At 45.4% G+C, this 56750-nt stretch carries 39 protein-coding genes and 2 pseudogenes; 22 read left to right on the top strand and 19 right to left on the bottom strand.

What is annotated here, in order from left to right; genetic code table 11:
• Window positions 1–1952: 1952 nt before the first annotated feature.
• Window positions 1953–5072: a HEAT repeat domain-containing protein gene (locus tag RH949_RS00860; RefSeq protein WP_446351638.1), complete on the bottom strand. Its 3120-nt coding sequence runs from the start codon at window positions 5070–5072 to the stop codon at window positions 1953–1955.
• Window positions 5073–5385: 313 nt separating this feature from the next.
• On the opposite strand from RH949_RS00860, the gene RH949_RS00865 reads away from it, so the two are divergent.
• The 4 genes and pseudogenes from RH949_RS00865 to RH949_RS00880 all read left to right on the top strand — a co-directional run bounded on the left by RH949_RS00865 (window position 5386) and on the right by RH949_RS00880 (window position 9322).
• Window positions 5386–7317 (top strand): AAA-like domain-containing protein, encoded by a 1932-nt coding sequence (locus RH949_RS00865; RefSeq protein ID WP_006099903.1) that lies wholly within the window; start codon window positions 5386–5388, stop codon window positions 7315–7317.
• A gap of 158 nt (window positions 7318–7475) precedes the next feature.
• Window positions 7476–7862, top strand: a complete 387-nt coding sequence (locus RH949_RS00870; RefSeq protein WP_006099748.1) for a 6-pyruvoyl trahydropterin synthase family protein — start codon at window positions 7476–7478, stop codon at window positions 7860–7862.
• Between the two features lie 92 nt (window positions 7863–7954).
• Window positions 7955–8248 (top strand): annotated as a pseudogene (locus RH949_RS00875) (FHA domain-containing protein); the annotation flags it as partial.
• A 297-nt stretch (window positions 8249–8545) separates the two neighbouring features.
• Window positions 8546–9322 (top strand): DNA/RNA non-specific endonuclease, encoded by a 777-nt coding sequence (locus RH949_RS00880; RefSeq protein ID WP_315897222.1) that lies wholly within the window; start codon window positions 8546–8548, stop codon window positions 9320–9322.
• A gap of 1 nt (window position 9323) precedes the next feature.
• On the opposite strand, the gene RH949_RS00885 is transcribed toward RH949_RS00880, so the two are convergent.
• Both RH949_RS00885 and RH949_RS00890 read right to left on the bottom strand, forming a co-directional pair.
• Window positions 9324–9713, bottom strand: coding sequence for a nuclease A inhibitor family protein (locus tag RH949_RS00885; RefSeq protein ID WP_006099918.1), 390 nt, complete (start codon window positions 9711–9713; stop codon window positions 9324–9326).
• 13 nt (window positions 9714–9726) lie between these two features.
• A complete protein-coding gene (locus RH949_RS00890; RefSeq protein ID WP_446351639.1) occupies window positions 9727–10938 on the bottom strand; it encodes a DUF4336 domain-containing protein in 1212 nt (403 codons plus the stop codon).
• Between RH949_RS00890 and RH949_RS00895 the strand changes: the two genes are divergently transcribed.
• Window positions 10918–11178 carry a hypothetical protein gene (locus RH949_RS00895; RefSeq protein ID WP_157453091.1) on the top strand — a complete coding sequence of 87 codons (261 nt, stop codon included), beginning with the start codon at window positions 10918–10920 and terminating at the stop codon, window positions 11176–11178. The two genes, RH949_RS00890 and RH949_RS00895, sit on opposite strands and share 21 nt — an antisense overlap.
• A 121-nt stretch (window positions 11179–11299) precedes the next feature.
• On the opposite strand, the gene RH949_RS00900 is transcribed toward RH949_RS00895, so the two are convergent.
• Together RH949_RS00900 and RH949_RS00905 are read right to left on the bottom strand one after the other, a co-directional pair.
• On the bottom strand, window positions 11300–12199 hold the full coding sequence (locus RH949_RS00900; RefSeq protein WP_446351640.1) for a Uma2 family endonuclease: 900 nt from the start codon (window positions 12197–12199) through the stop codon (window positions 11300–11302).
• Window positions 12200–12588: 389 nt separating this feature from the next.
• Window positions 12589–13179: a DUF6940 family protein gene (locus tag RH949_RS00905; RefSeq protein WP_446351641.1), complete on the bottom strand. Its 591-nt coding sequence runs from the start codon at window positions 13177–13179 to the stop codon at window positions 12589–12591.
• Window positions 13180–13436: 257 nt separating this feature from the next.
• Here RH949_RS00905 and ligA point away from each other — a divergent pair, with 257 nt between their 5' ends.
• Window positions 13437–15467 carry an NAD-dependent DNA ligase LigA gene (gene ligA, locus RH949_RS00910; protein WP_446351642.1) on the top strand — a complete coding sequence of 677 codons (2031 nt, stop codon included), beginning with the start codon at window positions 13437–13439 and terminating at the stop codon, window positions 15465–15467.
• A gap of 231 nt (window positions 15468–15698) precedes the next feature.
• Here ligA and RH949_RS00915 read toward each other — a convergent pair whose 3' ends face one another.
• A complete protein-coding gene (locus RH949_RS00915) occupies window positions 15699–16166 on the bottom strand; it encodes a type II toxin-antitoxin system VapC family toxin (RefSeq protein WP_446351643.1) in 468 nt (155 codons plus the stop codon).
• A gap of 7 nt (window positions 16167–16173) precedes the next feature.
• Window positions 16174–16575, bottom strand: coding sequence for a hypothetical protein (locus RH949_RS00920; RefSeq protein ID WP_446351644.1), 402 nt, complete (start codon window positions 16573–16575; stop codon window positions 16174–16176).
• A 194-nt stretch (window positions 16576–16769) separates the two neighbouring features.
• Between RH949_RS00920 and groL the strand changes: the two genes are divergently transcribed.
• The 5 genes from groL (at window position 16770) to RH949_RS00945 (ending at window position 23889) form a co-directional block, all read left to right on the top strand.
• Window positions 16770–18443 (top strand): chaperonin GroEL, encoded by a 1674-nt coding sequence (gene groL / locus RH949_RS00925; RefSeq protein ID WP_006099811.1) that lies wholly within the window; start codon window positions 16770–16772, stop codon window positions 18441–18443.
• Window positions 18444–18677: 234 nt separating this feature from the next.
• Complete coding sequence (locus tag RH949_RS00930) at window positions 18678–21398, top strand: CHAT domain-containing protein (protein ID WP_446351645.1); 2721 nt, start codon at window positions 18678–18680, stop codon at window positions 21396–21398.
• A 212-nt stretch (window positions 21399–21610) separates the two neighbouring features.
• Window positions 21611–22222 (top strand): hypothetical protein, encoded by a 612-nt coding sequence (locus RH949_RS00935; protein WP_446351646.1) that lies wholly within the window; start codon window positions 21611–21613, stop codon window positions 22220–22222.
• 46 nt (window positions 22223–22268) lie between these two features.
• Window positions 22269–22688 carry an MAPEG family protein gene (locus tag RH949_RS00940; RefSeq protein WP_446351647.1) on the top strand — a complete coding sequence of 140 codons (420 nt, stop codon included), beginning with the start codon at window positions 22269–22271 and terminating at the stop codon, window positions 22686–22688.
• 205 nt (window positions 22689–22893) lie between these two features.
• Entirely contained in the window at window positions 22894–23889 is a 996-nt protein-coding gene (locus RH949_RS00945; protein ID WP_446351648.1) for a 1-acyl-sn-glycerol-3-phosphate acyltransferase, read from the top strand.
• A gap of 36 nt (window positions 23890–23925) precedes the next feature.
• Here RH949_RS00945 and RH949_RS00950 read toward each other — a convergent pair whose 3' ends face one another.
• Window positions 23926–24750, bottom strand: a complete 825-nt coding sequence (locus RH949_RS00950; RefSeq protein ID WP_446351649.1) for an MOSC domain-containing protein — start codon at window positions 24748–24750, stop codon at window positions 23926–23928.
• Window positions 24751–24854: 104 nt separating this feature from the next.
• Here RH949_RS00950 and RH949_RS00955 point away from each other — a divergent pair, with 104 nt between their 5' ends.
• The 4 genes from RH949_RS00955 (at window position 24855) to RH949_RS00970 (ending at window position 28724) form a co-directional block, all read left to right on the top strand.
• Entirely contained in the window at window positions 24855–25079 is a 225-nt protein-coding gene (locus RH949_RS00955) for a DUF433 domain-containing protein (protein WP_044205930.1), read from the top strand.
• 242 nt (window positions 25080–25321) lie between these two features.
• The gene (locus tag RH949_RS00960; protein WP_006099763.1) at window positions 25322–26023 is read left to right on the top strand and encodes a Mo-dependent nitrogenase C-terminal domain-containing protein; all 702 of its coding nucleotides are present in this window, start codon (window positions 25322–25324) and stop codon (window positions 26021–26023) included.
• 134 nt (window positions 26024–26157) lie between these two features.
• The gene (gene obgE / locus RH949_RS00965; RefSeq protein WP_006099625.1) at window positions 26158–27183 is read left to right on the top strand and encodes a GTPase ObgE; all 1026 of its coding nucleotides are present in this window, start codon (window positions 26158–26160) and stop codon (window positions 27181–27183) included.
• 791 nt (window positions 27184–27974) lie between these two features.
• Window positions 27975–28724 carry a PEP-CTERM sorting domain-containing protein gene (locus RH949_RS00970; RefSeq protein ID WP_446351650.1) on the top strand — a complete coding sequence of 250 codons (750 nt, stop codon included), beginning with the start codon at window positions 27975–27977 and terminating at the stop codon, window positions 28722–28724.
• Window positions 28725–28846: 122 nt separating this feature from the next.
• Here the strand turns inward: RH949_RS00970 and RH949_RS00975 are convergent, their stop codons facing one another.
• On the bottom strand, window positions 28847–29398 hold the full coding sequence (locus tag RH949_RS00975; protein WP_198016405.1) for a phage tail protein: 552 nt from the start codon (window positions 29396–29398) through the stop codon (window positions 28847–28849).
• A 421-nt stretch (window positions 29399–29819) separates the two neighbouring features.
• Between RH949_RS00975 and RH949_RS00980 the strand changes: the two genes are divergently transcribed.
• Complete coding sequence (locus RH949_RS00980; RefSeq protein WP_446351651.1) at window positions 29820–36854, top strand: CHAT domain-containing protein; 7035 nt, start codon at window positions 29820–29822, stop codon at window positions 36852–36854.
• An 81-nt stretch (window positions 36855–36935) separates the two neighbouring features.
• Here the strand turns inward: RH949_RS00980 and lpxD are convergent, their stop codons facing one another.
• The 9 genes and pseudogenes from lpxD to RH949_RS01025 all read right to left on the bottom strand — a co-directional run bounded on the left by lpxD (window position 36936) and on the right by RH949_RS01025 (window position 47515).
• A complete protein-coding gene (lpxD, locus tag RH949_RS00985; protein WP_446351652.1) occupies window positions 36936–37976 on the bottom strand; it encodes a UDP-3-O-(3-hydroxymyristoyl)glucosamine N-acyltransferase in 1041 nt (346 codons plus the stop codon).
• 157 nt (window positions 37977–38133) lie between these two features.
• Window positions 38134–39294, bottom strand: a complete 1161-nt coding sequence (locus tag RH949_RS00990) for an RRXRR domain-containing protein (RefSeq protein ID WP_446351653.1) — start codon at window positions 39292–39294, stop codon at window positions 38134–38136.
• A 225-nt stretch (window positions 39295–39519) separates the two neighbouring features.
• Window positions 39520–41377: pseudogene (ltrA, locus tag RH949_RS00995) on the bottom strand (group II intron reverse transcriptase/maturase).
• Between the two features lie 642 nt (window positions 41378–42019).
• A complete protein-coding gene (locus tag RH949_RS01000; protein ID WP_446351654.1) occupies window positions 42020–42406 on the bottom strand; it encodes a hypothetical protein in 387 nt (128 codons plus the stop codon).
• Window positions 42407–42613: 207 nt separating this feature from the next.
• Window positions 42614–43837, bottom strand: a complete 1224-nt coding sequence (locus RH949_RS01005) for an NAD(P)/FAD-dependent oxidoreductase (RefSeq protein ID WP_446351655.1) — start codon at window positions 43835–43837, stop codon at window positions 42614–42616.
• Between the two features lie 26 nt (window positions 43838–43863).
• Window positions 43864–44025 (bottom strand): rubredoxin, encoded by a 162-nt coding sequence (gene rd, locus RH949_RS01010; protein WP_006099872.1) that lies wholly within the window; start codon window positions 44023–44025, stop codon window positions 43864–43866.
• 165 nt (window positions 44026–44190) lie between these two features.
• Window positions 44191–44637 carry an ElyC/SanA/YdcF family protein gene (locus RH949_RS01015; RefSeq protein ID WP_446351656.1) on the bottom strand — a complete coding sequence of 149 codons (447 nt, stop codon included), beginning with the start codon at window positions 44635–44637 and terminating at the stop codon, window positions 44191–44193.
• A 107-nt stretch (window positions 44638–44744) separates the two neighbouring features.
• Window positions 44745–46064: a hypothetical protein gene (locus tag RH949_RS01020; RefSeq protein WP_446351657.1), complete on the bottom strand. Its 1320-nt coding sequence runs from the start codon at window positions 46062–46064 to the stop codon at window positions 44745–44747.
• A 5-nt stretch (window positions 46065–46069) separates the two neighbouring features.
• Window positions 46070–47515, bottom strand: a complete 1446-nt coding sequence (locus RH949_RS01025) for an AAA family ATPase (protein WP_446351658.1) — start codon at window positions 47513–47515, stop codon at window positions 46070–46072.
• 484 nt (window positions 47516–47999) lie between these two features.
• Here RH949_RS01025 and RH949_RS01030 point away from each other — a divergent pair, with 484 nt between their 5' ends.
• The 5 genes from RH949_RS01030 to RH949_RS01050 all read left to right on the top strand — a co-directional run bounded on the left by RH949_RS01030 (window position 48000) and on the right by RH949_RS01050 (window position 52997).
• Window positions 48000–48269 (top strand): hypothetical protein, encoded by a 270-nt coding sequence (locus RH949_RS01030; protein ID WP_446351659.1) that lies wholly within the window; start codon window positions 48000–48002, stop codon window positions 48267–48269.
• Between the two features lie 167 nt (window positions 48270–48436).
• Window positions 48437–49846: a hypothetical protein gene (locus RH949_RS01035; protein WP_446351660.1), complete on the top strand. Its 1410-nt coding sequence runs from the start codon at window positions 48437–48439 to the stop codon at window positions 49844–49846.
• Window positions 49843–51171 carry a DUF1822 family protein gene (locus RH949_RS01040; RefSeq protein ID WP_446351661.1) on the top strand — a complete coding sequence of 443 codons (1329 nt, stop codon included), beginning with the start codon at window positions 49843–49845 and terminating at the stop codon, window positions 51169–51171. Before RH949_RS01035 ends, RH949_RS01040 begins: the two co-directional genes overlap by 4 nt.
• A gap of 606 nt (window positions 51172–51777) precedes the next feature.
• Window positions 51778–52695, top strand: a complete 918-nt coding sequence (locus RH949_RS01045) for a tetratricopeptide repeat protein (protein ID WP_006099614.1) — start codon at window positions 51778–51780, stop codon at window positions 52693–52695.
• A gap of 71 nt (window positions 52696–52766) precedes the next feature.
• Complete coding sequence (locus RH949_RS01050; protein WP_006099621.1) at window positions 52767–52997, top strand: hypothetical protein; 231 nt, start codon at window positions 52767–52769, stop codon at window positions 52995–52997.
• A gap of 113 nt (window positions 52998–53110) precedes the next feature.
• Here the strand turns inward: RH949_RS01050 and RH949_RS01055 are convergent, their stop codons facing one another.
• Complete coding sequence (locus RH949_RS01055; protein ID WP_006099842.1) at window positions 53111–53524, bottom strand: hypothetical protein; 414 nt, start codon at window positions 53522–53524, stop codon at window positions 53111–53113.
• Between the two features lie 252 nt (window positions 53525–53776).
• On the opposite strand from RH949_RS01055, the gene RH949_RS01060 reads away from it, so the two are divergent.
• On the top strand, window positions 53777–56494 hold the full coding sequence (locus RH949_RS01060; protein WP_446351662.1) for a WG repeat-containing protein: 2718 nt from the start codon (window positions 53777–53779) through the stop codon (window positions 56492–56494).
• Window positions 56495–56750: the final 256 nt, after the last annotated feature.

The raw sequence follows: 56750 nt of genomic DNA on the forward strand, positions 1-56750 counted from the left end.
TGTTCATTTATCGGTGGGGAGGGCGGGTTTTGTTGTTCATTTATTGGTGAGGCATTCAATGTTAATCCCTAAACCCGCCCCTACAAATGATTGATGACGAATAAATTTATATCATGTCCTGATGATTTTCTAGAATTACAAACCTATAAAAATCAAGGTTTCAATCATTTTTATTAATAATATTTTACCCGAAATAATATAACCTATTGTAGGGGCGACCCGCTGCCTAAATCAACAATACCCATCCTCTCAATTTTATCGGGTCGCCCTTTACCAAATTAGGTTGGGTTGTCCTATCCTGAATCCGGACATATTTCGTTGTTCATTTATCGGTGGGGAGGGCGGGTTTTGTTGTTCATTTATTGGTGACACTTTCAATTTAATCCCTAAACCCGCCCCTACAAATGATCGATGGCGAATAAATTCATATCAGGGTCTGATGCTTGCCTAGAATCACAAACCTATAAAAATAAAGGTTTCAATCATTTTTATTAAGAATATTTTACCCGAAATAATATAACCTATTGTAGGGGCGACCCGCTGCATAAATCAACAACACCCGTCCTCTCAATTTTATCGGGTCGCCCTTTACCAAATTAGGTTGGGTTGTCCTATCCTGAACCCGGACAGGTTTCGTTGTTCATTTATCGGTAGGGAGGGCGGGTTTTGTTGTTCATTGATTGGTGACGCATTCAATTTAATCCCTAAACCCGCCCCTACAAATGATTGATGACGAATAAATTTATATCATGTTCTGATAATTTTCTAGAATTACAAGCCTATAAAAATAAAGGTTAAAATCATTTTTATTAATAATATTTTACCCAAAATAATATAATCTATTGTAGGGGCGAATTGCTGCCTAAATCAACAACACCCATCCTCTCAATTTTATCGGGTCGCCCTTTACCAAATTAGGTTGAGTTGTCCTATCCTGAACCCGGACAGGTTTTATTGTTCATTTATCGGTGGGGAGGGCGGGTTTTGTTGTGCATTGATTGGTGAGGCATTCAATTTAATCCCTAAACCCGCCCCTACAAATGATTGATGACGAATAAATCGATATCATGTTCTGATGATTTTCTAGAATTACAAGGCTATAAAAATAAAGGTTTCAATCATTTTTAGCAAAAATATTTTACCCGAAATAATATAACCTATTGTAGGGGCGACCCGCTGCATAAATCAACAACACCCATCCTCTCAATTTTATCGGGTCGCCCTTTACCAAATTAGGTTGGGTTGTCCTATCCTGAACCCGGACAGGTTTCGTTGTTCATTTATCGGTGGGGAGGGCGGGTTTTGTTGTGCATTTATTGGTGAGGCATTCAATGTTAATCCCTAAACCCGCCCCTACAAATGATTGATGACGAATAAATCGATATCATGTTCTGATGATTTTCTAGAATTACAAGGCTATAAAAATAAAGGTTTCAATCATTTTTAGCAAGAATATTTTACCCGAAATAATATAACCTATTGTAGGGGCGACCCGCTGCATAAATCAACAACACCCATCCTCTCAATTTTATCGGGTCGCCCTTTACCAAATTAGGTTGGGTTGTCCTATCCTGAACCCGGACAGGTTTTGTTGTTCATTTATCGGTAGGGAGGGCGGGTTTTGTTGTTCATTGATTGATGAGGCATTCAATGTTAATCCCTAAACCCGCCCCTACAAATGATTGATGGCGAATAAATCGATATCATGTTCTGATGATTTTCTAGAATTACAAGGCTATAAAAATAAAGGTTTCAATCATTTTTATTAATAATATTTTATCAGAAATAATATAACCTATTGTAGGGGTGACCCGCTGCATAAATCAACAACCCCCATCCTATCAATTTTATCGGGTCGCCCTTTGTTTAAACCCAATTCAAGTTAATCGAACAGGTGCAAGGAAATAAACCTATTCCAATGTTTGTAGTCGTCGCTTTAGCGACGCATCCGTTTAAGGATTTTGTGTGAACTGCTTTAACGTCTTCTGGGCGAACTCCCGCAGCTTCTCATCAGTATCATTTTCTTCTCTATCGCGCAATAAGGTTAGGGTTTTTGGATGGTCAGGATACAACTTGATAATTCTCTCAAGTGCAATTTGCCGAGGGTTTTGTCCCCGGTCTTTCTCACGTTGAAAGGGGTCATTAATAGCGCAATTGTACAGTAACTCAAATAACCACGGCTCATCCTTCCATCCCCTAGCTAATTCCTCTATCGCCGCACCTCGAACTAACCAATTATCATCAGATTGAATCAGTTGTTTGAGCAGGGGTAAAGTATCCGGGTCTTGTTTCCATCCTCTGGCTAATTCCTCCACTGCTGTACTTCGGACTAACCAATTATCATCAGATTGAATCAGTTGTTTAAGCAGGGGTAAAGTATCCGGGTCTTCTTTCCATCCTCTGGCTAATTCCTGTATCGCCGAACCTCGGACATACCCATCATCATCAGATTGAATCAGTTGTTTGAGCAGGGGTAAAGTATCTGGGTCTTCTTTCCATCCTCTGGCTAATTCCTGTATCGCCGCACGTCGGACTAACCAATTATCATCAGATTGAATCAGTTGTTTGAGCAGGGGTAAAGTATCTGGGTCTTCTTTCCATCCTTTGGCTAATTCCTGTATCGCCGCACGTCGGACATTCCCATTATCATCAGATTGAATCAGTTGTTTGAGCAGGGGTAAAGTATCTGGGTCTTGTTTCCATCCTTTCACTAATTCCTCTACCGCCACACCTCGGACACCCCCATCATCATCAGATTGAATCAGTTGTTTGAGCAGGGGTAAAGTATCCAGGTGTTCTTTCCAAGTTGTGGCAATTGCAGTAATTGCTTGGGTACGAATTTCTTTAACTAGGTTTAGATACTCAAAATCTCTAGTAGAGTAAAGCAGATTGATAATATAACCATACTCAGTTAATTCTTTCAATCGCTCAAGCAATTGATTATCCGTCTCCAATATCCCCTGTCGATTCTTCACCTCCTCCAAACACTGCGCCGCCAAGAAAACATTCATAAACTTCTCATCTTCCCCCTCCTGATTCATCAAATACTCAATAATCTCCCCCGCAAACCTTGACTCCTCAATCATCCCCACAATCAAGCGCAAAACCTCATGCCAAGACTCATCCCGCCAATGCTTGCCAAAAACCTCTGTTTTCAACCCCTCCAGTGATAACCGCTGCGTCTCCTTAAACTGCCAAATAAACTCCCACGCACAAAAATATTCCAAAAACGTCCGATGCACAAACCCATAATAATCCGCCCCCAAATAACAGAGAATAAAATTACGTTCGCGTAATTGACGAATTAGTACCCGCGCCACTAACCGCGCCTGATTCACATCTATCGTTCTCAAATACTCGGTTAAAATCTGTTCTAAATCTTCCCTCCGAATCAAATTCCCCGCCAATCCCTGATCCGTAGCTTGCATAAAATACGCCACCCGGCGCAACATCGCCTGCTTATCTTTATAATCAATCGTTTTCGGGTCAAGGCGGTTATCCTCAATTAACGCCCGTTCCACATCCCATTGATGCAGTAAAACTCGTGACGCTTGATGATACAATTCCGGTCTATCTCTCGGTAACTCCTGATGCCGATTTAAAATTGCCATCATTGTCAGCAATAGCGGATTTCCGGCTAATTCCTGAATCGCTTTTGACCTGTCAATTGCCCGTTGTAATCGGTCTCGCTTCCAAGCTTTATCCACCTCATCAGTAAAGGTTAATTCATGCCAACGGTAGATAAAATCCTGAATCTGGTTCTCATCCAACTCTTGCAACAGGAAATGGTGAAACTCCCCATCCCGTAATCGCTGCGGCTTATAGCCAATCACGCGAGAGGTAACAATCACCTGCACATCTGGATACTCATTAGTGAAGCGATGAATATCGGTAATCACATCCTCCCGTTTCCCCGGATCAAATACCTCATCCAACCCATCAAACAGCATCAACACCTTCCCCGCCTTTAACTGTTCCTGGAGTTGATGCTGATTCAGATGACAAATCGCCCCACTACTTTGATGCAAAAACTCTAAGAAATTCTGGCATTGTCCTAAATCCCGATTTCGCATATAGGTGCGTAATTCAATTAAGATGGGAATCGCTAGGGAAATCGCATTCTGTAGCGGCGACTGGGCATACATTAATGCCAAATACTGTAATAACGTAGACTTCCCCGAACCCGGATCACCTAACATCACCAGATAGGGATAATTTCGTTTATCATTAATAACATCCAAAACCGACTGTATCGGCGCTTCTGAATACACCCGTTGATAACGCTCGAATTCCCCGAACTGAAACTCTGAATCTAATTGATCTGTTTCCCGCAATCGCCGCTGATGTTCCTTGGGCAATTCATACACTTGCGGCAAAACTTCATGGACTTTTCGCACGTTTTGTGCTATAAATATTCGCCATAACTTCAAGGCATTATAGGCACAGCCCGTCGTATCCAAACTATCTAATCGCAGATTCCCATACGCTTCCCGTAACCCCTCCTGATAGCGGCGCAAATCGAACTCTGGTATAATCCCCGCAGACTCCTGAGTATAGCGTGCGATCGCCTCCAACTTCTGCGAATCCAAAATCTCGCGCAATTCAGGCGATTCCCGGATTAACGCCTTGACTTTTCTGAGATACCGCTTCCCCACCTGTTCCCAATCAAAGTCTTCAGGGAGCGATCGCAGGTTAAGCTGATACCATAGATTCCCCAACCCCTGCGTATCCAAACTCGAACACTCATCCTGAAACCCACTCCCCAAAATCCCCTTCACCGAGGAATTGTGGATAAACTTGGTTAACGCCGGAGAATACTCTTCCACCTCCACTTCCGACACCTCAGCATCTTCCAACTCCTGCTGTACCAACACCAGAAACTCTTTCAACGCTTTCCCGACAACCGTGTTTAGCGTATTGTCCTCAAAACGCCCGGAAAAATCCCGAATACAATCCTTAAGAAAATCTTTCGTGTAATCTTCCAGCGTTCCCTTCGCCAGAGGCATCAACACATCCCGAAACACAAAGCCAGTAACGGAATAGACACCCCAAGCCGCGAACCAATCCAGCATGACAATAGCATTCGTCTCTATTTTGTATCGAGTATAACTGTAGAATCACAGTTTTGATTTATTACCGTCTGCCCTCTGCCCTCGATCCTCCTGTTTTCACTGTATGTTTAATATTACACTTGTAAGACAGTAACGCCACAGTTTATCCTTTAAGGATAAAAAAATCAGCATAAATTGATTCGCTTTCTTATGCAGCGATTTTATTCAGGAAAGTCAGAACTTTCACTGAAGGGAACCTTCGGATTATTCAAAAAATTCAGAAAGTTCAGTTTTATGCTAGCGTGGTCATCAGAGGTATGAATTGGAATGCCAGATGGCAGATGCAGAGGTCATAAGACTGATCGAATTAGCCGAGTATTGGATTGCCCAGAAGACAGGAAACGTACTTAACGACGCCCAAAAGACTATCCTGAGTCAAGCCTTAGCAGGCAAAAAACTCAAAACCATTCAAGTCATGGGCTATAGCCAAAATACTGTCCAGCGCGATTTAGCGCCGAAGTTATGGAAACAGTTGTCTGAAGTCACCGGAAAACGAGTCACGATTAAAACGTTACGTTTAATCCTCGCAGGATTGCCAGACGCAGATACCGAGAACTCCGAGACTCTGACTCCTCCACCACCTCCCCCAGTCAGTAAAACCACCTTCCCCTCTCCCATTTGGGAACTACCCGGAGGGCAACTTGATTTAGCCTCACCCTGCTATGTCGAACGTCCAGCCGATGAATCTCGCGCCTATGAAGAAATTAGTAAGCCGGGAAGTTTGATTCGGATCAAAGCGCCGCGACAAATGGGCAAAACATCCCTAATGGTACGATTACTGTATCACGCCGAACGACAAGGATGTCAGTCTGTCGCCTTAAACTTTGAGTTAGCTGAACGGGAAGTCTTTGCGGATTTAAATCAATTCCTGCAATGGTTTTGTGCTACAGTTACCGATGACTTACACCTACCGATTCAGTTAGAAAACCGTTGGAGTAAGTTTTTGGGCAGTAAAAAAAACTGTACCAATTATTTTGAAAAATATCTATTACCTACCCTGAGAAGTCCCCTAGCATTAGGACTCGATGCCGTTGACCGCATCTTTCATTACGAACAGGTCGCCGATGACTTTTTTGGCTTACTTCGGGCTTGGCATGAAAAGGCAAAACAACATGAAATTTGGAAAAATTTTCGCCTAATTATTGTCCATGGCACAGAAGTTTATATTCCCCTAAGTAACGACCAATCCCCCTTTAATGTCGGATTACCGATTGAATTATCCGAATTTGACGCCCATCAGGTGGAAGACTTAGCCCTGCGCTATGGATTAGACTTCACCTGGAATGATGTCAAACAACTGATGGCAATGGTTGGTGGACATCCCCATTTAATCCGATTAGCCTTGTATAAAATTGCCCGTCAGGATATTACCTTAAACCGACTCCTAGAAGACGCCCCCACCGAAACCGGAATCTATGCGGATCATTTGCGCTTACATCGCTGGAATTTAGAGAAACATCCCGACTTAGCCGACGCCCTCACCCAAATCCTGGAAGCCGATCGCCCGGTGCAGCTAAAAGGTGCGATCGCGTTTAAACTCAATAGTATGGGATTAGTCTATCTGGTAGGAAATCAGGTGAGTATTCGTAATGATTTATACCGCCAGTATTTTCGCGATCGCCTAACTCCAGAGAAGCCTCAAAGCCAAGACACCAAAGAACACCGAGGCAGAATTATTCCCCATTCTCTAGGAGATAATGTCCTAGCCGCTATTGTCTTTACCGATATCAAAGACTCCACCCAAAAGCAGCATGAAAACCAACAACCCACCCTAGCCGCCATTCATCGTGATCTCAAACTAATGACCAAATTATGCCACCAATTTGAAGGAGAAGTTCTCAAATCCATGGGCGATGGATTACTCATGTACTTTGTCTCCGCCGTCAAAGCCGTTGACTGTTCCCAAACCATTCAAAAAACCCTCTCACTCGCCGCCAGAGGATTGCCAAATGAGGCGGTATTACAGCATCGAATTGGCATTCACTTAGCTGATGTTTTTTTCAATGGAACCGATGTACAAGGAGATGGCGTCAATATTGCCGCCCGTTTACAATCTCAGGCAAAACCCGGTGGAATTTGTATTTCCTGGATAGTGTATGAAGCGGTCAAAAATCACTTACAATTACACATCAACCATAGTGAACATCGCCTCTTAAGAGGAATTGACGAACCCATGTTATTATATCAAATCAGCGTTGACGGATAGAATAGTTTGGCGGAATTTAGGGGCGGGTTTCACAACTATCCTTTCTGACCCCACCCCGATGTAACTAAACCTGCCCCGACTCAATTGTGAATAATTGGTAACATAAGACGAATGACATAAGACGAATGACATAAGACGAATGACCAACGGTAAAAAATATGTCTAAATGGAAACTGGTAACCGAATTTACATTTGATAGCGCCCATTACATCAGAGACTACGATGGACCCTGTGGTCGGATGCATGGACATACCTATACAGTACGATTAGAAGCAACATCCTCAACCCTTCACGCCTCGGAACACTGTCCCCATCCCGTTATGGTGGCTGATTTCAAAAGCCTACGCTGGGCAAAAAAAGATGTCACCAAAGGCGGGTTAGATCACGGCATTTTGAATGACATATTACCGGATAATTACGAAACCACCGCTGAAATGATTGCCCAATACATTTATGACGAAACAAAAAAGCGTATTCCTGAAGGCGTACAACTCAAAGTTGCTGTCTCAGAAACACCGAATAGCTGGGTAGAATATGAGGAATGATCCGTATAAATAGTAAGGCTACATATCGGCAATTACATAGTTATTTAGACTCCCTATCAAATTTAATTAACTTAAAAATAGTGATATAAACAATGCAAACCCCTAGCTCAACACCACTCAGGCTGTTTCACATCCAGACCTCCACTCTGATTCAGATACCAGAGAAGTTGACGAGAATTCGTATCGGAAAACCGAATCCTAATTGGTCGCCTGATATTGATATTTCAAATTTGCCCAACTCTGAGATTGCATCCTCCTCTCATGCTGAAATTCAGATTCAGGGAAATGCTTACTTTATCGAAGACTTGGGAAGCATGAATGGAACGTTTCTCAATCATTCACCCCTGACGCCATTCACACCCTACCAGCTTCATTTGGGAGACAGAATAGACCTGGGCAAAGACGAGCTGTTGACGTTTTTGTTTCAAAAAGCAAAGCGAACATCTGTGGCAGTTAGCCGTTCTCGATTTAGAAATGACAGACAAACATCAGCGCCGAACCCTACGGTGTCGATGTCTGCTCACCAATCCACGAGTCAATCCAACCAGCAAAAGACATCTGGCTTCAATATTCTAGAATTAATTTTTAGCAACCTGAAGTCTATTTTTAACAGTCTTATATCCTTTTTTAGACGAGTAATCAGGGGGCGAATTAGCAGGGGTACTAGGGTTGGAGTCTTGTTAATTACCCTGTTTGCGATCAGTTGGTTCGTTGCTCTGCTATTGCAGGATCTGACCCCTAACGTTCACCTCACTCTGGGCAATCCTAGTAATGCGACTTCCAACCCGAATAATCCTAACAACTACCTGATGGAAAAGCCGCAGTATGCGCTGTCCTATAACAACAGCCAAGGGATTTCCAATTGGGTAAGCTGGCAGTTAAATCAGAGCTGGTTAGGCAGTGTTGAGCGAAGCAACGACTTTCGCCCTGACACCGCGCTGCTGTCCGGATGGTATCAGGTGCGACCAAATGACTACATAGGCAGTGGCTATGACCGGGGACATATAATACCCTCTGGCGATCGCACTCACACTCCAGACGATAACAGTGCTACATTCTTAATGACAAACATCATGCCTCAAGCTCCACAGAATAATCGGGAGGTATGGCGGGAACTGGAAGAGTATTCACGAGAGTTGGTCTATCAGGGTAAGGAACTCTACATCATTGCCGGGGGTGTAGGCTCAAAGGGAACACTTCAGGGTAAGATAACAGTGCCACAGCAGACCTGGAAAGTGATTGCGGTGCTAGATCGTCCAGGTCAAGGCGTTCGTGGAATAACCAGCAACACTCGGCTGATTGCGGTGATGATACCCAATTCGGATAAAGTTGCTGGAATGAACTGGCGAGACTATCGGGTATCGGTTGACAGGGTGGAAGCAGTAACGGGCTATGATTTTCTATCAAATGTCCCTAATTCGATCCAGGATGAGATTGAGAGCCGACTCGACAACGGGTAAGCTACGTCTCTACTACTTTGGTTGAAAGACCTGCCACCGTCCCCTCTGCTGTTTTACCTGCGATGTAGATATCAATTGTGGTACTCCCTAAACGGTAAACCTGAATATCGGTGAGACAATCTGAGAGCGTTTGTTCCAAGGCTTGGTATTGCTTCACCTGTGCCTTTTCCGCTTCATTGTGCCAATCCTCCTCTGTGGTAGCTGGGGCGAAAAACTGATCAAGGGTCTGGACTTCAATGGGTGTATCCGGTGGATAGCCAGCACGTTTTAACACCAGCGCTGAGGTGAGAATGTCTGTATTGTCCCAGGTGAAAATCTCAAATGGGTAATTGGCTTCGCTTATCCAGAGTAAACCCTCTGAACTCTTCTTTAGCTGGTCAATTCCGTTCATATTTCTAGAGGAATTACACTGGCGGTAAAATACCCCGCCGCTTTAACGTTGCTTCGATTTGCCGTAACAGTTCAAAATCATGATCGGGCAAGGGATAATTATCTGGATTCCCGCCATTTTTACTCCCCTTTAAATCCGGTTCTAGGAACCCAAACGCTTGGCGAAACTGTTCCGGATTTGCCGCAATTGCCCCCTCCAAATGACAGGGAATAATCCGTTCAAACTCCCAACTGGCGACCTTTTCTACCCAGTTCAGCGTTTCTTTCGGTGCGCGATTCAAAATCAAGGTTTGCAGAATTGGCGCAACAAAGGGACGTCCATTTCCCCGCAAAGCGTCAAAGGATTTTTGCCAACCGGGTTTCCATTTGAAGGGAAATAAACCAAAATAGGCTTGCTTTGACCAATCCGGTGCCTTTCTCGCCTCCCGTAACGCCTGCGTAAAGGGTATCGTATCCAAGGTGCTGGGGCGAAAGAAAAATGCAAACAGACAGATACGTTGCCATCCCTTGCGGCGAGTCATCTTATTATCGATAACGATATCCAAGGCATGATCTCTGGCATGGAATAATAACGGATAGGGATCAAGTTGCGCGATCGCAGGCGGATCTTCGGGTACACTAACCACAGTATCCGTCACCAGAAGCGTGCGCGATCGCTTGTGCCAAAATCCCACTTCAGCAAAGGGTCCCAATCCCAAATTCACTGGACCCAATACAGCATAATCAAATTCATCAGCAAAAGGCGTTTGGCGACTATCGGCGGGTAAAACATGAGTCCGTTTCCTGGGAAACCCCAGCCAACTCAGGGGCAAATTCACCGGATAACTCCACTGGTGCGGCGTCACAAACACCTGGGCGTTGGGAAACTTGCGGGCAAAAGGACCGACAAACACTTTATGTTCAATCCCCGAAACTGTGGGCAGGATGATATAGTTTACCTCACCATGTTCTGCCACCAATTCCTGAACTAATCGGATACATTCCGGGGTAGGTGCAACAGGCGCATAAACCAACAGCCCTCCAGCATCCAGCTTAATCACCGTCATCCGAATCGGGACAACCACATAGAGAATCCCCTGAATCTGGTCAAACGTCCAAATCCTATCCTTCACCACTTCCACACGGATAGTGCGTCGTTTGCCATAAGGATACAGGGGTACAGGAAACCAAAGCGACCATGACCAGTCTTGAGAGTGGATGCTCGGATGACCCTGGTGTTCCTGCATCTGCGGTTCATTCCTCCTGTATTTTCTGAAGACTCAACCTGTTGGGCGGGAAATTTCCCCTATTATTCTACAACCGGAAGCGCCCCCACCAAAACGCTGTACGTCACGACAGCAAAAAAGTTTTATCGTAATTTCCCGTCTGATGCGGTATCGGGAAAGGCGCAAGCCTTGCGCCCCTACGGTTTCTTTTCCGTAATTCTAATCTATCAATTTAGGTGTGCCACGCCACTACTGGGGTGACACACCTAAAATAGGGTTTTGTTTGTAGTAAGCACGAAGAGTGCTATAACGCTTAGCTGAAGAGGGCTGAAGCCCTCACTACGAACCAATTCTAATCCATCACTTAAGGTGTGCCACGCCACTACTCTTCCGAATCCGGGTCAATACCCATGGCTCTTAATCGTTCCGCCAATCTTGCCGATTTTTGCTCGGCTTGTTCGGCGCGTTGGTATTCTTGTTCAGCACGTTGGCGTTCTTGTTCGGCACGCTGTTGTTCTTGTTCGGCACGCTGTTGTTCTTGTTCAGCGCGTTGGTGTTCTTGTTCGGCGCGTTGGTGTTCTTGTTCAGCACGTTGACGTTCTAATTGGGCGCGTTCTTCACCAATTAACAAAAGATTGCCTTCACTATCCCACCAACGCAGCCAATATTGAGTTTGATTTTGATAAGTCCCGTGCCAAAGTCCCAGTTCTACTCCTAAGGGCGTAATCGGATAGTGACCCCGTTCATTCGGTTGGAGTTTTTGATAAGAAAAATTCAGCCAATTATAAACCTCCAGTTTTCTAGTTTTGACCTCAAAAATACCATAGTAGGGAATGCGAATAATCCGTTCATACACCCAGAATTTACCGGGTTTAGTGGTTTCTCCTTCAGCGGAAACCGATAAGGGTGTAGCATCTCGTTCCTCGTCTCCATTGCCACTGGCAAATTCTAAGGCAATCATTGGTGCCATCAATTCCCGCCAGAGAACATAAGAACGGCGGATTTCACCATTCAGTAATGGGGGAACATTGGGAACATAGAACCAATCGGGAGCTTCTGCACCTTTTTCTGGGGGTTCGGTTTCGCGCCAGTAGATACCGCAGTCTTGCCCAATAGCGTAATCACCATCAGGATGGAGTTGCTGCAAAACTAGACCAATGGAATCGGTCAAAATTAGGCTTTGAGGATGTTCTTGGAAATTTTTCACAAAGGTGCCATCAGATTCAGGTAGTTGAGTATGGTCAGGAAAGGCAGGGGGTAAATCAATTTTAGTTTGAGTCATGTCTTAATCACAGGTAACAGAGAATCTACTCAATTTCAGGGTTGGTCTAGCACTTATATTTGAATAGTGTGACACAATGTTTGGGCTTAATCATAGTAGTCAGGTAAGCAAGGGTTATCAATCATCATAAAAGACACCTTGTAGGGGCGACCCGCCGCACCAAATTAACACCGCCCACCGATTAATTTTATCGGGTCGCCCTGCATCAGATATCGGTAATTATTTCAGTTTAGACTAAACGCAAGACTGTTAAAGGGCGACCCGAGTCTATTAAGTGGATTGGTGTTGTTAATTGATATAAGCGAATCGCCCCTACACAATCACTCTTAGGTTCTTATCTGTTAGGTGACAGATACTTTTGGTCTTCATGTCTTATGTCAGGGTAAAGTTTAAATAACTTTGTATGGCTGATAAGTGTAGTATTTCGGGCGTGAATCTAGCCGGATATGCAACCAATACACCCCTAACCCGGAGGTGCTTACCCAGGTAGGACGCGGATTCAGCCGTTGTTCTAACGCTGACCCCACATTTTGCCACAGGGCGTGCTGCTGATGTTCGGGTGCGTCACGCATAAACGCCGCCAGATGGCAGTATGGAGACATAGAGGTTTGCGGACAAGGGACAACCAGCAGTGCATCCTTTCCCAGATTGGGAAATGTCACAATTGACTTGTTTTCTCCGGCGGCGGAAAAATGGCGAGCAAAATCACTGGGATCAGCTTGTACATTTGCCAGGGATGGACTATTGACGAGAACAAACTCGAATACCTGGTTTACTGTCGCGTCGGTGATAGGCGGAGTTTCCCAGAAAAAGGCGGAAAATGGAGCATCGGCGAGTAGGGAAATGAAGAATGCCCGAAAATCCGGGTTATGCTGCCATAGCTGGATGATTTCTGAGTAGAGAATTGGGTTATTATTAGACAGCAGAGAAATCTTCTGAATCCGACCCGCGTTGAGTGATTCGATGGATGATTGCCACATTGAGAGATTCGGTATTTTGCTTGATGATTAGATAAGTCGCTTACTTACTCAGTATAACTGTTTGATTTGATTTAAAAGAAGTTAAATTAATGGATGAGTTTTGGATTTTGATCCATGAAGGTAAACGTGCAAGTTGATATAATTTTTTAACGCAGAGGGACGCAGAGGTTGGCGCAGAGGGACGCAGAGGGATTGGAAGTATGGGAAAAAAGATTTTATAGAATTACAAATGACGAATGACGAAGGACAAATGACTAATGACTAATGTTAAACAGCGGGTTCAAGAACTGCGAAACCTTTTGCAACAAGCGAGTTATGCTTATTATGTCCGCGATAATCCCATGATGGAGGATGCTGTCTATGACCAACTCTATCGGGAACTGCAAGATTTAGAAAGCCAGTATCCGGAGTTAGTGACGCCGGATAGTCCGACGCAGCGCGTGGGCGAGAAACCTGCATCAGAATTTTCCTCGGTTCGCCATAATATCCCCCTTTATAGTTTAGAGAATGCGTTTAATTTAGAGGAGTTAGCGAAGTGGCAAGAACGATGGCAACGTTATGCACCAGATGTCAAGAATGTAGAATATGTCTGTGAACTGAAGATCGATGGTTCCGCGATCGCACTCACGTACAAAGACGGTGTATTAGTGCGGGGAGTTACACGGGGCGATGGTGTCACGGGGGAAGATATTACCCAGAATATTCGCACGATTCGCTCGATTCCTTTACGGTTAAGTACGGAAACACCGCCGCCAATTGTAGAAGTGCGAGGCGAGGCATTTTTGCCCTTGGATGTGTTTGAAGGGATTAATCGGGAACGAGAAGCCGCTGGGGAAGCGTTATTCGCCAATCCTCGGAATGCGGCGGCGGGTACGTTGCGACAATTAGATCCAAAAATTGTCGATCGCAGACAGTTGGATTTCTTTGCCTATACCTTACATCTTCCCGGATCAGAGGAACAGGAAACCGTACCAACTCTCAAGTCTCAATGGGAGGCGTTGGAATTCCTGCGGGATTTGGGATTCCGGGTGAATCCAAATCGGAAACGTTGCGCGTCTCTGGCAGAGGTGGAGGAGTATTATCAATATTGGGATAGTCAACGGCGTGATTTACCCTACATGACGGATGGGGTGGTGGTGAAGCTGAATTCGTTTTCTCTACAAGCACAATTAGGCTTTACCCAAAAGTTTCCCCGGTGGGCGATCGCACTCAAGTATCCCGCCGAAGAATCTCCCACACTGGTGCAAAATGTTACAGTTCAGGTGGGACGAACGGGTGCCTTAACCCCAGTCGCCGAACTCAAACCCGTACAGCTAGCCGGGACAACGGTTTCACGGGCGACGTTACATAACCGCGATCGCATCGAGGAATTAAATCTTCATCTCGGTGATACCGTGATCGTTCGCAAAGCTGGGGAAATTATCCCTGAAGTCGTGCGCGTACTTCCAGAATTGCGTCCACCGGAGGCTAAACCCGTACAAATGCCTACTGATTGTCCGGTGTGCCATCAACCCGTCGTGCGTCCCCCAGGGGAGGCAGTAACGCGCTGTATTAATGCCTCTTGTCCCGCCATTGTCAAAGGTTCTCTCAACCATTGGGCAAGTCGTGGTGCATTGGATATCAACGGGTTAGGAGAAAAGCTGGTGAATCAGCTAGTCGATTCGGGTTTAGTCCATTCCGTTGCTGATCTTTATCAACTTACTTTAGATCAATTAACTAATTTAGAACGGATGGGTGAAAAATCCGCTCAGAAATTAATTAATCAGATTGAACAATCCAATACTCAACCCTGGTCACGAGTTCTCTATGGTTTAGGGATTCGCTATGTGGGTACTGTGAATGCTCAAATTTTAGCGCAACAGTTTCCTAGTGTAGACCAATTAGCCGCAGCCCGTGTTACTGATATTGAAAGCGTGTATGGAATTGGATCAGAAATTGCCCAATCGGTTAATGATTGGTTTCGAGTTCCCAGTAATCAGACTTTAATTAATCGACTGCGAGAAGCAAATTTGCAACTGGCTGGTGAACCAAAAGTAGCGTCTGCGGAGGCAAAATCTCAACCGTTGCAGGGAAAAACCTTTGTGATTACCGGAACGTTACCCACACTGAAACGAGATGAAGCCAAAAAATTAATTCAAAACGCTGGCGGAAAAGTAACCAGTTCTGTCAGTTCTAAAACCGACTATTTACTGATTGGTGAAGATGCCGGATCTAAATTAGAAAAAGCCCAAGAATTAGGGATTAATCAGATCAGTGAATCTGACCTTTTACAATGGTTAAATGAATAGGTAATAAGTTAATTGTAGGGGCGGGTTTAGGGACAATTGTAGGGGCGGGTTTAGGGAATCTGTAGGGGCGGGTTTAGGGAATCTGTAGGGGCGGGTTTAGGGAATCTGTAGGGGCGGGTTTAGGGAATCTGTAGGGGCGGGTTTAGGGAATCAATTCAGCTAGTCACCGATAACGGAACAACAAAACCCGCCCTCCCCATCGATAAAGGACGAATGACGAATTGATAAACTTTAGCTTAAGTCTTGGAGCGCTTGCTCCCAATCCCAAACACCTATCCCTTCACCTTGAAAGCGCGATAGATGTTTAACGTTTGTTGTCACAATTACCACTTCATCAAAATTGTCTAACTGAAAGATTGCTTGGGCGACAAGGATGACATCGCCATCTAAGCTATCATTACTTGCAGTAGGCTGCCCTTGGTTTCTTACCCACGCCCATAATTCTGAGGCTTTTCGCATTGTCAAAGAAGTCAGGGGGATAAAGCAGGGAGGTTGGCTGATCTGATTGAGACGATCAATACTCTTTCGTTTTCCAGATCTTAATAATTCGCGTCTAAGTTCATAGTCGGCTATTTCTGGAACCCGTAAAGCTGTTTCCTGATTTTGTAAAGATTGCAACCAATTGATAACATTTGGTTTTATCCTCGGATGTACAACCTGACTCAATGGATGAGTATCTAACAATACAGCTCTAGTCATCTGAGTTTTACAAGGATAACCGATTATGATTCAGACCCGCCTCAATTTGAGGATAGGTTTCTTCGTCATATCCCGACTCATCAGCCATCCAGCCATTGACCAGTTCGATGACATCCTTTAGGGAATCATCTTCTGTTTTTGGGGATGAAGATTGGTGAATAGAACCTAGGCTATCATTAAATAGGCTCTGATTAAAAATTAGAGCTTGTGGAGTGGTTCTTTTATAAGTTTTTACCGAAACATCCCGACAAGCCGCTAATATGATAATGTCTTCACTGATATCTTTACTTTTAAACAAATACTTTGATTCAATCAAGGCATCGATTTTTGTCCTAGCCTCTAACAACTGCTCTAGAGAAAGGGCATCCAGCCGTTGAATAATTTCGTCAAGAGGTTTGGTTTCTGTCATAACGATTAAAAGCAACTCGACTCTCTCTATCCTAACGGGGACTGAGTTTCAGCGCTGAATCCACACAACCTCTTACCCTCCTGCCTCCTGCCTCCTGCCTTCTACCGTAATAACCGAACCGCACCAGAATTAGCACTCACGTAGCAAGAGTGCTAAATTTGCTAATGGAGTAACGAGCAAGTATTGGGAACCCTATGGCAAAAATCGTTTCGTTTAACGAAGAATCACGGCGAGCCTTAGAACGGGGAGTCAATGCTCTGGCAGATGCAGTCCGGATTACCCTTGGACCCAAAGGGCGGAATGTGCTGCTAGAGAAGTCCTTTGGCGCTCCCCAGATTGTTAATGATGGTATCACCGTCGCCCAAGATATTGAACTAGAAGACCCCTTAGAGAATACGGGGGCGCGACTGATTCGAGAAGTCGCATCCAAGACTAAAGAAATTGCTGGAGATGGTACTACAACCGCTACCGTTCTGGCACAGGAGATGATTCGACAAGGACTCAAAAACGTTGCGGCTGGTGCTAATCCAGTGGCGGTACGTCGAGGGATTGAGAAAACCATAAATCATCTGGTTAAAGAAATTGAGTCAATGGCTCAACCCGTCGTTGGCGATGCGATCGCACAAGTCGCCACTGTCTCCGCCGGAAACGACGAGGAAGTCGGGCAAATGATTGCCCAGGCGATGGACAAGGTAACCAAGGATGGCGTAATTACCGTAGAAGAGTCAAAATCGCTTTCCACCGAACTGGAAGTTGTGGAAGGGATGCAAATTGACCGGGGTTACCTCTCCCCCTACTTTGTCAGCGATCAGGAACGGATGACCGTGGAATTTGAAGATTCCTATATCCTGATTACTGATAAAAAAATTAATAACATCCAAGAATTAGTTTCCATCCTGGAAAAAGTTGCCCGTGCCAGCAAACCCCTACTGATTATTGCTGAAGATGTAGAAGGGGAAGCCTTAGCCACCTTGGTGGTAAACAAAGCACGGGGAGTTCTCAACGTCGCCGCCGTCAAAGCGCCAGGATTTGGCGATCGCCGCAAGCAGATGCTGCAAGATATTGCGGTTCTGACTGGGGGTCAGCTAATTTCCGAAGAAATCGGTCTCAGCTTAGATAGTGCTTCTACTGAGATGATGGGAACGGCACGGAAAATCACAATTGACAAAGACTCAACCACGATTGTCGCCAGTGGTGAAACCAAGCCAGAAGTGGAGAAGCGCATTGCCCAAATCCGCAAACAGCTTGAGGAAACCGATTCTGACTACGATAAAGAGAAACTGCAAGAGCGGATTGCTAAACTTGCTGGTGGTGTAGCGGTAATTAAAGTCGGTGCAGCCACAGAAACGGAACTCAAAGATCGCAAGCTGCGGATTGAAGATGCCCTGAATGCCACCAAAGCCGCGATCGATGAAGGGATTGTTCCTGGCGGTGCAACCACGCTGATTCGCTTAATTTCCAAAGTTGATGGCATCAAAGCTAACCTGGATGCGGAAGAGCAAATCGGTGCGGATATTGTTGCCAAAACCTTAGAAGCCCCGCTGCGTCAGATGGCGGATAATGCTGGGGTTGAAGGTGCGGTGATTGTCGAGAAAGTACGAGAGAGCCAAGGCAATATCGGTTACAATGCCGCGACAGGTAAGCTGGAAGATTTAATTGCTGCTGGTATTCTCGATCCCGCTAAGGTTGTGCGTTCAGCACTTCAGAATGCCGGTTCCATTGCCGGGATGGTTCTAACCACCGAAGCCCTGGTTGTCGAGAAACCTGAGCCGAAATCCGCTGCGCCTGACATGGGCGGCATGGGCGGCATGGGCGGCATGGGTGGCATGGGCGGCATGGGTGGCATGGGCGGCATGGGCATGATGTAGTCCTCACCTATCTGCTATAGTTCATGACCGAAGCAGCTTGTCTAGTTAGACAGGCTGCTTTTTTGGCTATAAGGCAGAAAGTCATTCGTCCTTCGTCATACTCGCTTCGCAAGTAGAGACGCGCCATGGCGCGTCTCTACATAATAAATGATGTGTCCTAACAGCCATGGCGGTTGCTATACAATGCTGTTTTCTTTTGTCCGACTACTTAATAACTGGCGAATATGAGGATAATTGAGATATAGTCCGAAAGTCAAACCCTTGCAACAGGATGAGGCGTGGGTGATGTTCCCAATCCTTCGACAACTGATTAAACGCCAAATTAGCCGCATTTACGTTTTCCTGGCTGTCTTAACCTTCTGTGTCACAACCCTGACTCACCTCCTGGCTACTCAAGCGACTCTTCCCCCAACCGCACAACCTTCGATTTCGCCGCAAACTCTCGTGCAACAGGGGAAAACCCACTACGACGCCGGACAGTACACAGACGCCATTAATCTGTTACAACAAGCTGCCGATGCTTTCCAATCACAGGGAGATAGATTACGGCAAGCCATGACATTGACCAATTTAGCCTTAGCCTATCAACAATTAGGACAGTGGCAAGATGCCCAGGATACGATTACCACTAGCTTACAACTTCTCGACAATGCCCAAACCCCTGACACCTGGACATTACAAGGGGCGGCGTTTAATGTTCAAGGACAATTGTATTTGGCACAAGGAAATCTAGAAGCCGCCCTAGATAGTTTTACCACGGCGGTCAATAGCTATACTCAAACCGAGGATGAAGTCGGTTTGCTGCACAGTCAAATTAATCAAGCTCAAGCCTTACAATTGGCAGGGATGTATCGCCGCGCCCTGGATAGTTTGCAACAAATTGAACCTCGATTACAACAACAACCCGATTCGGCGCTAAAGGCGATTGGTTTGAGACGGTTAGGAAATGTACTGCGCTTAGTCGGGACAATGGATGATGCCAAAAAACGATTAACCCAAAGTTTACAAGTGGCGCAAGTGATTCAATCTCCCGAACAGATTAGTGCTGCCTTTCTGGGATTAGGAAATACGGCGCGATCGCAAGGACAAATCGAAGCCGCGCTCAATTATTATCAACAAGCCGCTGATCCGGTTTCAGGTGACTCCTCAACTCGGATTCAAGCGCAACTCAATCAACTCAGTCTCATCGTTGCAACACCAAGCCTCTCTGCTGATCCAGCATTTATTCAATCGTTGCAAAATCAAATTAGTCAACTCCCGGCGTCTCGTACTGCAATAGAAGCACGAATTAATTTAGCGGGTTCGCTGATGACACTTCAATCTCAGGATTATGCTAAAACCTCAGATATTGCCCAGTCTTTGGCGGTAGCCGTGGAACAAGCGAAACAGCTTGAAGACAACCGCAGTCAATCTCTCGCTTTGGGACAATTAGGGGCGATTTATGAACAAACTCAACAATGGAAAGAAGCGCAAGCCTTAACCGAACAAGCGTTAGTAATCGCCCAGTCGATTAACGCCCCCGATATTGCCTATAATTGGCAGTGGCAATTAGGACGACTGCTGAAAGCACAGGGAAAACGAGACGGTGCGATCGCGGCGTATAATGCAGCAGTAAATAGCCTAGAATCCTTACGTCGGGATTTGGTGAGTATTAATTCTCAGGTGCAATTCTCGTTTCGCGATCGCGTAGAACCAATTTATCGGGAATTGGTGCGGTTATTATTATCCTCACCCACCGATAATCCGGATCAAAACGATTTAGCCCAAGCCCGCGATGTGATCGAATCGCTGCAACAAGCCGAATTAGTCAATTTCTTCCGGGAAGATTGCTTAAATGCGAACCGGATTGTGATTGACGAAGTGGATCAAAATGCGGCGGTAATTTACCCAATTGTATTAGGCGATCGCTTGGATGTGGTAGTATCCTTACCCGATGCGCCCCTGCGTCATTTCGGGACAAGATTGCAAGGGAAAGACTCCAATCTATTTAGCCAACTGCGAACCGCAATTTCTCCCCTAAGTGTAGAACCCAATCGCGGACAGCTAATTACTATCCCTGAATCCTTGCAAAACATTTTTCGGGCGCAAATTGTGTTGATGGGGGGAAATCCTAGGGCGACATCTGAGGAATACTTACCCCTAGCCCAACAGCTTTATGATTGGTTAATTCGCCCGATTGAGTCAGACTTAGCCGCCAGTGGTACTAAAACCCTCGTTTTTGTCTTGGATAGCCCCCTGCTAAATCTACCCATGGCGGTTCTGCATGATGGGAACCAATTTCTGATTGAAAAGTATGCGATCGCCTATACGCCGGGACTGCAACTTTTAGACCCCAAACCCTTGACAAGAGGTGACATTTCTGCATTCACAGGCGGGCTTTCCGAATCGCGCCAAGGTTTACCTGCCTTACCATTTGTGGAAGCCGAATTGCAGCAAATAAAAGCTCAAGTTTCCGGTCAACTGCTACTGAATCAAGACTTTACCACAACCGCCATTGAACAGGCAATTGATTCCGTACCCTTTCCTGTGGTTCACCTCGCCACCCATGGTCAGTTTAGTTCTAAACTGGAAGATACCTTTATTCTCACCTGGGATAATCGCCTCAACATCAATCAACTTAACACATTATTACAAACCCGAGCCGGAGGCGATCGCCAACCCATTGAATTATTGGTACTCAGTGCTTGCCAAACTGCAACAGGAGATAAACGGGCGGCGTTAGGATTAGCAGGTGTAGCGGTAAGGGCGGGGGCGCGTAGTACCTTGGCGACGTTATGGTTTGTTAATGATGCGGCTACGGCTGATTTAATGATTCGTTTTTATCAAGAATTAACCGACAAAACGTTGACTAAATCCGAAGCCCTGCGCCGCGTTCAAGTTTCTTTATTAAAGGAAAAAAAGTATCAGAATCCGGTATACTGGGCACCGTTTGTATTAGTGGGTAATTGGTTATAGTTGTCATTTGTCATTTGTCATTCGTCATTTGGTTTCCCCCATGAAACAAAAGCGAAGCATCCGCTGGCTTCCCCCATGGAACAAAAAGCGAAGCAACATCTGGTTTCCCCCTTTTTAAGGGGGACGGGAGGGGGATCTAATCGGGAAGAGGGAGATCTTAAAGGTGGGCTAGGGGAGATCAGTCTTATCCAAGCAGTATTGGCGTAACTTCTATGTCTAAAATTGAAGCATCCACTCTTGAAGAAGCCAGAACAAATTGGTGTATCTACGCTCAACGGATAATAGAAAACTATCATCGCGATGCGATTAATTCAAACAATTTCGTCAATACTATCTATACCCGTTTGGACAAGTTTCTGGAAAGTAAGCCAACGGTGGAAAATGGCAAAATCTACACCAGCACGTATTTTCCTTCAGTAAATGAAGTTAACGCTGATTACGAACAGATTTGGTGCAAAATTAATACCGCTCATCGCATTGATGCTGCTATAGGGTTTCGCTCTCTAGGGGAACATCAATCTAACTCAAAAATGAACGAACTGGCGTTAAACTGGGCATACAATTATGTTGATGATCATATCAAAAATGCCTATCAAGCTGCCGATATCACTATAGATTATCGGGAAAGCCAAAAGTTAACCGGATTGGACTGGTCTCGTGCCGAACTTGTTTGGCAAAAGATTAACAATAAATCCTATAGTTTAGAGACTCCTTATTTGAGGACAGGAAACTTATTGTTCGAGGCGTTGAGCTATAAACATTACTGTAAAATTTTATCTCCGAAAGGAGCGGTTGATTTTATCGAAGAAATCAGTAAAATGTAATCAGCAGCAAAAAAATATTTTTCCTAATCAGCCATTGGAGTTAACGATGATTGAACTGAAACCACTGATTTTTCCCGCTTTAGCCACCATTGCCACTCTTTTGGTTTACTTTGTTCTCACGATCAATGTGGGTCGAGCCAGGGCAAAATATAATGTACCTGCACCTCAAATCTCAGGAGATGTCAATTTTGAGCGTGTGTTTCGCGTGCAACAAAATACGTCAGAACAATTGCTCCTATTTTTACCCAGTTTATGGTTATTCTCTCTGTTTGTTAGTCCAATTTGGGGGGCGGGAATTGGTGCAGTTTGGGTGATTGGGCGAATTATTTATGCCTGGGGTTACTATACAGCAGCGGAAAAACGTGGTATTGGTTTTGGAATTAATTCTTTATCTCTTCTCGTCCTGCTAATCGGTGCTTTAGTGGGAATTATTAAATTGTTCATCAATACCCCTTTTGGAGTGTAAGTAAGCTGTTCGGTATTTAAACATTAATTTAAATAATAACGGAATCATCGTAGTGAGCATCTTGCTCACTACTAATACCCAACTTAAATGCATGACAGCTAATCTGGACATACAGCGCTTTTCAGGTAAGCTTTTGTCTTCACTATTGCCTATTGCCTATTGCCTAGCGCGTAGCGCTATGCATCCCCATCAAACAGGGAAATCTATGCCAAATTCCCCAACTTGTCCCTATGAATTTAGCTGGTTTGATTGGTTTTGCCTCTGGTATCCTCCAGGTTGGCTGATTTTGTTCAACCGCCATTGGCAGCATTATCATCATGATCCGGCGGGGTGGAAGTGGCTGGAGTATGGATTATTTCTAATGCCTGGAGGATTTTATTTAGCATTACTAAGCCGGTGGTTGCGTTTGGGTTGCCGTTCACCTCACAGAGAAATCGAAGAATTTTATCCCGATTATCAACAAGTATTCTGCGATGAAATTCTCGACCCAATCATGACCCATTATTTTCGGGCTGAATTACACCTTCAGGATAATTTGCCGCCAAGTCAGTCCTTAATTGTGGCGATGAACCATGGGGGAATGTGTTTTCCCTGGGACTTTTTAGGGTTAGGATATTTATTGAGAAAAACTGAAGGATGGGTGGTGCAACCCTTAGCCAATGTGGTTTTATTTGAACATCCCTGGATGATTTGGTGGTTACCGCCTGCATGGTCAAAAGCGTTAGGGGGAGTACAGGCGCAACGCGATGACTTTGAAGATGCCGTGATGCACAAAACGATTTTGCTCTATGCTCCCGAAGGAGTACGCGGTCCTGGGAAAGGTTGGTCAAAACGCTATCAATTGCAAACCTTTCATCCCAGCTTTATCCAGTTGAGCAATCGCTACCGTATGCCAATTTTACCAGTCGTGTGCCTGGGCAGTGAATTCTTGCATCCATGGGCATGGAATGTTAAAGCATTGGCAAAGCGAGTGAATTTGCCCTTTTTTCCGGTATCGCCATTGATGATTGCCTTTGTTCTGTTCCCATCCATGGGGGTTTGGGCGATGAGAACGCAACTGCGCTATTATCTTCAAGCGTTTGAGCAACCTGAGATAGAGGTCACATCAGGTTCTAATGTGCGATCGCAAGTTTACCAACAAGCGCAACGATTGCGCGATAAACTACAGCATCACATTAATCAGCGGCTGTCCCGTCATTAGATAATAAAAACAGCTACCGCTTAGGAGGGGTCAGAATCACCGTGGAGAGGGGACATAGCCGCCACTGTTAATTTCCACCTCATCCCCTACCCGCAGTGTTCCCAACTGTTCTTGAATCACGTTCTGCCCAAAAAAGATTTTCCCATTCCGCAGCCGATAGTTTGCCAGTGTCGCTAAGGGTTCTTTGCCTCGTATACCCTGAGATTGATCCACCGTGGTAATGGTACATCGAGAACAAGGTTTAACCACGCGAAAGGGAATTGCACCGATGCGAATTTGACGCCAACTGTCTTCGGCATAGGCTTCACAGCCAGAAACGACTAAATTGGGGCGGAATCGATTCATGGGAACAGGTTGTTCTAACCGTTGGTTTAAGTCTTGCAACGAGGCTTCAGAAATGAGTAAAAAGGGAAATCCATCGGCAAAACTGACCGATTCGCTGGGATTAGCATAATTTGGATTAATCGGGCGGATGGAGTCCTCTGGCATATAGACTAACTGACAGGGAATGTCGAGAAATTTGCTAAACCATTGACTGATCTGTTTATCTAATGGAATAGCTTGACAGATATCATTCCAGACTTGCACCGGGAGGCGATAGTCACTGTCATAGTCTAGGGGAATGGATAAGCTGGGCTGGTTGGGTGCTTCTACGACTAACTCGTTCTCCCCCAACCGCACTTGAATCAATGCCATACGGGGAAATTGACGCTGGGTGAGAAACTTACCCTTTGCATCCACGAGCATCCAGCGTCGGTCATAGTGTAAACCGCGATCGCTCACCTGAGCCGTAGAGAGTGCGATCCCACCTGCTGACTTAATCGGGTAGATATAGAGTCCACTCAACTGAATAGAAGTCATAGGTTTATGCCGTCGATTTAACCGTAAAATCTATCCCACAATTTTAGCTGTGTCACGCCATTAGGCTAAGATCAGAGGAACTCCTACTATACGGAATGACTGACATGAAAACCGCAGCGCGTGTTATTCATAGCGACCCTGACATCCTGGGAGGAACCCCTGTTTTTGTTGGAACTCGTGTACCTTTTGAAACGTTGCTCGATTATCTCGAAGCTGGCGATCCACTCGATGAATTCTTAGATCATTTTCCCAGTGTTCGGCGTGAGCAAGCGATCGCAGCTCTTGAATTGGCAAAGGAAATGCTGATAGCTTATGCGAATCCTGCTTGATGAGTGCGCCCCACGACCTTTGAACTCAAGAATTACCAATTGTTTCAGCCTGATTGTGCCGATAGTAACCAGAACTTCTCTTCCGTAGTAGTTAAGATGAAGGGTGGAAACAGTTCCAACCCTGGTAGGGTAATACCGTTGTCGCTAGACCTCAGTCGTTTAGTCTCCCAGTTTAAAACCTGTTAGGACTCTGCCAAGGTTCGCTCTTCCAATCATGTTCGTCGAGTTCCTGCTAGATAATTATGACGACTGTCACTCAATCTCCCTACACCGAAGACCAAATTTCCGCTTGGCTGCGTGGCTTATGTACCGTGGCTTGGGCTGATGGTCACTTTGATCCCGAAGAAAAAGAGATCGTTTCTCAACTGACTCATGAACTCCTAGTGGTGGATAAAGATCCCCAGTCGGTTGAACAAACTATTTCTGCTGAAGAACTGGCTGCGGCGTTAGGTCACAACAAGCATACTGCCGAGAATTTTATCAGAACGGCTGTCATGGTGGCGATGGCAGATGGTATCTACTCGGTGAAGGAAGCAGATGTTCTGCAAGAATTCTGCGAAGCGCTGGGACTGCAAATCGAGGCATTGAATGCCCTGCGGCATACCCTTTACGATGGTGAAGGAACGGATATCTCAGATGTTGTCCACCACGACGCCCAGCAACCAGGAACCTCTCCCCATCCCCATTCGGATATTCTGCATCCTGTACGTAAATGGCTGGACGGGATGGAAGTTCATGACCCACGAGTTGCCCGATTTGTTTGTAATATTATCCCCTCTCAATGTCCGTTTGAACGAGATGTTAACCTATTCGGTCGCAAAGTCGCCCACATTCCGGCAATGTGTAAGATCAATCCCCTCTATGATCAGTTAGTCGGCTTGCGCTTCCGGGCATTATCCTATCTGGCAGATGAACGGGGCGAAGATGTCTCGAAATATTTTTAGTGTAGAGATGTACCATGATTCGTCTGTAGGGGCGGGTTTCACTACTATCATTTCTTCCCTCACCCAGATGTAACTAAACCCGCCCCGACTAGATTAAACGTAAGACGTCTTTGACATAAGACGAATGACAAATAATGCAATTTATTGATCAAGCGGAAATTGAAGTAGAAGCGGGGAAGGGCGGCGACGGGATTGTCGCCTTCCGGCGGGAGAAGTATGTACCTGCGGGAGGACCGGCGGGTGGGAATGGGGGACGTGGGGGAGATGTGATTTTGGTGGCGGCTGAACACCTGCAAACCTTACTGGATTTCAAATATGCCCATCGTTTCCAAGCCGACAATGGGGGACGCGGGGGACCGAATAATCGAACGGGTGCTAATGGGCGCGATCGCACAATTCAAGTTCCCTGCGGTACAGTTATCTATGATGCAGATACCCAGGAAATTATCGGGGATTTAGTCCAACCGGGACAAACCTTTTGCGCGGCTAAGGGAGGTAAGGGAGGATTAGGGAACAAGCATTTTTTGAGCAATCGCAATCGCGCTCCTGATTATGCCTTACCTGGACTCCCTGGAGAGTATCGCCGCTTGCGTTTGGAGTTGAAACTATTGGCAGAAGTGGGCATTATTGGTTTGCCCAATGCGGGTAAGTCTACCCTCATTGCTGCCCTTTCTGCGGCACGCCCCAAAATTGCCGATTATCCGTTTACAACCTTAGTACCCAATTTAGGTGTGGTTCGCAAACCTACAGGTGATGGTACAGTGTTTGCCGATATTCCGGGATTAATTGAAGGGGCGCATCTGGGAACCGGGTTAGGGTATGACTTTCTCCGCCATATCGAACGCACGCGCTTACTACTGCACCTGATTGACGCTACGGCTGATGATCCCATTGGTGATTATCAAACCATTCAAGCCGAGTTACAGGCGTATGGACGAGGTTTGTCAGAACGTCCTCAAATTCTGGCATTAAATAAGATAGATGCTATTGCTTCAGAGGCGGTAGAACTGCTGGCGACTGAACTCAATCACTTAACCCATGTACCCGTGTTCCAAATTTCAGCCGTGACTCAGACAGGGTTAGAGTCGCTATTGCAAACCGTTTGGCAGTCTTTGGATCAGTTAAAAGATGTAGAGGTGAAAACGGTTACCAAGGTTTGATAGTGGGCAGGGTGTGGGGTGTGGGGTGTCGGTGTTTAAATCGCTCCAATTCCTGGAAATAAAGGGAGGAAAGCTGCCTTGTTTTGAAAAGCGTTACACAGACAGATCCCCGACTTCTCCAAGAAGTCGGGGATCTTGCTTAGAGACTGTACCTCATCAACCACCAAATCTGCTGTAATTATCCTGAAAACGAAAATTAAATCCCAGAATTCCGGAATGGGGGGATGAAAGGATGAAGGTAAAATTACACCCTTATCCAAGGTGCTGCTAATTCGTCTCTGTTGAGCAACGTTTATACCTCTTTACATTCCATGATGATATAAATACTCTTTCAAGAAAAGAAAAGCCGACCGTGACATTGATAGCTTTTCTGACAATATTTGGTTGCAAGGCTTCAGACTCTAGCTAAGAGCTAAAGTCCAAGAAGTCTTAGTTAAACATAGTTTTTGGAAAAATAAAAATGGATGCGACCAGCAGACGATTAACGGCTGCGGCACAATGTCCGATCTAACTCCTAATCCAGTTTTAAACTTGCAGCAAAGTTTATCACAACTTTATTTAAGTCATCTTGACTATGTTTTTTCTGCAAATCATGGCTATAACGCTTGTAGTTTTACTTGGCAAGATGCAATGATAAACAATAAGGAAACTTCGAGATTAAAGCTGGATAATCTCTCAGACAATAAAACAGCTTAACTATTGACTTGCCACACATTCAATATTTCTTGATTTTTATAAGGGCTAGGCATCTCCACAACTCAGTTTAATTTTTTGGGGACATACATTTCATCATGACTCATTCAAAGGTCATTGGCAAATTATCACTAACGACAGCTCTGGCTACGTTAATTGCCGTATTAAGCAGTCCAGCCGCCCAAGCAATTGTTATTGATTTTGAAGATAATGCGATTGAACCTAATAATAATGAAGATGTTTTATCCTCGATAACGTCGCAAGATTTTTTATTTGAGCCAACTCTCCCTGGTGAAACGCAGTATGCATTAGCGAATAATGTATTTGAGGCACACAATGACAGCACCTATTTTGTAATCCGGAATTTAGTAGACAACGACACATTGGAGCCGTTCATCAATCCTGTCATCATGTCTCAAGTTAACGAAACTCCATTTTCGTTACTCAGTTTGGACTTGGCAGAATGGGGAGTACCCCAGGATCAAGCCACAAGGGTTGAAGTAACTGGCTTTTTAGCGGGAGGCGGTTCAATCACCAAACTAATCTCCTTTGATGGTGTGACTGATGGGAGTGGACCTCTAGAGGATTTTCAAACCGTAACCTTTAACCAGCAGTGGAGTAACTTGAGTAGCGTTGAGTTTAAAGGGATAGATGCACCTGTTTCTGATGATCCCAGCGAAGAACCTGGTTTTCAGGTTAATAGCTTTGCTATTGACAACATTGAGGTAGGAGAAGCGTTTGAGGAACCCCACACAGAAGTTCCCGAACCTGCTTCAATCCTAGGTATTATTGCTCTGGGAACAGTGGGATTTGGTTCGAGATTGACGAAAAAAATAACTCAGCGTTAACTAATCTGAAATACTGATATAGATTGGCTTCGTAGTGAGGGAACCTCAGCCCTCTTCCGCTAGGTATTAGAGTACTAAAGTACTCACTACAAACAAAGCCCTATTTTAGCTGAGTCATACGACTAGCTGCGTGGATCGATTCCTTGGTAAGCGATGATAAAGTTAATGGCTAAGTAGGGTTGCAGGTTATTGTGGGCGTTGTTCTCACTACTACCGATACTAGAAGAAATACAGTCCATTTCCACGAAATTAGTAGCTCCAGTCGCATAGATGCTACTTCTCGGTTTCGACAAAAGGGCAGATCCACTCGGACTGGTTTCGTTGGAGTCAGCATTCGTCGCTTTTAATTTCATTTGAATTTCTGGTAAGTTCGCTTGAGTTAATTCAACCTGCTCTGATCCACTTTTATCACCCAAGCCATAGGAGTTGCGATCATTATCACTATTTCCTGCCATCGGGTTTATCCCCAGAGGAACGCGACCTCTCAAATCAGGAACACGAAAAGTACCTTGTGTTGGATCACCAGGCTGATTGTACTTTCCTGCCAAGATTGAAGCCAGAATGTCGTTTTCGTCACTTATTATGTCATGTAGTGTACCATCGCAAAGATACCAACCATCGGGGGCAAAATCAAAAGCAACCATGGCAATTTGACCGATCAAGGGTGTTGTCATAATAAATTCCTCAAGTTTTCCATAAGGTAACGTTGTGCTAAAACTTCCCTCGACTTCCTGTAGCCCTAACAAAAAGGCGGGAAATGATGTAATCATTCTTGGGGTTCAGGACTCCATTCGTTTTCTTTAGAGCTTAATGACATAGTAATGTAGCCAAAGTTTATCAAGTCGTCAAGAAAGTTTTGTTACAAAGCTTAAGCTTTAATGCTATCGGCGTGGCACAGATATTTTTATTTCTTCACAAAATAATAGTCAAGCTAGAGTAAGGTGGTAAGACTCCTGAATCCAACTGAATTGTGCCAGATCTTATCTCTGTAGACTAGAAGGAAACAGCGATAGGTCAGTTTTGAGCGATTATTTTTGCGAGGAGAATATAAAGTATGCTGGATTTGGTAAGTCCTACGAGATTGGGGAACTAACGATGAAACCTATCTCATTGTGCCTTCGATGTTTATTTGTCGGTGTTGTCCTCACCGGAATAATACCCGATCCAATTTTTACCGAAACCGGATTGCTGTCCAAGCATCACAGATTGAAATCAGCAAGAGCTTGGCTGGACTCAGTTCCCCCAGCCCAGGCTCAACCCATTACCCCAGCCGTCGATGGTACTGACACCGTTGTCACTCCAGAGGGAAACCGCTTGGATATCCACGGTGGAACGCTTTCGGGAGATGGCGCAAATCTCTTCCATAGCTTTGAGCAATTTGGACTCTTCCCCGATCAAATTGCCAACTTTATCTCCGATCCCCAAATTCGCAACATTCTGGGACGGGTAGTTGGCGGAGATACCTCTGTGATTAATGGTCTAATTCAGGTAACTGGGGGAAACTCTAATCTTTTCTTAATGAATCCGGCGGGGATCATTTTTGGTGCTAATGCCCAGCTTAATGTTCCGGCTGCCTTTACCGCAACCACGGCGACGGGGATTGGCTTTGGCTCGGAGAATTGGTTTAATGCATTTGGTGAGAATAGTTATGAAAATTTAATCGGGACTCCGACAAGCTTGGCGTTTGACTTGGCTGAATCGGCTGCGATTACGAATCACGGCAATTTAGAGGTGGGAGAAGGTCAGACTTTAACCTTAGTTGGTGGAAGTATTACCAACACAGGACAACTGACAGCACCAGGAGGACAAGTTGCGATCGCGGCTGTACCGGGTGAGAATTTGCTCAGAATCAGTCAACCGGGAAGCCCCCTCACCTTAGAGATTACACCCCCTCGCTCCGCCACTGGGGAGCAATTGCCCATTAATCCCCTCGATTTACCTGTTTTACTGACGGGTAATAGCGGTCAAGTTGTCAACGAAGGGCAAGTATCAACCACCGATACGAATCAGGGGGGTGCAATTCATGTCGTTGGTTCTAGGGTGGATAACCTCGGTTTTATGATGGCTGATGGGGCGAATGGGGGTAGTATTCAGGTTCAAACTGATCATTTCCTGGACACAGGACAACTGAGTGCAACCGGGAACCAGGGAAATGGTGGGGAAATTCAGGTTCATTCTACAGGCACAGTCATTCAAACCGCTAGCGCAACAACCTGGGCAAATGGTTCTCAACAGGGAGGGGTAATTGAATTTAAGGGTAATGCTGATACAGTTTTAACCACTTCAGGTGACATTGAGGCGACAGGAGAGGTGGGCGGTACCGTCCATTTATTTGCTGAGACGCTTCAGTTATTGGCGACTGATATTGATGTTAGTGGTAACAGTGGCGGTGGAGAGATTTTAGTCGGTGGTGATTTTCAGGGACAGACGTTAGATGCCATTAATGCCCAAACTACAATCGTCAATCATAGCAGTCGTTTAAACGCCAACGCCCTGACCACTGGTAACGGAGGACAGGCGATTGTTTGGTCTGACCAACACACTCAATTTTCCGGTACGATTCAGGCGCAAGGTGGTGCAATTAGCGGTAACGGCGGTTTTGTGGAAGTGTCGGGTAAAAATACGCTCTCGATAACGGGTACTGTCGATGTGGGGGCTGTTAACGGATTAGCTGGGACACTGTTACTCGATCCGAAAAATATCATAATTGATGACAGTGTAGGAGCCATTCCTCAGTTTGACCTCGTTGATCCCAATCTGGGCAATGGTTCGGGGTTTGGTGATGCGATCGCGCCATTGAGTACGGGGAATGTAGTCGTTACCAAGCCCGAAGATAACTTTGGTGGGGATAATGCGGGTGCGGTTTACCTCTTCGATGGTTCAACTGGCGCATTACTTCGCATGCTGATGGGTCAGGAAAATGACCAGGTAGGGAGTGGTGGTGTTACAGCCTTAAATAATGGGAATTTCGTAGTCGCGAGTCCACAGTGGGATAATCGGGTGACAGGGGCGACAAATGCTGGGGCGGTGACGTGGGGTAATGGCACAATCGGGATTTCGGCAGAGGTTAACGCAACTAACAGTTTAGTTGGCACTCAGACGGATGACCAAGTGGGGAGTGGTGGTGTTACAGCCTTAAGTAATGGAAATTTCGTGGTCGTTAGTCCAAGGTGGGACAATGACGTTACAGGGGTTATAGATGTAGGGGCGGTGACGTGGGGTGATGGCACAACTCAGACTATTGGAGAGGTGAATGCGACTAACAGTTTAGTTGGCACTCAGCTTCGAGACAGAGTTGGTAGTCGTGGTGTTACGGCTCTCAAAAATAATGGCAATTATGTAGTCAACTCCCCGTTTTGGGGCGACAGTCAGGGTGCCATAACTTGGGGTGATGGCACGACTGGGACGACAAAAGGACAAGTGGATGGGAGCAACAGCTTAATTGGTAGCGAAGATAATCTTGTCGGATTGGTCGAAAATGGTTTTGACGGTGTAACTGCCCTGGAAAACGGAAATTATGTCGTCAACAGTCCCTTTTGGGATGATCCCAATACAACTAGATCTGATGATCCAACAAGTCCAAATACAAATGAAGGAGCCATCACCTGGGGTGATGGTGTGACAGGGACGACAGGAGTTATAAGTGCGAATAACAGTTTGATTGGTACTCAGACTGATGATCAGGTTGGTGGTGCTGGTGTGACTGCGCTGACTAATGGTAATTATGTGGTCAGTAGCCCCCTGTGGGACAATGGGACAGTTCAAGATGTGGGAGCCGTTACCTGGGTTGATGCTAACGGTTTGACCACGGGTTCAGTAAGACTAGATAACAGTATAGTTGGTAGCCTTGCCCAAGATCGCATCGGTAGTGGTGGTGTTACCGCCCTGACTAACGGGAATTATGTGATTAGCAGTCCGAACTGGAACGATAACAGAGGAGCGGTGACTTGGCGGGATGGTACTCTGCAAACGGGTAATGAGCAGGTTCGTGCGATCAATAGTTTAGTCGGTAGTACAGTAGGTGATCAAGTTGGTAATGGTGTCCCCCCGATGGGCTTTGTTCCTTCTCCGAGGATTGAAGGTGTTATTGCGCTTGCTAATGGCAATTACGTCGTCAGCAGCCCCGACTGGAATAATAATCAGGGTGCCGTCACTTGGGGTAATGGCACAAGGGGTATTACTGGTGTAGTGGTGAGTGAGACTAACAGTTTGGTTGGGACTCCAGCCTCCTTTGATCGGATAGGTAGTGGCGGTGTTACAGCACTAAATAATGGGAATTATGTGATTAGTAGCCCAGAGTGGAACAATAATCGAGGCGCCGTTACTTGGGGCGATGGCACAACTGAGATTATTGATCAGGTAAGCGAACTCAACAGTTTAGTGGGAAACTTGGCAAATGACCAAGTGGGTAGTGGTGGCATTATTGAATTAAATAATAGCAATTATTTGGTTAGTAGTCCCAACTGGGATAATCAAGGAACAGATATTGGGGCAGCGACTTGGGTAGATGGAATTACTGGACAAACTTGGGATGGAACGAATAGTATCAGCGATAAAAATAGTATTATTGGTCGTCAGTTGAATGCTGGTTTGGGTACAGTTGTTAATGACCCAGTTAATCAGACGTTTTGGGTACAATTTGCTAACGAAGGTAATGGTAGAGTAACCGTCGGCGTTCCCACAGATCTAACATTTGCTAATGTCGCCGGTGCTTCGGTAACGTTCTCTCCCTCTTTTTTACAACGTACTCTAAATACGGGTACAGCCGTTGTGCTGCAAGCCAATAATGATATTACTATTACTTCCGATAATCCCCTGATTATCAATAATCCTAGCGGCAATGGGGGCAATCTCACGTTTCAAGCCGGACGCAGCATTATGATTAATGCTGATATTTTTACAGATAATGGTGATTTAAATATAATTGCTAACGAAACTCTGGCAAATGGAGTGGTTGATGCCCAGCGAGATAGCGGTAAGGCTGACATCGTATTGGCAGATGGAATAACACTGGATACAGGTGAGGGAGATATTAATATTACCCTGAATACAGGTGATGGTTTAACCAATGATCAGAGCGGTGATATTACTCTAGACGGTAATATCAATGCCAATCATCTGGCGATTGAACATAAGGGGTTAAGTGGCGGGGTAATTATCGAGAAAACCGCGAATTTTGAATCAATTGACAATCTCACTATCTCTAGTCGTACCCTGACTCTCCCGGAGACAATAGCACTTAACATTCAGGGCGGATTAGAATTAAATATCACCGAAGCGGTGGAGTTAGCAGGTCAAATTACGACGAATGGCAATCTAGAATTAAATGCACCAATTACCCTAACTGGCGATACTGTCTTCAATACAAGTGGTGCAGGTACTATTCTGTTTAACAACACGCTTGACGGTAATCATAACCTCGAACTGTCTGCTGGCACGAATAGGATTACTTTTGACAATCTCGTTGGCAAGAGTACCCCACTGAATAACCTGACGATTAATGGGGGTTTAAATCTTGCCACTACGATTAACTTGACGGGAGGATTTGAGCAAAATGGCACAAATCCAGTGAATTTAGCTGGGACTATTACCACAACAACTGGCACGATTGATTTAAATGGTGCGGTTACGCTGACGGGCGATAGTACTCTGAATACGAGTGCGGGTGATATCCGTTTTCTCAATCCAATTAATGGTAGTAATGGAACGGAAAGCCTAAACCTAAGCGCGGAAACGGGTGCGATTCAATTACCCGAAACAATAGGGAGTACAACCCCAATTGGCAATCTAACAATTCTCAGTAATAATCTGGATATCCCGACAACAGCCCGGATTAATCTCACGGACAATTTTCAACTCAATGGTGCTAATTCGCTGAATTTAGCGGGTGAGGTGACAACAGCGAATGGTACGATTGAATTTAATGCTCCAACCATCCTAACTGGCGATACATTCCTGAGAACAAATGGCGGTGATATCCGGTTTAATAATAGGCTCAACGGTAACGGTAGTTTGGCTAATCTAAACCTAGCGGCGGCGGGAATGGGGAATATCGCGTTTACAGATAGTGTTGGTGAAACTAACCCACTGGGGAATCTGACTATTTTTAATGCCAATAACTTCACGGCGAATGATTTGATTAGGGCGGCTAGTCTGAAGAATACGACAGGAATTGACACAATTAATTTGCAAGATGTGCAAACCTCTGGAGGTGCGGTTGAACTGACAACTGAAAATAATCTAACTACGACTAATATTACGACGGCTGGCGGTGATATTCGTCTCACTAGCCATCAGGATACAGTGAATAGTGGTAACCTCAATTCTTCGGCGGCGACGGGTGGTGATATTGTGGTCGAGGCTGAGGTAAGTATTGATGCTGGAGAAATCAATTCCAGTGGCAATATCGGTGATGGCGGTAATGTTACGCTTGATCCCCAGGACTATATTCAGGTAAGTTCAATTAACGCCCAGGGGGGAAGTAATGGCAGAGGCGGCAATGTTGAGATAGAGAGCGATCGCGTATTTCGGGCAACGGGTAGTTTTTCCCACAATGGTAGGGAAACCAGCATTTCTACGGCAGGTGGAAATGGTGGCGGCGATATCACGATTCGTCATGGGGGAGGCGGAATTATCCCCTTTGATGTGGGAGATGCCACAATTAACGGCACAGCTGCTGTCATTAGCAGTGGTGAGTTTACCATCGCCCCTTTCCAATCCTTTCCTTTTACCCACACTGAAGGTAATATTCAGATTATTAGCGTTGATGATACCCGTGATATCCCAGTTAACCCGGTTGATTTAACCACCGCCGATTCAAATCAAAGTCAATCCCCGATTGAAAAAGACGAATCTGGGGTGATGGAGATTGATAACTTATTCAGTCGCGATTATGAGGAATATTTTGGCAGGGCGAAACGGGCGGGGATTACCTTAGAACAAGCGCGAGAAATCTTACGCGATAATGAAGCGGCGACAGGGGTGAAGTCGGCGGTGATTTATGTCGTATTTGCCCCGCAAACGATTACTTCTGTGCCGGAAGGTGCAGATGTTGCGCCCAATAATACCAGTTTATTACGATCGCTAACCCCGCAACCGAGCGATCGCCTGGAATTAATTCTCATCTCTGCCGATGGACAACCGATTCGGCGATCGGTTAATGTAACCAGAGCGGAAGTCCTGGAAATGGCAGATCAATTTCGCCGCACGGTAACCAATGTAATCGATGACCAGAACTATCTGCCACCCGCTTACCAGATGCATCAATGGTTAATTAAACCCATCGCCGCCGATTTAGCCGCGCAAGACATCAAGCATTTGGCATTCGTTATGGATACGGGGTTGCGTTCCATACCCATTGCCGCCTTGTATGATGGGGATCAGTTTATCATTGAGAACTATAGTGTCGGCTTAATGCCTAGCCTCAGTCTCACCGATACTCGTTATCAAGATGTCAGAGATGATTCGGTGTTGGCAATGGGGGCTTCAAAATTTCGGGATAAGGCATCTTTACCTGGTGTTCCCATTGAGTTACAGGTGATTGCTGATCAAGTGTGGCAAGGTGAATCCTTTCTGAATGAAGAGTTTACCTTAAATAATCTCAAGCAAGCCCGCCGAAAAGTGGCGTATGGTATTGTGCATTTAGCCACCCATGCTGAATTTCAACCGGGAAAACCTGCCAACTCTTACATTCAGTTGTGGGACAATAATAAACTCAACCTGGATCAGATGTGGCAGTTAGATTGGCATAAACCGACGGTGGAACTGTTGGTTTTAAGTGCTTGTCGCACGGCGTTAGGAGATGAGGAAGCCGAGTTAGGATTTACGGGGTTAGCGGTACAAGCTGGAGTCAAGTCAGCCCTAGGCAGTCTCTGGTATGTTAGCGATGAGGGGACACTGGGACTAATGACCACATTTTATGAGAACCTTAAACAAAGTTCTACTAAAGCTGAAGCCTTGCGAAAGGCACAACTGGCAATGCTTAGAGGTGAAGTGCAACGAGAAGGCGATCGCTTAATTACCACTAAGAGTAGTATTCCCTTACCCCCTGATTTTCCGGCGTCGATTAACCAAAACTACAGCCATCCTTATTTTTGGAGTTCCTTTACCCTAATTGGTAATCCTTGGTAATCAGGGAACAGGGAACAGTAAGGGTTTGAGGGCGATTGGCAAAACTTAATACACTGCCGTTTTCTTTTGTCTGACTACTTATCACTCTGGGTTTTTCTTTAATTCCTTTAACGTCTGATACATTTGGGGTAACCGATGATAAATCGCGGATACTTTCAAAAATAATTTATGGGGAACAGCGGGAATACCCGAGACAATCGCCCCAGCTTCGACATTATTATGAATCCCCGATTTTGCCGAGGCGATCGCGCCGTCTCCAATCTTAGCTTGATTGGCAATCCCGACTTGCCCAGCGAGGATTACTCGATTCCCCACATTCACACCCCCAGCCAAGCCAACTTGCGCCGCGATCGCACAAGCACCTCCCACTTGACACCCATGACCAATTTGGACTAAGTTATCGATTTTAGTATTACCACCAATCCGAGTTTCTCCCACCGCCGGACGGTCAATCGTCGTATTACAGCCGATTTCCACCCCATCTTCTAAAACCGTATATCCCGATTGTTCCATCTTGAACCACCCCTCTTTAGTGGGGACAAAACCAAACCCTTCCGCCCCAATTACCGCACCGCTATGGATCACACAATCCGCCCCAATTTGGCTACGTTCATGAATGGTACAGTTAGCGTGTAAAATTGTGCGATCGCCAATTTGCACATCGGGATAAATCACCACATTCGGATGAATACAAACCCCATTACCAATCCTCACCCTCGCCTGAATTACTACATGCGCCCCAATATAAACCCCCTCCCCTACCTGCGCCTCTGGGTGAATCACAGCGCTAGCATGAATTTCCGGTGCAGGTTTCCAGGGTTGATAGAAAAGCGCGATCGCGCGGGCAAATAATAGTCGGGGTTCCGATGCGCCAATCCAAGCAATACCGCGTTCTGTGGCTTGTCGTTGTAACCCGTGATCCGGGGGTAAAATTAACACCCTCGCCTCAGTGGTTTTCAGCCTAGCGGCAAACTTAGCCCCCTCAATATAGCTGATCGTACTGCGGGTGGCTTGGTCAATGGGGGCGATTCCCTGAACCTCTGGATCACACTCTGGATGACCTAATAGACTCGTGCGATCGGTGTTTATATTAAGGTTTTGTACCAGTTCACTAAATTTCATCTTCGTCAGGGTTCATAGTTGATCGTTCATGGTTCATTGTGAAGCCATGGACGTTTTTCGCAAAGGATTCAACGTATTCGCGAGAGTCCTCGCCCTCAACTCTCGTAGGGCGAGGAGGGATAGCGGGATGCCGGAAGAATGAAGGCATCCAATTTTTTTAAGCTACGCATAAACCGTTACTTCTCCTGATTAACTCGACTTTACTAGGAGTAAATTGCCCGATACGTTTCCATGTGTAGCCGCAAACAGAAACCTTCTGAGCCTTTTTGGTATCGGTAAATCCGCTGACGTAGCCAATGTACGACTTCCCAGCTTTCTCTGCTCTAACCAAATCACCAATCCTCAGACCAAACGGGGTAATCGTTCCGCCCTTGCGCTTCCTGACTCCAGACTTGCCTGGAACTTCAAAATGCAGTTGACGACGGAAAAAGCCATACTCTTTTCCCCGCTTCACGACACCAGGACGAGTAATAACTTTAAATGGGGAAGAAGTTACAGCAACGCTGCCCTTATGGGTATAACCGTGGGAACTAGAACCAGCGAATGGGACATACTTGATGAAATATCCACAAGCCAGAGTCACTCCATCAACCGCATGGGTTTCCGGTTTGGCTATGGACTTGTTAACCTTATCCTTCTCTAAACCTAGCTGAGTTCGGAGTTGAGATGTGCCGTTTCCATCCTTTTGCCAACCGTGCCGGACATAGACGGGGGCGATTTTCTCCATTTGGGATATTGCCCAATTCTGACCTGTCATCACTGGGGAGAAACCTTTCCCAGACTTAGCGCGTTTGCGCTTGGTCTGATCTATGTCGGCTTTAACCCGCTCATAACCAATTGCTGCCACCGGGAAGATGGTCGCCAATTCTTTAACTGCCCTTAACTCCAATTGCCGTGAGGCTTTAATGGATGGGGGCAGCTTGCATTGTTTGCGGTTATCGAACCTGCATTGTCGATGGTTACGCTGCTTGAATGGGACATTCCGGTTAATCCGACGTCCCCGGCGAGACCGTCGCAACATGGCGCGGGTTTCCATTCGTTTTTTCACCCGCCCAAATGGGAGGATCAGATGTAGTTGTAGCAGGGTACATTTAGCCGACTGGACGCCAATACCGGAATAAGACTTACCCGGATCGACTCCTACCGCGATTGGTTGTACTTCCTCAGCCGATGGTGGTTCGGTGAGTTGAACATAGTAAACGCCCAAGTCCGACCATCTTCCCACCGCCTTGCCTTCTTTGACCCACCGTCTAGACCTGGAGGGCTTAGTAGGCATCAGTGGCTTACCTTCTTTGCTAACTACTGGAACACGATTCATAGATATAATCCACTCGTGTGATGTTTGCGTCTCTTAAGGCATTGGTAAGGGTGTGTCCTGGAACTAGAGGGTGTCTAGAGATTCCTAGACCTACATTTAAGCCGAACTAGAGAAGCGTTCGGAAGTGGTTGTCCCCTACCAACTCATGCCCTTATTCATGACTTCCTGACAGGTTATCTCTGCCAATCCGCTGGCTAAGGTCAGGGAGTCGCCTCCCTGCCTCGCCTACAAAACCGGACGTGAAGATTTCTCTTCATCCGGCTCCTCAATGACTTGGTGCTTGTCATGCATACCTCTTCCCACACTGGGGGTTAGGCGGTTAGAAGGGGTTGGCATCTAGCCAATTTCCATCTAACTCTTTTGTGCCAACAGCCATATCTTGTACTGTTTTATTGTCGTGGCAATGCCGATGAAGTAGCTGGTTATTGTTGTGTGTATCCTTTCCGCCTTGCGACTTGGGGATTTTGTGGTCTATCTCCAGCAAATCTCCATCTTTGAAATATAGACCGCAGTGGGAGCATTTACCCTTTTGCTTTCGTAGGAGCGTTGCCACTCTCTTATCTGCTTCAGGGTGTTTACCCATTCTTGTACTCCAATAGACCCAATCCCCGTCAAACGGGCTGCGATTCCCCTGCACTTTTACGTGTCTAACAATAGGTGTTTCTGAGTGCATTAGGAGGCGCATAGGGATGTTGTTACCTGTTTTTCTAGAGGCAAAGACCCATCCTAATCCTTGGTTTATCAACCAATATTTATTGGATATCCAATGTCGGTCTTTGTTGGGATGACGATAGATTGCCCAAGCTCTGAGTTTTTGGTAGATGAGATTGTCTAGTTTTTTAAAGACATCTTTACTCACTACCGTTGAGTAGTAATTCGCCCATCCTCTGATAACCGAACTAAGGCGGCTGATTAACGCCTGTTGAGGCGCTGATTTATGGGAGTCAATTATCTTACTTAGTTTCTCAGAGTGAAGTTTTACCTTCTTTTTGCTTGGTTTGATAAGGGTTTTAAAACCTAGCAAGTTTCCGTTGCTGTTCTTACCCGATTGATACTTGCCAACCGGGAACTGGCGTATATTGTAACCTAGAAAATCAAATCCAGGTTTCTCTTGCTCGTACTTGTAAAGAGTGTGAGCTAATCGAGTTTTGCTTGGTTTTAATTCCAAACCCATGTCACTTAACCATTCGGAAATAATTTGCTGGCATCTTTGAACAACGTTAAGGTCTTCGTGGAGTATTACGAAGTCGTCAGCATATCGAATTAGTTCAGGTGAAGGTTTTTTAACCCTTTTACCTTGGAGCGTTGTATCTTTATATGGGAACGCTTGTTTAATTCGGTTTTCCATGCCGTGAAGTGCGATGTTAGCCAACAAGGGGGAGATGACCCCGCCTTGTGGTGTACCTTCCTGGTTTGGAAAGAGTTCGCCATTGTCCATCACTCCCGCTTCTAACCATGCTCGAACTTGTCGGCGAATGGTGGGGAATGTATTGAGTTTTTCCAGCAAAGCTCTGTGGTTAATGCGGTCGAAGCATTTAGATATATCAGCATCTAGCACATATTTGGCTTTCAGCGATAATGAATGAAATATTGCTCCTATCGCATCATGACATGAGCGCCCTGGTCTAAACCCGAACGAATTTGGCTCAAATCGAGCTTCCCATTCTGGTTCAAGTGCAAGTTTTACCAATGCTTGTAAGGCACGGTCTGCCATCGTTGGAATCCCTAGAGGGCGTTTTTCTTCTGTTCCAGGTTTGGGAATCCATACCCTTCTTGTTGGTTTACCCTTTTGGGATAGCTTTAGGTTTTTCACCAGTGCTAGCCTTTGGACGGGCGATAGTAATTTAATTCCGTCTACACCAGCCGTTTTCTTGCCCTGGTTATCCTGTGTTACTCGACGGACAGCCAAACACTTTGCTGACCAAGACCTGATCAAGGTTTTTTGGAGTCTGCGGACGGTTTTGACATCTCCACGACTAGAGGCTTTGTATATGCGCTTTTGCAGCTTGAACGTTCTCCGCTCTAACTTGCGCCAGGGGATTTGGTTCCATTCCACCGTAGTCTTTAAACTCGTTTTAGTCATATACACTGCTAATTGAGCCTATACATTCCAAATCATCGTGAGTCCGTTAGCATATCCCTGTCATTACAACAGGACGTTCGCTTCTGACTCAATCCTTCCTACCTGCCTGTATACGGTTAGCTACCTACTCAGATATCGACCATTTCTGAGAACAGACAGGAGGTTACTTCGTTCCTGATAGTCATTTGTTTAAAACCTTTAGAGTGGTACTGTCTACCGGGTTTATTGGGGGTGCATACTGGTCAAGGATGGAATTGCCAGCCCCTAATCCTTTGCCTTTTGGCTCCAGCTTATCAGCCTATTTAGCTGGTTTTCGTTCACGATAGTTCGAGCGTACCTTCAAGCGAGTGCTTTGCTCATGGGTTCTTGCTAGACGGGATACCAGCTTAGGCTGCTAGTTTACCGCCATGTTTCCCCGCTACATTGGGCATTCAAGGTTGCTAATCTTGAATGTGGGGGACACGCTGTCACCACTTGCACCTGTGGGGCAAGACTTGGGTTTCTAGGATACTTCCCTCACTTGCATGACTATCAAGTTGTCCAGGTTCAGTAGAACCAGGCGGTCATTCCCTCAGACCTTATGCCTGAGTTTCAGACCAACGAATCGCAGCCGTCCTCACGAAGTAGGGCGGGGTTCATGAACTAATTTCTAATCGGTCTATTATAGTTAACCGTTACCCTGCCATTGGTTTGATTGACAGTGACGCTGGTTTCTACGGTGTACATTGTCGCACCAGGAGGGCGTCCTTTAAAGGTAAATGTTATGGTATTATCGTTGTTCTCTGTATAAGGTGCATCTTGTACCGGACCATGCATCGCCGCTTCAGCCCGATATTGCCTCAATCCACCATTAATCTGTTCAGCCGCTTGTCGGGCTAGATTTTTCGCTCGATTCAGGTCAATGTAATATCCGGGATCTATTTCTGGAGATGATGCAGGCGATCGCGGCGATGTCTGGGCTATACCATTGACGGCATTCCCGGCAAATGTTATCAAAGTTAGGGCAGAAACTATTAGGATTTTATACATACTTCTATCCTCACAAGTTTGAAGACATAGATTACCTATTATAGCGTTTTTTTATAAACATTAGTGCTTGCAAACCTTGAGGGGCGCTAGCCTTGCAATCTTTGTTGTTCAGTTATCGGTGGGGAGGGCGGGTTTTGTTGTTCAGTTATCGGTAAATATCTAATTTAGGTCCTAAACCCGCCCCTACAATTGTGCCTAAACCCGCCCCTACATTTTGCCCATTGCTTGACCCGCTAACCAAGCCGTTGTCCAAGCATTCTGAAAATTAAATCCGCCCGTAATTCCATCAATATCCAGGATTTCACCCGCAAAGTAAAGCCCCGGACAGCAGCGACTTTCCATGGTTTTAAAGTTCACTTCTTTTAAATTTATCCCGCCACAGGTAACAAATTCTTCCTTAAAAACACCCTTCCCTTGAATCAAATAATGTCCCTGATTCAGTTCTTGTACCAATTGATTCAGCGCTTTTTTCGAGAGTTCTGCCCAGCGCCGATTTTGGTCAATACCAACATAGCTAATTAAACTCTGCCATAACCGTTTTGGAATCGGAATTGGGCAACTTGTGCTGATATGACGGTGCGGAAGTTGAGATTTAACCGATAGTAATAGCTGGCGTAGATAGTCTTGAGTATATTGAGGAAGCCAATTAATCACTAAAGGAGTTTGGTAGTGACAATCGTGGAAAAATCGAGCCGCCCAAGCCGACAGTTTAAGGACAGCTGGACCACTTAATCCCCAATGGGTAATCAGTAAGGGTCCGGTTTGTTCCTTGACAGTTTTCCCGGCTTCTGGTAGTTTTATATGAACATCATTTACACTAACTCCAGCTAAATCCTGTAAGCGTGGGTCTGATATCGTAAACGTAAATAAAGAGGGAACCGGGGATTGGATAGAATGACCTAAATCCTTAGCAAAGCGATAACCAAGGGGATTACTTCCCGTCGCCAAAAGCACGCGATCGCACTCGATTATTTCCCCGGTTTTTAACTGGAGTTGAAACCCAGAGGTGAGGCGAATTGATTTAACCGGAGTCGCGGTGCGAATCTGAACCCCTGCGTTTATAGCTGCATGGATGAGACAATCCACAATGGTTTGCGACGTATCCGTAACCGGGAACATTCGCCCATCCGCTTCGGTTTTCAGGTGTACCCCCTGGGCTTCAAACCAGGCGATCGTGTCTTTGGGTTGAAACCGCGTAAACGCCCCGCGCAAGGCTTTCCCCCCCCTGGGATAGGCTTGTACCAAAAGGGCGGGGTCAAAACACGCATGGGTGACATTACAGCGCCCCCCACCAGAAATCCGCACCTTAGTTAAAGGCGTTTTCGAGGCTTCCAGCAGGATGACTTGGGTGTGAGGATGAGCGGATGCAGATGCGATCGCGCCGAAAAAACCAGCCGCACCCCCACCGATAACGACAATTTTAAGAGACAAGGTGCTTGCATTACTCAGGGTTATGATTATTCTAAGGGTTCAAAATCTGATTTAGCCGCCCCACAGACGGGACATACCCAGTCATCAGGGATATCCTCAAAAGCGGTTCCGGGTTCGATACCGCCATCGGGATCACCTTTTTCGGGATCATATTCGTAGTTGCAAACGGTGCAAACATATTTTTTCATCGTTGTCTTCTCCTATTATTTGATTCAGTCGTACAGTTTATCGTACACCGTATTGCACAACTTATTCAGGCTAGCTATAGTTCATCTTCCCAGCCACCTAGCCTTTTGAAGAGGCGATTTTAATCGCCAAAGCAAAAAAAGGGTTTGTGAAATTTACCTACCTACTTATCTATATTTATTAATCCATTTTTGTTTTGCTATTGATAGTTTCTTTTCCCATCCCGGTGAAACAGCCCCTAAACTTTGATACAAAATAGATGGTATTTGCATAATGTATGCAATAACTCTTTCTTGCCTTCTAAACTTAATTAGATTTACCTTACTTTCGTTAAAAATAAGCTTTGACAAAATGTAAACCTTAAAAAATCTGACTTGATCGCAAAAGATATACAGTTCATATTGATCGAAGTTAAGAGATTCAATTACTTCTTTGGCATAAAGTAAATTATGCAGGGTTGTCAGCGCTCTTTGTTCTAATACTATATTTATAGTTGGGGTTGGCTGATCGATTAAGGAGGACATTAACATAGCTTCAGAGGTAGTTGAGTCTTTAAATGTATAGCCACCACTGAAAATTAAATTGTTTATTCCATTTTTTAATGCGTATTCCATGACCTAATTCACGTACCGCTTTAATTGATTGTCTAAATGACTCCCATAACCGCAGACAATACCCACTTTCATGATATTAATTCTATCCTGATAAAAAAAGCTAAAAATTATATTGATTTTTTATTATCTCTAAGCAACAGATGACGGAACACACGAGTGAACTTAAATAATCTGGAAATTCTAGACCAATTCAATACTCCTGCTTGACGATATAAATTCAAGCCTTCAAGTAGTGTTTTGATGAACTTAAAAAACTGGCGTTGACGCCAATAAGAAATGGCTAGACCCATTGTACAGGTTGCTATACTTTGCTCCCAACTCATATTATCCTTTCTCCAGTTCAATGCTCTGTCGAAATCTTCAATCGCTTTATGATTTTCTCCTTTATCTAGAAAAATAAATCCTAGTAGCTCGTAGGAATCAGTTATTCCTCTTTGATCTTCCATTTGTTTATATCCATCTAGAGCTAGTCTTCCAAGTTTTTCTGCCTGTTTATAGTTTTTATTCATCCGAAAAGCCCAGGCTAAGTGATGATCAATCCAAGTTAATGCTGGTTTATCCTGAATCTCTATGGCTTTAGCTCTAGCTTTTTCTAAGGTGGCTATTGACTCATTAATCCGGAATTCTTTCCTTTCAATGATCCCTTGATGAACTAAAGGATTAATGAGTTTATGAAACATCCTATTTTCTTCTAAGATTTGCAAAACTTGCGAATATTGTATCCTTGCCTCTTCAAGTTTATCTAAATTCATTTGATGATAAGCAAAATTTGATAATATATCTGTTTTTAATTCCAAAAACTTTGCCTTTGATCCTAAGTTAGCACCAGATTCTAAAAAACTTTCAATCAATCGTAAGGAACACTCAAGATTTGGGATACCTTCTTGGTAAAGTTCTCTCTGAACTTGAGATATAGCTAAATGTGCCTTGGCTTCTATATAGATTTCTGAGTTGGGAGATGAGTTTAAACATAACTCTTCATAAATACGACTAGCTTCAGGTAAGTTGCCCGTTTTTCCCAATGCTTTAGCTTTTAATATTCTGATGTAACTCAGATCGGTTCCAGTATCCTGGAATGAATTGATAATTTCGCTAGTAAGTTCCAATACCTTAGGTGAAATACCCTTGAACATTAGATAGTCCCACAAGGGCAATGCAAAGCTAACTGTTGTTGTGTTGATACTAATCGGTACGGTAAGAATAGACTGTACTCGATTCCAGTCTTTGCTTTCACATAAGTGATGTAATGATTTTGTATAACGTTCTAATTTCTGTAAATCAGTAGCATCAGATGGTGGCTCGTCATCATTCATAAGATAGTTTTCTACGGCTATATAATGATCAAGCTGTTCAAACGGAACTTCATTTAGATTAATACCCCACTCAGTCCAAAGTAATTTACCAGGTTCTTTAAAGTTATTTTCCATCTTAACTACACCCCATTCTTAAAGCTTTCCAATAACCTTCTTCGATGAGCGATTGCCACACTGCGAATCAGATCATGTTGTCCTAAAGTACGTCTGTTATTGTGGTTGATTGATTCCTCTACTAAACAACAATTGCTCAATTTATCTAAAGCATTATTTTGCCTTTCTTCGCTACATTCTTGATTTTCTAAACGCCTCACCCACTGCACCAAATGCTTCAACCAATACTCATCTTTTTCTGGATAGCGATACACTGAAGCAGCACAAAGTAATATATAAGCATCAAATCCATCTCTTTTTAATCGGTCAAAAGTGGCTTCAAGCCGTTTATTTACTTGTATTCGCAGTTCCTTCGTTAGTGTATGTAATTTCCAATTGTCCTGTTCACCCAAGTTTTTTCCTGCCTCAGCCTCAGCCAAAGCATTTTCTACTTCTTCTATCTTGTCGCCGCAATCCTCCCAGTATGCCTGAACATTTCCAAAGAAAGGCTCACTGTTAATTTCCCCAATAATTACCCGCAAAACTAGAGGATGACCCCTGTATACTTTACCAATTCGCAACAGTAGAGATTTATCAGTCGAACCATCCCTGATATCTAACCCTGTTTTCTCAAATAATGCCACCTGTTCTGATTCATCTAGTCCATACACGATTTGACGATGCCAAAAATTACTGTAACGGGAATCTACCAACTTAATGGGTAAATCTTGTGAGGTAACAATTAACCGACTTTGGCAAGATTCGGCTGACAACAAGCTCAAAAAGAATTTGAGCCACCACTCATCAGCAAAATTCCCCCAACCTTCTTCTTCATTTCCTGTCAACAGTCTTTCCAGAGAATCAATCAGCACCAGCACCTGATTCTTGTGCAGGTGTTTGATTAACCTGGACAGCAATCGTTCTGGCTGTTTCTCTTCTGCTGAGAGTCTTTCTCCCCACTCTTCCAACCATCTGGCGGCGACACTGGCAAAATCCGTGGTTTTGTCTTGATAATCAAAATTAGCTCTCCGCAGGTTATTCTGCCAATCCCCCTGAAACCAGTCTTGCAGTTCTACCGCCAAGCGTTCAGCCAAGGCGGTTTTACCAATTCCCGTGATACCAACCAGCAGCAAGAGCCGACACCTCCCTCGCAGCTTCTCACTCAGTTCAGTAACTAACTGTTCTCGACCTACCCAGGCTTCGTTATAAGCAAAAAACTCGGGTCTGGAATCTGTCGGCGACGGTGGACTATCATCCACTATTTCTTGCCAATTCTTTATCCCGACAGCCTGACAAATTCCGATAAAGGCATCTTGCTGAATGGGTAATCCCCGCCTAAACCGCTTCAGGGTTGCTTGTGTCGTATTGGCATCTTGATACCAAGCGGCGGCTGTTGCTGCCCAGCCTTTCTTTCGTCTTTCGTGATCAACTCTTTCCACTCCCTGTTTAGATGCTCTGAGAGTAACCGCCATATTTTACCCTATATAAGTTAATATTTAGGCTTAGTTTTGGCTCACTTCTAGTTTAGCTCCGAGAATGAGCCGAAAGTGATACCCATAAACCTGATCTGAGCAGGCATTCTGTAAAAGTGAGGAAGTCCTACTTGTACACCGACATCCCAATCTAGCTAGAAGCTCAGTCCAGCAGAAAAAAGAGCCAAGTCTTAAAGACTTAGCTCTGACGAGAACCGAAAGCTTAATGTAGTGGGTAACTACTAAGAGCTGATCAAGGCAAGTTGAGCGAGGCAAACCAGACAATACAATCCGCTAAAGGAGCAAGCTGCTGTATCAGCGAACCTTAAACTCCTTGGATTGTTGTCCCAGTACCGCAAGGTACGCTCAACCAGGTAAATGAATATCAGTAGAGCCTCCAGAAAGTGTTGCGAAGGCTCTAGCACAAGCGGCTCAAGCATAGTTAGATTTTGAATTCAACACAGCTAAATATTAGCGCTCAGAGGTGGAAGCTCAGGGCGCTGTATTTTGCTATGACCGTAATCCTAGCCTAGTCTGGCTAGGTCTGTCACTTAATTTATGTAAATCCTTACAAAGCAATAATCCTACGGCGATTATTCTGAGTATCGCTATTTTACTCTGGGTCTTGCGTCCGGTGATGTTACGCCAACAATCAAATCCTGGGGAAACACTGGGATCGACTCAGGGTAAGTTGACACCTTGGGGTAGAGACGCGATCGCAGCCTTTGTGCGTGCTTTTAATTCCAACAATTAACGGTTTAGCGCCGAGGATGGCTCTACGAAAATTGTTCTGCATAAGTTCCAGCCGCTCAGAGTTAGATCCGACTGAACAACCCTTGATTCTCGCCAATCAATCTTAAACTATGGAGGTACAACCCTTGAGACGATACCCCCGCCCACGTAGCCCCTGATACACGAGTGATGAGCAACCATTTGAGCGCCGTAAAAATCCCCACTAACACAGCTTCCCGATATTGGAGTGCGATCGCGATTGATGCAGCCGGGAAACGCCAAGTCCGGGAAATTACCACAGCAAAGGCATTTTTCCTGGAATCATTCCCTGATTTTACCCCAGAGACGCAAGTCTCTGATACCCAGGTTCAGCGTCAACTCTGGTACTGGATGCAGGAAGCTGATCAGAGTAGTATGGCTCAACTTTGTCTCAAATGCTTTATGTCACAGCAAATTGACGCTGTTTGTCGGGGGTTAGCCAGTCGGTTTGGTGCGGAACATGGCTTTACCAGTAACGATTTATTACCCTTTGTCTTAGACGAAGAAATCGGTAAACCTCGCCGCCATTCTCCCACCTACCAATCCTTCCTGGATGAAATCTTACACAGTTTTGACCCCGAACAAAGCAGCCTCGCCACTTGGACAACCCGTCGGGTGAAACACCATAAACCCCTAAATCAGTTTCTACTCGAACATGGGATTTATTTAGTCAGTGATTGGGCAATCTTAAATGATACCAAACCCAAACAACTCCACCGGATTTTCACCGAGTTTCACAACTTAACCCCATCGGAAATCCAACGCGCCCAACACCTTCTCGATGCTTATCACGCCGTCTACCGCAGTCAACGCCTAAAACAACGTCTCGCTGGAGTTAAAGGAAAATGTCACCCCCCCACCCCCGAACAATTACAACAAATGGCGCATCGCCTCTCCTCTCCCCTACGCCCAGAACCCCTCCTGCGCCAACTGCAACTCATCGCCTCTCGACTGCGTGAGTACCGAATTTATGTACGCGGTGGGAAGTTAAAAAGCGAATCCTTGGATGCAACGCCAAATGAACCCCTAGATGTCCCCTATTCTGAACCCACACCCGATCAACAAAGCGAATTTTTAACCGCCTATCGCCAACAGTTTCTTCAGGGTTTAGATAAAGCCATTGCCCAAATCACAGGCGATCGCACTCGGAAGTTACAGCGCCGAGATTCCCAAAAAGCCCAACAGTTTCTCACCGCGTTGCATCTGTTTCACTGTCAGGGACAATCCATGTCCGATATTGCCCGCAACTTTAACTATAAAGGACAATTTCAAGTCAGCCGTTTACTGAAACTGAAAGCTTTTCGTGCTGATATTCAACGAGAATTACTGGTTTATTTAAGCGATCGCATCCTGGAGAAAGCCCAACGCTATACCAATCGCCAACGCTTGCAAACCGTTCATCACCAAATTCAAGAGGCGATCGCCGAACAAGTCACTAAGGTGATCGAAGACGCGGCGACAGAAGCGAGTACGGCTACCCATGAACGCCATCAAAAAACCCGCAGCCTCTTTGCTAAAAGACTCTGCCATTATCTAGATAACAGGAGTAATATATCATGACTTTCTACTCAACCACTCAACCCGGGCTTGATGGTGACGCTTTCGCCATTGAAACCATCCACCTGTCTGACGATGCGATTGAACAAGCCGTTCACCTCGCCCAACCCATTGCTAACGAACAACGCCAATGGCAAACCTATCTCAATGCTTTAGCCTTATTTGGCTTTGAGTCATGGTTAGCCGAACGGAGTTCTGATTTAACCGTAAATCGCGATCGCACGTCCCTGTTCGACTCTGCAACCGCGAATCTGATTGAAGCGGTTTGTCATCTTCAAGTCAATGGGTTTACCCTCTGTCTAATTGCCCAAGGTAGTCTAACAGATGATCAAGTATCCTTACCCCGAACCGTTGTCGATATTCCCGAATTTATCCCCCATTTCTACGTCATCGTAGACGTACAAGAGGAAGAGGAAACCGCCGTGGTGAAAGGGTTTGTCTCCTATCCCCAACTCATCGAACACCGGGATACTCTAGGATTAACCCCTGAGGAGGATTGGACTTATTCATTCCCCCTCGATTGCTTCGACACCGAACCCAGTCACCTCCTGTTAGAATTACGCTGTTTAACCCCCAGCGCCATTCCCCTCCCCCCCATTCCCAGTGATCGCCGCCTGCAACTTGCCCAGACGCGATCGCAACTGGAAATCAAACTCCCCCAACTCCAGTCTCCGGCGTCTCAACTCTGGCATCATTTAACCTGGGAACAAGCCACCCTCGTACTCACCCGTTCTGAGTTACGCACTTGGCTGTATCAACTGCAAACCGATCCTCAAAGCCAACCCACCCTCCGGAACTACCTGTCTGATGTACTCAGCCGCATCACCCGAAACGTAATTAATGTGGGACGCTGGTTACAGGATGAATTAGACGAACTCGCCCAAGAACTCTCCTGGCAACTTTTGCCTAGTTTAACCCCCGCTACCGCCATGCGACGATCGCCTACCGCCGAATTGGATGCGATCGTGCAACAACTGGAGTATAATAACGTCCAAATTCCGCCTCAAGCCAAGGGAGCTTATCGTAATCTCCAAGTGGCAGACATCCCCCTGCGCTTATATGCGATAACCTGGCCCCTCTTATCTGCAACCGTCCCCGAATGGGCGTTACTGATAATTTTAGGCACAGAGTCGCCAACGGGTTTCCCAGAGGGTCTAATATTACAGATTAGTGACCAAACCGAGAGTTTAGTCGAACAAGAGTTAGATGCGAATAGTTCCTATTTCTTCACCAGTGTAGTGGGAACATGGCAAGAGACGTTTGGCGTCACGATCCGTTTAGGATCGGATATTGAACACATCCTGCCTCCCTTTGGCTTCAATCTCTAGAATTAGAACTAAAGCCCTGAACTAAAGTACTCGAAGAGAAGCCGCTCCGCGTCTACGGGCTAAAAGCTAAAACCCGTTTTAACGGGTTCAAACTGATATCTTGCATCTTTGTCAGTGGGCTTGCTGCACAAAGCCAAAATCCTTAACCATCAATACTTTGAGCTTTATTGACAGAGAGTTTGATTCAATGAAATCGGGTAGCATCCTTCATAAGTATGGCATCACTTTGCTCAGGAAAAATGTACCCTTGCTCCCCCAGCTCCCCCAGCATTCGACTGAACTTCGACAGGCTCAGGGGTCCGCGCTCACGCCGAAGTCTTCCCCAGCTTCCCCCGCTCCCCCTCACCACAACACTTATTCAGCAGCCCCTAAGCTAGTCCGCGCAGGCGGACTTTGTTTGTGTAGCTGCGACTTCTAGTCGCCAGGACTTCTAGTCGCCAGGGCAAAAAAGGGGTTTCTATTAAAATAGAATATAAAACTTTTGGTTCCTTGGATTTTAACCCAAGGCGGTTGGTGAGACTGTAGCTTGAAATTTTGCTTCTGCTTTTGCCTTCTGCTTTTTAATGGTGTAATCTGCTCGATCCTGTAAACTACGATTTTAGCCTCATGACCTATTTATCCCTACCCCAACAACTTCACTCTCTCAGCTTGGCAACAGCGACGCTGCTGTTAACATTACTATCGCCGATTTCCCTATCCCCTAATCTGTCCCTATCTCTATCAACCCAGGTACAAGCCCAAATCCCTCAAAATCAACTGGGTGCAGCCCAACAGTTGCTAGAGGAAGGAATTGATCTGTATCAGCAAGGTCAAATGCAGGAGGCGTTGAATCGACTAGAGGAAGCATCAAACTTGTTTAAGCAAGTCGAAGCCCCCGTAGAAGAAACCATAGCTTTGACTCAGATGGGTCTAATTTATGAAAATCGTCAACAGTATGATGATGCACTAAACGCTTACGAACAAGCCTTAAGCCTAGCCAAAACCTTCGATGATCCTTACCAAGAAGCGATCATCCTCGATTATATGGGTTCAGTCTATTCAAGTCTAGAACAATATTCTCAAGCACTGGATCTGCACCAAAAGTCACTGGCACTTTTCCGAGAAGTGGATAATCGTCGCAGTGAAGGCATTGTATTGGGTAATATTGGCAAACTTTATTTCGCTCAAGATCAAAATGAGCAAGCGATCGATTCCCTTAAAGAAGCGTTAAGCATTTATCAGGACTTGGACGAAAATATATTAGAAGGAGAGGTTCTTTATTACCTAGGATTATCCCATCAAAACTTAAAAGATTATACCCAAGCTTTAGACTTTCACCAGCAAGCCTTAGATATTTTCAACGCTGAAAATATCCCTGAGTTGCAAGCTTTATCTTTATACTATATGGGGATAATCTACAGTCAACAAAAGAAAGATAAAATGGCGCAAACGTCTTATCAAAATGCCTTGACGATTTTTGAAGAATTAGGAAATGAGCAAGGAATTGCAGCTATTCGTTATCAAATGGAAACGCTTGACCAATAATTGAGGGGTGACATGCATTTCAGTTTGTGAGGAACTGTCCCCAACTATAAGTCCCGAATGACTAATTACCCATGAGAAATGACAAAGAACCGATTTCCAAAACAGAAGCCAAGCAACTCTTAGAACGTTTAGTATTTGACGATGAACGTCCTCAAGACTGGGTACAGGATGTTTGGGGATTGAGTCCAACCTTAGGAGAAAGTGGTGCTAAATTGCTAGAGGTATTTGAAGCGTTGATTGAATGTTGTCCTGATGAGAAATTGGAAAATTTAATCCAAATTTATTATCAAGATAGGTTGTGAGGGGGTGAGGGGGCGTAGGGGCTTGGTTACCAAGCCCGCACATTTTTATTAGGAGTGATTTGCTGGACATCAAAGTATTGATGGCTCAGGGTTTCTGGGTAGTGCAGCAAGCCCTACTTATTCTTTGAAAGCAGTCTTGACACATCAGCATGCATCAGGGCAATATTGGGATCACGTTGAATTGCTTGATAGTAACGTTGCTCTCGATTTGTCCCCGCTTCATCAGGAGAAACCAGAGAACGGGCTTCGTCTAAAAGCTCATTTGCCTGATGCAACGTTATCGGTTCTTTGGCACTCAAAGCTTCATCAATCTGGACAATAAATTGAGAGAAAGGGCGTAACCAACTAAACCATTCATCTTGGACAACCAGTTGGAAAAACTCTCCTTTTGAACGAATACGCCCATGAAACCGTTCATACCTATCGCGTTCCGAGTGGAGAAGGGCTTTATGCAGTTGCAGCAGCGCCCCGCGCACATCGCGCAGGCGTTGAAAGGGTAGGTTTCCGGGAGAATAGGTAAATGACATGAACTAGGATTGCGATCGCGACTTTCTTTATCTTAGATTGAGTTTAACATTGGTGTAGCGTGCCATTCGCGATCGCGCTTTAAAGTGAGTTAATAATAAACACGTTATTATGGACAATAGTACGTCTAATTTAAAACTGATTCTTTATAATGTATAATGAAATAAAGTTTCGCGATCGCGTAAAATTGAACCTCGATAATACCTTAACCCTACAGTGGGAATAATTCACATAAGACATAAAACAAATGACAAATGACGATCTCCACCGATTCCAGCTTTGCCGATACCCAAACCCATTGGGCAAAAGACTCAATTCACCAGCTTTTTAGCCGCCAAATTATCAGTGGTTATCCGGATGGTAGCTTTCGCCCCAATAACTCCGTTACCCGGGCTGAATTTGCGGCGATTTTAAATAAAGCTTTTCCCCAAGTTACCCCGGTGCGCGATGCCATCAACTTTCGCGATGTACCCGCCAATCACTGGGCAAATTCCGCGATTCAAACCGTTACCCGTGCTGGATTTTTCTCCGGTTATCCGAATGGAACCTTTCGCCCCAATCAACCCATTCCCCGTGTGCAAGCGCTGGTAGCATTAGTGAGTGGGTTACAGTATGACCGTGACCCGAATCCTAACTCAATTCTTCAACAATACTATGATGATGCGGCGGCTATTTCCAATTATGCACGAGGCGCGATCGCAACCGCAACCCGTCAGTTTTTAGTCGTTAACTATCCAGATGTCAGACGCCTACACCCGAATCGCAATGCGACACGAGGCGAAGTGGCTGCACTGATTAGTCGGGCGTTAAAACTTCCTGGCGTTCCCCGACAGTATATTCCGGGTTGGGATATCATCGCGATTGAACCTTTATTTGATGATGCGGATTCCTTTAGCCAAGAACGGGCGAGGGTCAAACTAGGCGATAAATGGGGATATATTGATAAAACTGGCACATTTATTGTTGATCCGCAACTGAATGAAGCCGAACCCTTTTCCGAAGGAATCGCATTAGTCAGATTGCAGCAGAATGTCGTTAACTTAAGCTGGGTTCGTAGTAGGCACTTTAGTGCCAGAAGCGCTAAAGCGCTGACTACAAACGCCCAAAAATTATCCTCACTAGAAATCCGAGGCGTTTGGCTAACGACTACCGATAGCCAAGTCTTTAATACCTCAAAAAACATAGCTGAGGCGATGGATTTCCTCGCCAACACTGGATTTAATGTAGTTTTTCCGGTGGTTTGGAATAATGGGGCGACGCTTTATCCCAGTCGCCTGATGCAAGATATCATGGGACTGGAAATTGACCCGCGCTTTACGGGACGAGATCCCCTCGCCGAACTGATTCAAGCGGCTAAGAACGTGGGATTAGCCGTAATTCCGTGGTTTGAATATGGCTTTGCCAGTTCCTATAATCAAAAGGGTGGACGCTTACTTGCCCAAAAACCTGATTGGGCGGCGCGGGATAGCCAAGGGAATTTACTCACCAAAAATAACTTTGAATGGCTAAATGCGTTTGACCCCCAGGTGCAGGATTTTGTTATGGGACTTATCCTGGAAGTTATTAGAAATTACGATATTGCTGGAATCCAGGGAGATGACCGCTTACCCGCCCTACCCTCAGAAGGGGGGTATGATACCCAAACGGTACAACGCTATGTGCAGCAGTTCAACCAAGAACCGCCTAACAACCCAAAAGACTCCCAATGGTTACAATGGCGGGCGGATTTGCTAACGGATTTCCTCACTCGTCTATACCGACAAGTAGTGACGATTAATCCAGAACTGGTAATTTCTATCGCACCGAGTCCCTATCCTTGGGGATTCCAGGAGTATTTACAAGATAACCAAGCCTGGGCGGATCAGGGATTGGTGGATATGATACATCCCCAATTCTATCGCCGGGATTTTGCTAGTTATAAACAGCTTGTTGATCGGTTGGTGCATGACCAATTAAACCCAGTACAATTGTCTACGGTGATACCCGGAATCCTGATTAAAAGTGGGTCGTATCGCATCAGTTCCCAGGATTTAGTCCAGGTAATTGAGTACAATCGCGATCGCGGTTTAGCCGGGGAGGTGTTATTTTTCTACGAGGGCTTGCGCCAGGATAATGATACCCTAGCCAAAGCCTTGCGATCGCACGTCTATGCTCAATCCGTTCCCTTCAACACTGCACAAGTAAAGGCACAAGGATTTACCCATCGCCGCGTTGGGGCTGAATATCGTTATATTGACCGCTTTGGGAATCTTGTCACTCAGCCTGAATTTGATTGGCTGGATTCGTTTCAGGAGGAACGGGCGCGAGTGCGAATGGGGTACAAGTGGGGCTATATTGACAAAACCGGACACCTGATCACTCGTTTAGACTTTGATCAGGCGGATCAGTTTGCTGAAGGATTAGCGCGAGTGAAAATTGGTAGTCGGTATGGGTATATCGATTTATCCGGTCAATGGGTAATTTCCCCTCAGTTTGATCAGGCGACTCGGTTCAGTGAGGGGTTAGCGGCGGTGAAGGTAGAAGATCAATGGGGTTATATCGATAAAATTGGTAAATGGGTAATTCCGACTCAGTTTGATCAGGCGGAGTTGTTCTCAGAAGGATTAGCGGCGGTACAACTGGCAGGTAAATACGGATATTGTGACTCAAACGGTCAACTGGTGATTCCCGCGAACTTTGACGCGGCGGGTTCATTTGCCCAAGGACTTGCCCCTGTGCAATTGCGCGATCGCTGGGGCTATATTAATCCTACTGGAGAATTGGTTATTGAGCCACAATTTGATGCGGCGCAACCCTTTTCCCAGGAATTAGCCGCCGTCAAAATTGGATCGTTTTGGGGGTATATCAATAAAAAGGGCGATCGGGTCATTTCACCGGAATTTGATCAAGTCAGGTCTTTTAGTGATGGATTAGCGCCCATTCAGATGGGTAAACGATGGGGTTATATTCGCAATCTCTTTGACAAATTGTAGGGGCGCACCGACGTGCATTGGTGTCAACTTAAGGTGAGAACTAATACTGACAAGCGTTTCACCCTCATCCCCTAACCCCTTCTCCCACCCCCCTCGTTCCCCCCTACCCCCCTCATTCTGACAGGTGTAGGTTTTTTATTTAAGGGTGGAGACAAGACAAGGGGACAAGGAAGGAAAGAAGACAAGGGGGAAAAACCGTACAGAATTCGGTTCGGTCAAACTAACTTCTAAAAGCCGAAACGCCCTATTTTTCGTT

Source organism: Coleofasciculus sp. A1-SPW-01, assembly GCF_040217205.1.
Lineage (GTDB): Bacteria > Cyanobacteriota > Cyanobacteriia > Cyanobacteriales > Coleofasciculaceae > Coleofasciculus > Coleofasciculus chthonoplastes_A.

Excerpts from the sequence above, each read along its gene's own strand:
- RH949_RS00905 (WP_446351641.1), bottom strand. The coding sequence starts at position 13,179 with ATGTGGCAATCATCCATCGAATCACTCAACGCGGGTCGGATTCAGAAG.
- lpxD (WP_446351652.1), bottom strand. The coding sequence starts at position 37,976 with ATGAAATTTAGTGAACTGGTACAAAACCTTAATATAAACACCGATCGC.
- RH949_RS01020 (WP_446351657.1), bottom strand. The coding sequence starts at position 46,064 with ATGGAAAATAACTTTAAAGAACCTGGTAAATTACTTTGGACTGAGTGG.
- RH949_RS00890 (WP_446351639.1), bottom strand. The coding sequence starts at position 10,938 with ATGCAGGAACACCAGGGTCATCCGAGCATCCACTCTCAAGACTGGTCA.
- RH949_RS01035 (WP_446351660.1), top strand. The coding sequence starts at position 48,437 with ATGAGCAACCATTTGAGCGCCGTAAAAATCCCCACTAACACAGCTTCC.
- RH949_RS01040 (WP_446351661.1), top strand. The coding sequence starts at position 49,843 with ATGACTTTCTACTCAACCACTCAACCCGGGCTTGATGGTGACGCTTTC.
- obgE (WP_006099625.1), top strand. The coding sequence starts at position 26,158 with ATGCAATTTATTGATCAAGCGGAAATTGAAGTAGAAGCGGGGAAGGGC.
- RH949_RS00885 (WP_006099918.1), bottom strand. The coding sequence starts at position 9,713 with ATGAACGGAATTGACCAGCTAAAGAAGAGTTCAGAGGGTTTACTCTGG.
- RH949_RS00920 (WP_446351644.1), bottom strand. The coding sequence starts at position 16,575 with ATGACAGAAACCAAACCTCTTGACGAAATTATTCAACGGCTGGATGCC.
- rd (WP_006099872.1), bottom strand. The coding sequence starts at position 44,025 with ATGAAAAAATATGTTTGCACCGTTTGCAACTACGAATATGATCCCGAA.
- RH949_RS01025 (WP_446351658.1), bottom strand. The coding sequence starts at position 47,515 with ATGGCGGTTACTCTCAGAGCATCTAAACAGGGAGTGGAAAGAGTTGAT.
- RH949_RS01060 (WP_446351662.1), top strand. The coding sequence starts at position 53,777 with ATGACGATCTCCACCGATTCCAGCTTTGCCGATACCCAAACCCATTGG.
- RH949_RS00895 (WP_157453091.1), top strand. The coding sequence starts at position 10,918 with ATGACCCTGGTGTTCCTGCATCTGCGGTTCATTCCTCCTGTATTTTCT.
- RH949_RS00975 (WP_198016405.1), bottom strand. The coding sequence starts at position 29,398 with ATGACAACACCCTTGATCGGTCAAATTGCCATGGTTGCTTTTGATTTT.
- RH949_RS00860 (WP_446351638.1), bottom strand. The coding sequence starts at position 5,072 with ATGCTGGATTGGTTCGCGGCTTGGGGTGTCTATTCCGTTACTGGCTTT.
- RH949_RS00990 (WP_446351653.1), bottom strand. The coding sequence starts at position 39,294 with ATGAATCGTGTTCCAGTAGTTAGCAAAGAAGGTAAGCCACTGATGCCT.
- RH949_RS01055 (WP_006099842.1), bottom strand. The coding sequence starts at position 53,524 with ATGTCATTTACCTATTCTCCCGGAAACCTACCCTTTCAACGCCTGCGC.
- RH949_RS00900 (WP_446351640.1), bottom strand. The coding sequence starts at position 12,199 with ATGACTCAAACTAAAATTGATTTACCCCCTGCCTTTCCTGACCATACT.
- RH949_RS01050 (WP_006099621.1), top strand. The coding sequence starts at position 52,767 with ATGAGAAATGACAAAGAACCGATTTCCAAAACAGAAGCCAAGCAACTC.
- RH949_RS00970 (WP_446351650.1), top strand. The coding sequence starts at position 27,975 with ATGACTCATTCAAAGGTCATTGGCAAATTATCACTAACGACAGCTCTG.
- RH949_RS01000 (WP_446351654.1), bottom strand. The coding sequence starts at position 42,406 with ATGTATAAAATCCTAATAGTTTCTGCCCTAACTTTGATAACATTTGCC.
- RH949_RS00960 (WP_006099763.1), top strand. The coding sequence starts at position 25,322 with ATGACGACTGTCACTCAATCTCCCTACACCGAAGACCAAATTTCCGCT.
- RH949_RS00935 (WP_446351646.1), top strand. The coding sequence starts at position 21,611 with ATGTCTAAAATTGAAGCATCCACTCTTGAAGAAGCCAGAACAAATTGG.
- RH949_RS00915 (WP_446351643.1), bottom strand. The coding sequence starts at position 16,166 with ATGACTAGAGCTGTATTGTTAGATACTCATCCATTGAGTCAGGTTGTA.
- groL (WP_006099811.1), top strand. The coding sequence starts at position 16,770 with ATGGCAAAAATCGTTTCGTTTAACGAAGAATCACGGCGAGCCTTAGAA.
- ligA (WP_446351642.1), top strand. The coding sequence starts at position 13,437 with ATGACTAATGTTAAACAGCGGGTTCAAGAACTGCGAAACCTTTTGCAA.
- RH949_RS00945 (WP_446351648.1), top strand. The coding sequence starts at position 22,894 with ATGCCAAATTCCCCAACTTGTCCCTATGAATTTAGCTGGTTTGATTGG.
- RH949_RS01015 (WP_446351656.1), bottom strand. The coding sequence starts at position 44,637 with ATGGAATACGCATTAAAAAATGGAATAAACAATTTAATTTTCAGTGGT.
- RH949_RS00865 (WP_006099903.1), top strand. The coding sequence starts at position 5,386 with ATGGCAGATGCAGAGGTCATAAGACTGATCGAATTAGCCGAGTATTGG.
- RH949_RS00950 (WP_446351649.1), bottom strand. The coding sequence starts at position 24,750 with ATGACTTCTATTCAGTTGAGTGGACTCTATATCTACCCGATTAAGTCA.
- RH949_RS01045 (WP_006099614.1), top strand. The coding sequence starts at position 51,778 with ATGACCTATTTATCCCTACCCCAACAACTTCACTCTCTCAGCTTGGCA.
- RH949_RS00940 (WP_446351647.1), top strand. The coding sequence starts at position 22,269 with ATGATTGAACTGAAACCACTGATTTTTCCCGCTTTAGCCACCATTGCC.
- RH949_RS00980 (WP_446351651.1), top strand. The coding sequence starts at position 29,820 with ATGAAACCTATCTCATTGTGCCTTCGATGTTTATTTGTCGGTGTTGTC.
- RH949_RS00870 (WP_006099748.1), top strand. The coding sequence starts at position 7,476 with ATGTCTAAATGGAAACTGGTAACCGAATTTACATTTGATAGCGCCCAT.
- RH949_RS00955 (WP_044205930.1), top strand. The coding sequence starts at position 24,855 with ATGAAAACCGCAGCGCGTGTTATTCATAGCGACCCTGACATCCTGGGA.